Below are 56435 nucleotides of genomic sequence, written 5' to 3'. Positions count from 1 at the left end.
TGCTCGTCCAGCGTGTTCACCGTGTACGGCCGCGTGGGGTTGGTGGACGAGGGCAACACGTTGTCCACACCGCACACGCGGATGATGTCCGGCGCATGGCCGCCACCCGCGCCCTCGGAGTGGTACGTGTGGATGGTGCGGCCCTTGATGGCCGCCAGCGAGTCATCCACGTAGCCCGACTCGTTGAGCGTGTCCGTGTGGATGGTGACCTGGATGTCCTCGTCCTCGGCCACGGTGAGGCACGTGTCGATGGCCGCGGGTGTGGTGCCCCAGTCCTCGTGCAGCTTCAGGCCGATGGCGCCCGCGCGAATCTGGTCGACCAGACCCTCCGGCATGGACGTGTTGCCCTTGCCCGTGAGGCCGATGTTGAGCGGAATCGTGTCCGTGGCCTGGAGCATCCGCTGGAGATTCCAGATGCCCGGCGTACACGTGGTCGCCTTCGTCCCCGTCGCGGGGCCCGTGCCTCCGCCCACCCACGTGGTGATGCCGCTGGCGAGCGCCTCGTCCGCCTGCTGCGGGCAGATGAAGTGGATATGCGTGTCCAGCCCGCCCGCCGTGACGAGGTGCCCCTCCGCGGAGATGGCCTCGGTGGTGACGCCCACCACCATCCCTGGCGTCACCCCGGCCATGATGTCCGGGTTGCCCGCCTTGCCGATGCCGACGATGCGGCCCGCCTTGATTCCGATGTCCGCCTTGTAGATGCCCGTCCAGTCGAGGATGAGCGCGTTGGTCAGGACCACGTCCAGCGCGTCCGCGTCACCGGCCCCCGCGCGCTGGCCCATGCCCTCGCGCAGCACCTTGCCTCCGCCGAACTTGCACTCGTCTCCGTAGACGGTGGCGTCGCGCTCCACCTCCGCCCACAGCCCCGTGTCGCCCAGCCGCACCTTGTCTCCGGTGGTGGGCCCGAACATGTCCGCGTAGTGGCGCCGGTCCATCTTCCGACTCATTCGCGCTCCTCTTCATGGCCGAAGCCTTGCGCACGGACCGCTTCCATTCCGCGCTCGCGATTCTCGGCGGACACCTTGCCGCTGCCCAACGCGTTGCCGCCGCGCACCACCTGCTCGCCCGCGATGGCCACCAACTGCACCGTCTTGCGCTCACCCGGCTCGAAGCGCACCGCCGTGCCCGCGGGGATGTCCAGGCGCCGGCCGTAGGCCTTCTCGCGGTCGAAGGCGAGCGCGCGGTTCGTCTCGAAGAAGGGGTAGTGGCTGCCCACCTGGATGGGGCGGTCCCCCAGGTGCGTCACGGTGAGGGAGATGGTGTCGCGGCCCGCGTTGAGTTCGATGTCGCCGGGCAGCACGCGCACCTCACCGGGCACTCCATCCGACGCGGACACCGGCGCGCTGAAGCGCTCCAGCGACGGCACGGGGAGGAAGCTGCCATACAGCGCCAGCTCCAAATCCCCATGCTCGGCCACCACCGGGTGGTGCACCGTCACCAGCTTGGAGCCGTCCGGGAAGGTGCCCTCCACCTGCACCTCCGCGAGCATCTCCGGCACGCCCTCCATCACCTGCGCGCGCCCCAGGAATCGCCGCCCCAGGTCCATCAGCTCGGCGACGCTGCGGCCGTCACGGATGAACTCCAGCAACTGCGTGGCGATGAGGGCGACAGCCTCCGGGTAGCTCAGCCGCACCCCTCGGGCGAGCCGCTTCTGGGCCAGGAAGCCCGCCTGATGCAGCAACAGCTTGTCGACGTCGCGAGGGGACAGGTGCACGAGACCAACTCCCAGGGGCCCGAGGGCGCCATGACTTGACGCGTCAACAGTAGTGCAACGTGTCGGGCGTCGCCAGGGAGGGGGCTCAGACGCGGCGGGCCCAGGGGTCGTCCCCGAGCAGCGCTGGGAGGAAGGAGAGCCAGTCGCGGGTGGTGCGCACCAGCTCCTCCACGGACACGGCGGCGGCGCGCACGAGCAGGCCGTGGGTGCCCAGCGGGCTGGAGGAGGGGATGAGGGAGGCGCGCGAGGTGACGGGCAGCGCGGTGACTCGGGCGTGCAGTGCCTCGCGCGCGGTGGCCAGCGCGGGGCCGACGAGGAGGAGGGTGGCCATGGCCTCGAAGCGGCCCAGGCGCTCCGGGAGCGTTCCGTGGCTGGGGTCCAACAGCCAGCGCTCGTCGATGAGCGCGCGCTCGCCCACGTGGACGCGCAGGGTGGAGGCGTAGTGCGAGAACGCCCAGCGCTCGCCCCGGGCGCTGCGTCCGGAGGTGACGAGGTCCGCGAGGACGAGCGATGCGCCAGGCGCGAGCTGGAACGCGAGGGTCTGGCTGTATCGCGCGCCAGTGAAACACACGGTGGGGTCTGGCACCCAGGCGAGCAGGGCGTCCTCACCCACGCGGGCGGACACGTCGCTGCGACAGCCGGAGGGCGAGCGATAGACGCGGTTGGCTCCCTGGGAAGACAGCCATGCGGTGGCACCGGGCGCCACGTCCACCTCGAGCGAGAGGTGGTCTCCATCCACGAGGCCACCCCCGAACGAGCTGGTGTAGGCCCACGCGGCGTGGCCGTGGTTGCGCGGGGTGAGCAGGCGCAGCGGGCTGTGCGCCAGCGCCTTGCTCACCACGGTGCGTGGGCCCGAGCGCTCGAAGGCGAGGTGCGCGAAGCCCGCGCGTCGGGATGTCTCGGGGAGGGGTGACCGCGGGGCCAGACTCACCCGGTCAGCCTGGGCCAAACGAGGCTGGAGCACAACGCCCGGCCCGCCGACGTACGCGACTCGCGGCTGCAAGAGCGCGCTCGAAGACCCCCGGAGAAGAAGGGGAGCAGCGGCTGCGCCATGTCGTCGCGCCGCGGGTGCGTCGAGCTTCGAGTCCCTCCGCACCCCCGGAAGGGCATGCCGGGCGATTGTCGTGAAATTTAGGTCATGTGACCTATATTGATTCCCATGGGGGCGGAAACACTCCGTGCCCGAGCGTGGGAGTCGCCATGGTGTCCGAGGGAAGTGTCGTGCTGGTGGGGGGCTACGGAGTGGTGGGCGCCCGGCTCGCCCGCCTGTTGAGGGAGCGTCATCCCGGGTTGCCGCTCGTCATCGCCGGTCGGAGGCTGGAGCCCGCGCGGGAGCTGGCCGCGCAGTTGGGTGGAGCCGAGGGTGTGGCGCTGGATATCCGCGCGCCCTCGCCCCTGGCGGCGCTGGGCGTGAAGCCTCGGGCCGTGGTGTCGCTGGTCAATGACCCGGAGGACCACCTGCTGATGTCGGCGGCGCGCGACGGCATTCCCGTGCTGGACATCACCCGGTGGACGTCGCGGGTGCGAGCCGCGGTGCTGCGGCTGTCGGGCACGCCTCCTCGGGGGCCGGTGATGCTGGGCTCGGCGTGGATGGCGGGGCTGGTGCCGCGACTGGTGGCGATGGCCGCGCGACGCCTGGGTCGGCTGGAGCACGTGGACGTGGGCATCCGCTTCGCGCTCGCGGACGAGGCGGGGCCGGACTCCCTGGAGTACATGGACCGGCTGGGGCTGTCCTTCGACGTGACGGAGCGCGGCCAGGAGCGCCAGGTGCTGCCCCTGACGGACGGGCGGCGCGTGACGTTCTCGGATGGAAGGAGCACGCGGGTGTTCCGGCTCGACACGCCCGAGCAGGCGACGCTGCCCATGGTGCTGGGCGCGCGCGGCGTGGCGACCCGGTTGGGGTTCGACTCGGGCTCGGCGACGTGGTCGCTGGTGGTGCTCCAGCGACTGGGCATCCTGCGTCTGCTCCAGCATCCCCGACTGACGCCGCTGCGCCGGGCGCTGCTGGCGACGAGCGGCACGGGCGGCGAGGCCGCGTGGCTCGCGGACCTCGAGGGCGAGCATGGCCGCACCCGCATCGAGGTGGTGGACCCGAAGGGTCAGGCGCACCTGACTGCGGTGGGCGCGCTGCTCGGCGTCGAGCGACTCCTGGGCCTGGATGGCGCGCCTCCTCCGTCCTCCGGCGTGTGGTTCCCGGAGCACGAGCCGAGGCCCGAGCAGATGCTGGCCACGCTGCGCGCGTGCGGCGTCACCGTGCGGCTCGATGAGGTAGCGTCGTCCGCCGAGGTGCCGACGAGGAAGGCGGCCTGATGCCCCCACGCGTGAGCAAGTCCCCCGGGAAGCTCCCCTCCGCGAAACCGCGAGAGGGCACGGCGGTCCATGCCAAGGGCCACGAGCGCGTGGAGAGCATCCTGGACGCGGCCATGGAGGTGCTGGTGGAGGACGGCTACGCGGGGCTGAGCCTGCGCGGCGTGGCCCAGCGCGCGGGGCTGCGCCTGGGCAATCTCCAGTACTACTTCCCCACCAAGCAGGACGTGGTGCGAGCGCTGCTCGCGCGCTACCTGGAGACCGCCATCCGCCGGGTGCGCGAGCGCATGGAAGGGGGAGGGCAGGACCCGGTGAAGCGCTCACGGCACGCGCTGGAGGCCCTGCTGGAGGACCAGGAGTCGCCCCAACACTTCCAGCTCTTCGCGGAGCTGTGGGCCCTGGCCGCGCGGGACACCATGGTGGCCGAAGCGCTGGGCGTCTTCTACGCGGGCTATCGCGAGGGCATCGTCGAGCTTTTGCGCGAGCTCGCGCCCGACCTCACGCCCGCCCGACGGGAGCGACGCGCGGCCCTGCTGATGGCCTTCTTCGAGGGGCTGTCGCTCTTTCGCGGCGGAGGCAGCCTGCGCGCCTCCTCCGTGCCCGGACTGGAACAGGAGCTGCGCGCCCTGTGGGACGACGTCGCCGGACGGACGTGAGCCTTCAGGGGCTCAGTCTTCTTCGGCGACGAGCACGGACTTGAGACGCTCCAGCGTCTCCGGGGAGACGTCCGTGAACGCGAGGCCTACTTCGAACCGGGCCACCGCGTCCTTGGGGAGCTTGCGCAGCCACGCCACGCGCGCGCGACATTCCAGCGTGGAGCCGTCTCCCGGAAACAGGTCCACCTCGAGCTGGGCGCCCTCGGCGTACTGCTCGTCGGAGTAGATGCGCACGCCTCCCAGGCTCGCGTCGAGCACCTGCCGCTTGTCGCCGAATTTCAGCCGGGCCGGGCGCGCATACAGCGGCGCCTGGAGACGGGGAAACAGACGACGGTCATCCGCTGGAATGCTCTTCGTGCTCACTTGGCTCATCTTCGGCACTCCCCCCGTCACAATCCGGCGGGTCTCACGGGCCTGTCACGAGCATAGGGGATTCAGAAGCCATGTGCAGGTGGGTCAATGGAACAACCCCGCCACCACCTCCAGCAACCCACCCACCGCTTCTCCCACCACATTCGCTCCCTCCACGGCCGCCCCGGCGGCGGAGCCCAGGCCCTCGCTGGCCGCCTCCACCGTGACGACCAGCATCTCTCCGACTTCCACCACGTCCGCCGCGTCTCCCGCCCGCTCCAGTGAGGCCGTCAGGACCTCGGCGGCCCGGGAGCGCTCGGGGCTGCCCGCCGTCACCTGGGACAGCGCCGCCGCCGCGGCAGCCGCTGCCGCCGCCGTGCCCACCACCGCCGCACCCACCACGAGTGAACGCTTGGAGCGCTGGTGCCAGTCGATCAACGCCTTGAGTTCATTCGCATCCAGCCACAGGCCATGGCAGCTCCCACACAGGTCGACGGAGCACACCTCCGTGCGGACCTGGGAGAGGAACTCCGCGCAGGACGGACAGCGCGCGGCGGGTGCGCCACACAGCCCGCACAGCTCATGTGTCACTGAAACATGGTGTCGCGTGTGACGACACCGCCGGGTCGCCGTCGGCAGGGCCGCCTGGACGGCCTCCGTCCTCCATCCCGGTGCCAGCCGTTCCAACTCACCCGCGTCCAGCCAGTGGCCGTGACAGCGGGTGCAGGTGTCTACGGAGACACCGCGCAGGTCGATGACGCGCAGCGTGGGGGCAGGTTGTGGGCAGATGGGGCAGTCGCTCTTCATGCGATGTGCATCCTTCCATGAATCAGGGCGGAGGGATGCGCAGCCTGCGGCCATACGAGGGCACGCCCGCGTTGTTCACGATGAAGAGCTGGTAGTAGCCGGGCGGCGCGAGGTTGCGGTTGGCGGGCGTGGTGACGGTGAGACTGCCCGTGTTGCGTGTGAAGTTGAGCGTGAGCAGCCGCTGGTTCATGTCGAACGTGTGCGTCACCGAGCTGAGCGCGATGAGGGACACGCGGGAGATGTTGGCCGCGTCGGGCGTGGTGATGGTGAAGGTGCTCGCCGGCAGGGCGGTGGTGGGGGCCGCGGTGACGACGGGGCGCGCGCCCTTGAAGAGATAGGGCGGAGAGTAGATTTCCGCGGTGCGCTCGAGCCGTCCTCCCGCGGACAGCACGCGTCCGTCCGGCAGCAGCAGGGCGGTGGAGTGATAGCCGCGGTAGCGGACGTTGCTCGCCAGCGAGGTCCAGGTGTTGGTGGCCGGGTTGTAGACCTCCGCGTGATAGACGGGGAAGTCGGCCGAGTCGAAGCCGGGACCGCTGCTGCCACCGAGGACGAGCACGGTGCCGTCCGGCAGGAGCACCGCGTTGTGCTGGCGTCGTCGGATGCTCATCGCGGCCCGGTACTGCCAGGCGGGCGTGGCGGCGGTGAGGTCTATCTGTTCCATGGTGGCGGTGGGCGGCTCGCTGCCGCCGATGATGAGCACCTTGCCGTCCATGTACACGGCGGGGCCGTAGTTGCGGCCGCCGAAGAGGCTCTGCGGCCCGTTGGTCCAGGCGCCATTGCCGTTGGGGTCCAACCACAGCGAGAGGCGCAGGGAGCCCGCGTAGAAGAGCCGCCCGTTGGGTGCGAGGAACATCTTCGGGTAGTAGGGGAAGTTCTTCTGCGCGCTGGTCAGCGTCCTCCAGGTGCTGGTGCCCGCGATGAAGCGCTGGGGAATCTGGTTGATGTCGCCGGGCCCCGCGATTTCTCCGGAGGTGACCACCACGTCTCCGTTGGAGAGGGTCGTGTTGGTGGGGTACCAGCGCCCGTTGTTCATGTCCGGCAGGCGCGTCCAGGTGTTGGTGGCGAAGTCGAAGAGGCTCGCGTCATCGAGCCCCACGTGGCTCGCGATGTGTCCCCCCGAGACGAGCATCTTCCCGTTCGAGAGGAAGGAGTGGCCTGAGCAGAAGATGTTGTAGCCGGGGGAGGCAAACGTGGAGAGCGCCCCCGTGGTGGGGTCCCAGCGCATGGGAGGCAGGTCGCCCTCCTCGAACTCGCCGAAGAACATCACCTTGCCGTCGGGAAGCAGACTCAGGTGGGTGGCGGTGATGGGCCAGTTCATGACACTGGACCAGCGACCGACCTGCGCGGGGGTCTGCGCGCGGGCTGAAGTCGCCAGCAGCACGAGGCCGAGGAACCAGACCGCATGCGCGCGTGGCGAGAGGGTGAGGCCGATGGGCTTCATGAGCGCTCCGGTGAGTGCTTTCCAATGGCGGAGGCAGAACGTAGGGGCGCGGCGCAAAGTGCATAGCTGTTCTCGCGTCTCGAACAGTGCCGCTTGGGCGACGTGGCGCCCCCACCGGAGGGTCGTTGTCTCGCGGCGCGAATTGGCTTCGTCTCACGCTCGCGCGGAGGTCTCGACGTCGGTGTCCTCAAAGGGCGCCCGCGGTCGGCTCGCGCGGATGGAGGAGAAGTCCCGATGAGGTACCGGCGTCGTTTCCTGGGGATGGTGTGTCTGCTCGCGAGTTGTTCCTCCGCTCCGGGCTCGTCGGAGCCGGTGGGGGAGGCCGAGTCCCCGCTCGTGAGCAACTGGGAGGCCTGCTCGCGGACCGCCGTGTCATTGGGTGTCACGGCGGTCGAGGAGACACCGTACTTGCCACCCATGGCCGCAAGCCCCGTGGGCATGGTGTTCAGTGTGGACGACGGCGTGCGAGGTCGCGAGCCGTGGGTGAGCAACGGCGTGCCGGGAGCGGGGACCCGACTGCTGAAGGACCTCGTTGTCGGAAGCGGGAGTTCGGACCCCCGGTGGTTCACGCGGGTGGGGACGCAGGTGTTCTTCGCCGCCACGGACCCGGTGGCGGGGCGGGAGCTGTTCGCGACGGATGGCACCGCGGACGGCACCCGACGCGTGAAGGACATCTGGCCCGGCGCGGTGGGCTCGTTTCCGACCGAGCTGTTCGCGTTCAAGGGGCTGCTCTACTTCACGGCGGGAGACCCGATGCACGGGCGCGAGCTGTGGCGCAGCGACGGGACGTCCGCGGGCACTTTCATGGTGGAGGACCTGGAGGTGGGGATCGAGGACTCGTCTCCGTCCCAGCTCACCCAGGGGGGAGATGGCGCGCTGTATTTCCTGCGCTCGGCGCTCAGCACCTTCACGTTGCTGATGCGCTCGGAGGGCGGCCCCGGCGCCGTGGAGGTGTTCCGCACGCCGAGCGACCAGGGCATCCCGAGTCCGCTGACGCCCGTGGGCCGCAAGCTGTACTTCGTCGAGGGCGGCGTGCACGGAGGTGGCGGCTCCCACGGCGGGAGCGGGACGTTGATGGTGACGGACGCGGGCGCGACTCCGGTGATGCTGGGTCAGTTCGGGATGATGGGCGAGCTGGCGGGAGTGGACGGGAAGTTGCTGTTCAGCGCCTCACCGCACATGGCCATCGAGGACATGGAGCTGTGGCGCAGCGATGGAACCCCCGCGGGCACCACGCGGGTGGAGGACATCCGCCCGGGACCCGAGGGCTCGTATCCCGAGCACTTCGCGGTGCTGGGCAACCAGCTCTTCTTCGCCGCGAATGACGGCGTCTATGGCGTGGAGCCCTGGGACAGCGATGGCACGGAGCAGCGCACGCGCCTGTTCGGAGACCTGGAGGCCGGAGCGGGCAGCTCGTTCCCGAGCGAGCTGACGACGCTCGAGGACCTGCTCTTCTTCGGCGCGTCCATTCGCAACCGGGGCGCGGAGCCGTGGGTGGGCGACGGGGTGCGCATCTCCACGGTGTCCCTGACGGAAATCGCGCCCGGGCCGCTCTCCTCCAACCCGAGGAGTTTCACGCGCTCCCAGGACCATGCGTTCTTCACCGCCGAGGACAACAGCGGGGTCCGGCGGCTGTATGCCCTGCTCATCCGGCCGGATGGGGGGTGTCCTCCCTGAGCCGGTGAGTCCAGGCGGGCGCGGCGGCACCGGGACGTTGTAGACAGGGGGCATGGCCCTTCCGTGGGAGAACGGTGCCCTCCGTGGCACGCGGGTGCGGTGTCCGGGCTGCACCCGCTTCAACACGCCCGGCATCCGGTGTCCCAGCTGCGCGTGCGGCCCGGTGCCGCCCGAGCACTACGGCGCCGCGCGCATGCTGCTGCACGCGGGCGTGGACCGCTTCTCGGTGGTGGGGCGACTGGAGGCGCTGGAGCCCTCCCTGTCCTGGCAGTTGGAGTCCCAGTACGCCGCGCGGTGGGCGGACGTGCTGCGCGTCGTCGCGGACGTGCGCGAGTGCCAGCCCTTCCTGACGCTGCCGGACTTCGCGGAGGACGCCGAGGACCGCTGGGCCGAACAGCTCCCGTGGACCCAGCCGCCCATCCCTGAATCCTCCTCCGATGAGGATGACGAGGACTTTCTGGCGGCGATGTTCCAGCGCAGCCAGGCTCCCGAGGTCCGCCAGCTCGCGGCGCTCGCCAAGGTCCAGCTGAGACAGGACACGCGGGACATGTTCTCCACCGTCCTGTCCTGTCTGTACCAGGAGGGACGCGCGGCGATGGAGGCCGCGCTTGCCCTGACTCGCTGGCGGGTGTGGAGCCGCACGCGGTTGCAGCGGCAGCAGCGCGAGTTCATCGAGCGCCACGCGCGCGACATCTTCGCGGGCTTCCCGGAGCACACCGCGCGCGCCGCGGTGGCCTGGGTGCGCGCCACCGGCAAGCCGCCCGAAGTGGACCTGCTCTTCGCGCTGCGCGAGGGGCTGCGCTCTCCGGACGAGGACCTCCGCTTCGAGTGCGCGCTCGTGCTTCGGGACGAGCCGGGGCTGCTCGCCGCCCTGGACTCGGAGGACGCGGAGGTGGTGACGGAGGCGCGGGGGGCGCTGGCGTCGCTCGGCTCGTCGGCGCTGCTCGAGCGCCTCCGCGAGACGGGAGACGCGGCCTTCGTCCGGGATGTGCTGCGACGACTGCCTTCACCGCCCACGCTGGAGGTGCTGGACGCGGTGCTCGCCGTCAGCGCGCGGGAGCCGGACGCGCTCGCGGACGCGGTGCAGTCCTGGGCCCGCAACATGCCCTTCGAGCGCCTGTCACCGGAGGTCCAGGCCCGCTGGGGGGCGTGGGCTCGCGACACGCTGGGCACGTGGCCCGCGCGCAACGTGATGCGGTGGCTGGAGTGGGCCACCGAGGAGCGCGAGGCCCGGGCCACGCCGGCCGCGCGCGCGTTTCATGACGCCGCCGTTCGAGCGCTCCGCGTCGCGCCCTCCTCCGAGCGCGCGGAGCTGGTGAGGGCGGGCGCCTTCACGAGCCTCCTCGCGCTGGGCGATGTGGAGGAGCTGACGCTGGTGCACTCGTGGGCGCGGGACGCCGCGTGCGCGAAAGAGCTGCTGGACCTGCTGGTGTCGCTGCCGGGGCGGCTGGACCGCCTGGCGCCGGAGCTGGGGCGAGGCCGCTCGGCGCGGCTGCTGATGGCGGCGTGGGAGCGGCCCGCGCGCGCGGCGGTGCTGGCCCCGCTGGCGAAGGCGGTGCGCTCCTGGAGCGGCATCTCCGGCCGTGAGGAGCTCATCGACGCCGTGTGGCTGCGCTTCCAGTGCCACCCCAGCGAGCGCGCGGAGCTGCTGGCCGCCTTCACGCCCTGGCGACAGGAGCTGTGGGAGCGCCAGCTCGCGGCGGAGCCGGACGCCATCGCCACCTTCGAGACGTGGTGGCGCGCGGACTCGCAGCTCCAGCTCCCGGGGCTGGTGGGGTGGCTGTTGGGTGACGTCTCCGCCCAGACGCTGGCCGAGCGGCTCCCCTTCGTCTGGGCGGCCGCGGAGGCGCGGGTGGATGCGTGGCCGCGCTCCACCTCGCACGCGGTGTCCTCCGCGTCCGCGCCGCTCAACAATGCGCTGCGCCAGGGGCACGACTTCCTCATCCCCGACGTGGAGCGCTTCATGGCGTGGCTCCCGGACTTCGAGCGGCGCGTGCGCGAGGCGCCCGTCGCGGAGGCCGAGTCCAGCTACCACCGGGACCTGCTGGAGGACATCCACGTCGACGTGAAGATGATGGGCGAGTACCTGGAGCGTCGGCGGGACGAGGAGGAGCGTCGGCGCCAGGACGAGCTGAGGCGGCGCGTGGAGGAGTCCCGACGCAGGGACCAGCAGCGGCAGATGGAGCTGGCCCAGCTCGAGGCCGACCGCATCCGGCAGGAGCAGGAAGCGCACCGCGCGCGGCTGATGAGCGCGGTGGCCCAGATGGGAACGCCCATGTCCCCGGAGCGGTGGTTCCAGTCCAGCCCCCGGGTGGATGCACAGGACCTGGACACGGAGGTCATCCTCCCCGGGGCGACGCTGGGCACGCTGCTGGAGTACGCGCGGGTGCTCAAGGCGATGAGCGTGTGTGGCAACTCGCTGGAGGTCTTCGAGGCGCGCGGCCTGTCGATTGCCGACTGGAGCACGGAGGCGCAGGCCTGGATACAAGCGATGATGCGGCGCCCGGAGCTGAGCGTGCGCTTCGCGCAGCTGCTGACGGCGCCCTGGAACTGAGCGCCGCCAGTCACCCGGCTCGAAGCCTCCGCTACTGCGCGGAGGAGCCGCCGTCGAGGACGAACTCCGAGCCCGTCATCAGCTTCGACTCGTCGGACGCGAGGTACACGACGGCGTGGGCGATGTCGTCCGGCTCGCCCAGGTGCCCCAGGGGGATGCTGCGCCGCATGCCCTCGCGCGCCTTGTCGGGCATCCCGCTGGCTTCCATCAGCGCCTTCACCATGGTCGTCTCGACGAAGGTGGGGTGGATGGAGTTGCAGCGGATGCCGTAGCCCTGCTGCGCGCAGTGCAGCGCCACCGACTTGGTGAACATGCGCACGGCGCCCTTGGCGCTGCCATAGGCGGGCAGGGTGGGCACGCCGATGAGGCCCGCCAGCGAGGAGATGTTGATGATGGAGCCCCTGGCGCCACACTGGCGCATGGCGCGGATGCCGTGTTTGCAGCCCAGGAACGTGCCGTCCAGGTTGACCGCGTGCACCAGCCGCCACTCCTCCAGGGAGAGGTTCTCCACGTCCTTGGGGATGCCCAGGCCAGCGTTGTTGACGAGCACGTCCAGCCGGCCGAACTGCTCCAGCGTCGTGTCGATGGCGCGAATCCAGTCCTCCTCGCGGGTGACGTCCAGCGGGAGGAACAGACCCTTGCCCTCGCCCAGGGACGCGGCCACTTCGCGCCCGAGCGCCTCCTGGCTCGCGCGGTCCGTCACCACGACCTTCGCGCCCTCGCGCGCCAGCATCCGCGCGGACGCGCTGCCAAGGCCCCCCGCCGCGCCGGTGATGAGTGCCACCTTGCCTTCCACGCGTTTCATCGTCGTGTGCCTTTCAGGGCTGCGAGTTGGAATCAAACCGGACCGTTGGGCGTGAGCAGCACCTTGCCGCCCCGTCCACCTTCCATGGCGCGCGCCAGGGCTTCCTGGATGGCGTCCAGCGAGAAGGTGCCTTCCACCGCCGTCTTCAGCGTGCCGTCCGCCAGGAGCTTCGACAGCCGGGCGTAGGTCTCGCGCTGGTGCTCGCGCTCGGCGCGCTTCAACCACAGCACCAGCCAGAAGCCGCGCAGGGTGACGTCCTTGAAGATGGTGGCCGCCGCCGACAGCTTGGGGCCCTTGCCGCTCATGACGCCGTAGTTGACCACCGTGCCACCGGTGGCGAGCGAGTCGCCGAGCCGCCGCGTGGAGTCGCCGCCCACGCCATCGATGGCCAGCCGCACCTTCGCGCCGCCCGTCGCCGCGCGCACCCGCTCCGGCAAATCGTCCGTGTCCGTGAGCACGACATCCGCGCCCAGCGCGAGCAGCTCCGGCGCCAGCTCCTCGCGGCGCACGACGTTGAGCGTCTTGTAGCCAGCCTGCTTCGCCAGGGTGATGAGGTAGCGGCCCACCGCGGAGTTGGCCGCGTTCTGGAGCACCCAGTCTCCGGACTGGAGGGTGACGAACTCGCGCAGCATGATGTCCGCGGTGGGCGGGTTGACGAACAGCATGGACGCCTGCTTCACGTCCGTGCCCTTGGGCACCGGCGTCAGTCCCTCGGCGGGGGCGACCAGGTGGGTGCGCCATGTCCCCGAGCCCAGCGGCAGGAAGACGACGTCTCCCACCTTCACCGCCGAGGAGTCCTTCACCTCCACCACGCGGCCCACGCCCTCGTTGCCCGGCACCGCCGGCAGCTTGGGCAGCGAGCCGTACTGTCCGGAGAGGGTGAGCACGTCCGAGGGATTGATGGGCGCGGCCAACACTTCGATGCGGACCTCACCCGACTTCAGCTCCGCGTCGGGCTCCTCCACCACCTCCACCACTTTCAACGGGTGCCCGAACTTCGAAAACCGGACCGCTTTCATGTGTTGCTCCGTGTGCGCGCGGGAAATCGGGCCCTCACCCTAGCGACCTTCGGCGCCGGAGCCGAGCACGCACTCCGCGTCGCTCGGGCAACCGGTGCTCCGGGGTGGGGGGACCAGGCTCGGATGTCCACCGGCTGACTCGGGAAGAGGGAGGTGGCCGCCGTGCGGCGGACGGCCCTCGCCATCCCGTGGGGGGCTGTCCACCTTCCACGGTGACTCGGGGCGCAGGGATGGTGAGGAGGCGACGGTGAGCAACGCGCGCGGGGAAATGACCCTCGGCCGACCGATGGATGCCGCGATGGCGGTGCCTTCGGTGTCGGGGTCCTGGCGACGAAAGGTGACGGGGCTGCTGCGGCCCGTCTTCGCGGTGGCTGGACTGGGGATGCTGGCGCTGCTGGTGCGAAAGGCAGGGCCCCAGGAGCTGGGCGGGGTGCTGCTGGCCGCCGCGCCCTGGCTGCCGTGGGTGGCGCTGCTGGAGCTGGGACGTCAGGGCATGGATGCGCTCGCGACGCGCGCCTCCTATGGCGCCAGGGCAGAGCACGTCCCGCTGAAGGTGCTGGCGCGCGCACAGCTCATCGGCACGGCGGTGTCCAGCATGGCGCCCGCGGGCCGCGCGGCGGCGGAGGCGACCAAGGCGGCGCTGCTGTCGCCTCACATGGGCGGCGCCACGGCCACCGCGGCGGCGGCCACGTCGCAGGCGGCCTCGCTGGCGGCGGGAGGGCTCATCTCCTTTCCCTGCGCCGCGGCGTCCTTCCTGCTGACGGGCTGGTCCGCCTTCACCCTGGCCATGCTGGGCCATGGCGTGGTGCTGGTGGTGGCCTCCACCGGCCTGCGCGCGTGCATGCGCGCACGCAAGCCCTGTGCGTGGCTGGCGCGCCGCTCCCAGCGCTGGGCCCACCACACGGAGCAGTTCCGCGTGACGGCCTGTCACGGCACGTTGCTGCCCTGGGGACCCGTGCTGGCCTTCCTGGGCAGCCGCACGCTGCAGGTGGCGCAGTACGCGGTGCTGACGCACGCGGTGGGCATCGACACGTCGCTGGTGCAGGCCCTCTTCTCGCAAGGTCTCTACCTCTGCGCGCTGGCGGTGGGCTCATTGGTGCCCGGGCAACTGGGCGTCAGCGACGGCGCCTTCGCGCTGGCGGCGGGCGTGTTGGACACCACCACCGCGCGCGCCATGTCGGTGGCGCTGCTGAGCCATCTGGTGCAGCTCGTCTTCGTCGCGGCCGGCGCGCTCACGCCGCTGGTGTGGCGGGTGCGCCCGGCGCCTCGGCCGGCTTCACCTTCACCGGTGTACCGTTGAAGGCGGCGTTGCCGCTGAGCAGGTCCACGGCGCGGTCATCCGTCAGGTCGTTCTGGCTGATGCCCGCGTGCTCGGCGGCGATGCGCTGGCCCGTGCCCTGACGGCGGTGGCCGTAGCCGTGCGGCAGGCTCACCACGCCTCGCATGACGTCGTCCGTCACCGCCACCGGCACCGTCACTTCACCCACGCGCGAGGTGACGACGGCGGCCACTCCGTCGACGAGGCCCAGCCGCGAGGCATCCTCCGGGTGCACCATCAGCGTGCAGCGCGGCTTGCCCTTCACCAGCCCCGCCACGTTGTGCATCCAGGAGTTGTTGTCGCGCAGGTGTCGCCGGCCGATGAGCAGCAGCTCTCCGTCGCGCGGCTCACAGGCGGCGCCCTCGGGGAAGGTCTCCCGCAGGCGGCGCACGTCCGCCATCAGCGGCGCGGGCGCCAGCTGGATGCGCCGGTCCTTCGTCTGGAGCCGGCCGAGCAGACACGGTTGGAGCGGGCCCAGGTCCACGCCGTGCGGGGACGCGCGCAGCTTCGCCAATGACAGGCCGTCGCGCAGCGGATGGAAGCGGGCACCGTAGGGCCCCATGCGCAGGCCGATATCCAGCACCCGCTCCGGCCCCATCCGCGTGAGGGCCTGGTACTTCAAGGTCTGCCGCAGCGAGGGCCGGCCCCGGCGCAGGTTCTCCAGGCGGTGCTGGAGCGCCAGGACGACCTGCCAGTCCTGACGTCCCTCCGGCCCGGGCTGGAAGAGGGGCGGCGAGTACTTGGCGGTGTTGCGCACCGACAGAACGTGGAAGGCCACGTCGTAGTGGCCGCGCTCCAGCGGGGAGACGGGCGGGAGGATGAGGTTTGCGTGGCGCGTCGTCTCGTTGAGGTACGGGTCCAGGCTCACCATGAAGTCCAGGCCCTCCAGCGCACGCTCCAACTGCGGACCGTTGGGCGTGGAGAGCACGGGGTTGCCGGCCATGGTGACGAGCGCGCGGATGCGGCCCTCGCCCGGGGTGAGCATCTCCTCGGCGAGCACGGCGGCGGGCAGCTCTCCGCCGACCTCCGGAAGTCCGCGCACGCGGCTCTTCCAGCGGCCGTAGCTGCCGCGTCCGAGCGCCATCGGCTTGGGCCCGCCGACGACGTCGAACGCGGGCTGGGTGAACATGGCGCCGCCCTGACGGTCCAGGTTGCCCGTCACCGTGTTGAGGACGTTGATGAGCCACTGGCACAGCGAGCCGAACGGCTGCGTGGACAGGCCCATGCGCCCGTAGCAGACGGCCTGCTCGGTGGAGAGGAAGTCGCGGGCGATTCCGCGCAGCGTTTCGGCGGGCACTCCGGTGTGGGGCGCCACCCGCTCCGGCGGGAAGTCGCGCGCAAGCTCTCGCACGGCCTCCAGGCCCTCCAGGTGCGCGGCCAGGTGGCTTGCGCGCGGCGTGTTCTCCACGAGCACGACGTGCAGCAGCGCCAGCAGCGCGAGCGCGTCCGTGCCGGGGCGGATGAAGATGTGGCTGTCGGCGATGGCGGCCGACTCCGTGCGGCGCGGGTCCACGACGATGAGCTTGCCGTCGCGCTGCTGAATCGCGCGCAGCCGGGCGCGGATGTCGGGCGCCGTCATCAGGCTGCCGTTGGACGCGAGCGGGTTGGCGCCCATGACGAGCAGGTACTGTGTGCGGTCCAGGTCCGGGATGGGCGTGAGGAGCTGGTGGCCGAACATGAAGTACGACACGAGCTGGTGGGGGAGCTGGTCCACCGACGTGGCGGAGAAGCGGTTGCGTGAGCGCAACGCGCGCACCAGCTCCGGGCCGAACACCATGTTGCCCAGGTTGTGCACGTTGGGGTTGCCCAGGTACGAGGCCACCGCGTCGCGGCCGTGCTCCTTCTGCACGGCGTGGATTCGTTTCGCCGCCTCGTCGAGCGCGTCATCCCACGACACGCGCTCCCAGCCCGTCGCCGTGCGCCGCATCGGATGGCGCAGCCGGTCCGGGTCCTCATGCAAGTCCTTCAGCGCCAGCGCCTTGGGACACACGTGGCCCCGACTGAACGGGTCCTCGTCGTCTCCTCGGATGGCGGTGATTTTCTCGCCCTCCAGCTCGATGCGCAGGCCGCACATGGCCTCGCACAGGTTGCACGTACGGAAGTGGACCCGGGACGTAGCCGTCGCGCTCATGCGCGGCACTCTACATCGCCCATGAGAGCGCCAATGCCTGTCAGCGCCGCGTTTCGCTCTGCGGTTTCAGGGCTGACGGTGGCGGCAAGCACATGAAAGGATTGCGGCGAGAGGGGAACAAATGCGCCGAATGTGGTCGTGGGTCGTTGTCGCGGTGATGTCGCTGTCGTCCGTTTCGCTGGGAGCCCAGGGCGACGAGGTGAAGGGCGAAGGGGACGAGCAGGGCCGGACGATTCGCTTCACCAAGAAGGACGCCGTGGTGGGGGAGTCCGAGGAGCAGCGGCTTCGCATGGAGATGACGCAGGAGTTCTCCGTCACCGCGCCGGAGATGGAGCCGGAGTCCATCTCGCTGAAGAGCGCGATGGTCCAGAACCAGGTCCTCACCACGCTCGCGGCGAAGGGGCGCATCGTCACCCAGCGGAAGATTGCCTACGGCGAAGTGCAGGACGTGACGAAGGACGGCAACGGCAAGGAGACGCGCGAGGTGGCCGCCGTCAGCGGCAAGAGCTACCTGGGGGAGTTCAAGAAGGGGCGCATCGCGGTGACGGACCTCGATGGCATGGCCGTGACGAAGCAGGTGCGGGAGATGGTGGTCTCGGACCTGGAAGGGCTGGGCGAGGAGGACCCCATCGTCGCCGCCTTCCCCGAAGCGCCGCTCAAGATTGGCGACAGCGTGGAGCGCGTCGCCAAGGCGTTCCAGGACAGCCTCCAGAAAGGCGGCGGCGACGACGGGGTGGTGTTCAAGGACACCCGCATCCAGCTCTCGGAGATTCGCCACGAGGCGCGCGGGCCCGTGGGCGTCTTCACGGTGTCCACCACGCTGGAGGTCCCCGCGGACGAGGAGAGCCCCGTGGCGATGTCCGTCACCTACCAGGGAACGATGAACATCCTGGCCGCCGGCACCGTGCTCACCAGCTTCTCCATGGCCGGGCCCCTGAAGCTCACCCCGACTCCGGAGCTGTTCGAGCTGGGCATGCGCGTCACGGGCAAGGGCGACTCGCGCCTCGTGCTCACCACCAAGGTACTGCCTCCACCGCCGAAGAAGTGACGACACAGCGCGTCAGCTTCGTGGCGAAGGCGTGACGGGAATGGTCCGGCGCGCCGCATGAGTGGTTGGTTGCTCCGCGGAGTGGCGAAGGCGTGACAGGGCGCTGACAGAGAATGGGCAGGGTTCGTGGTTAGAGGGTTCACATGTTCCTGCACGCGCTCGGCCACTTCCATCCGCCCAACCTCCTGACCAACGCCTTCCTCGAGGAGCTGGGGCTCGAGACCTCGGACGCGTGGATTCTGGAGCGGGTGGGCATCCGCTCCCGTCACACGGTGCTGCCGCTGGAGTACCTGCGGGAGACTCGCAACCGGGACGTGCGGGCCGCGCAGGAAGCGGCCCTCTTCAGCAACGCGGAGACCGGGGCGCGGGCGGCGCGGATGGCGCTCGAGCGCGCGGGGCTGAAGCCGTCCGACATCGGCCTCGTCGTCGCGGGCGGCTGCAGCCCGGACGAGTGCATCCCCGCCGAGTCCAACCGCGTGGCGCAGGTGCTGGGCATCGACGCTCCGGCGGTGGACCTCCAGAGCGCCTGCTCCTCGTTCTGCACGCAGCTGCACTTCCTCACGGGCATGCGGCCGGAGCGCCTGCCGGAGTACGTGCTCGTGGTGAACATGGACAACTCCACGCGCGTCGTCGACTACACGGACCGCTCCAGCGCGGTGTTGTGGGGGGACGGCTCGGCGGCGGCGGTGCTCTCTCCTCGCGTGCCCGGGCGGTGGCGAATCACCGAGACGCGGCTGGCGGGAGACCCGTCGGGCGCGGACAAGGTGCGGGTGCCGCGCATCGGCCACTTCACCCAGCACGGCGCGGAGGTGCAAAAGTTCGCCATCCGCCGCGCGGGCGAGACGTTCCTGGATTTGCGCGCCCACTACCTGGCCCAGCACCCCGGCAAGGGCAACGAGGACGTCACCTTCATTGGCCACCAAGCCAACCTGCGCATGCTGGAGGCCGTCCAGCGCCGCTGCGAGGTGCCCGAGTCCCGCCACCGCTTCAACGTCCACCTCCGGGGCAACACCGGCGCGGCCGGGGCTCCAGGCGTGCTGAGCGAGCACTGGGACGACTCCTCCCTGGGCGACGCGGTGGTGCTCAGCGTCGTCGGCAGCGGCCTCACCTGGGCCGGCGCCCTGCTCGAGCGCACCCGCGCTGGCACCCCCTGACCCCCCGCCTGGCCGGCCCGGATGCCCGGAACCCGACCTGTCATGAAGCCTGCTGCCCCGCACGTCGGAGAGCACTGGTATGTTCTCCAACGAGCGTCATGGCCCTGAATCACCCCGACATCCCCCTCCTGCTCCCGACCTGGTGCCCCGGCGGTCCCTCCGTGGGTTTGACACCGGGCGTGGGCTGGGACTCACCGGCGGTCTTCTCCGTCCACCAGACCACAGGGGCACGGACGGATCTGCTGGCGGTGAGGCGGGGGCGTGTGCACCTATCCCGGCACCGTACTCGGACGGGGCGGGGGTCGGACGCATGAGAGAGCAGGCGTGGCGGAAGAGCGCGCAGTGGCTCGTGCTGGGGTTGGTTCTGGCGACGGGCGTGGCGCAGGCAGGACAGAAGCAGGTGGGCGGGGTCCGCATGCCGGACTCGATGACGCTCCAGGGGCGCACGGTGGAGCTCGCCCACATGGAGCTGCACAAGCGCTTCATCTTCAAGGTCTACGTGTGGAGCCTCTATCTGGAGGACCGCCCACGCAGCGCGTCGGAGGCCATCGCCTCCAACTCCGTGAAGCGGCTGCACTTCCGCTTCCTGCGCGACATCACCCGCTCGCAGCTCGTGGACAGCCTCCGCAACGGCCTGAACCGCAGCGCGGAGCTGCGCGAGGGGCCCTTGTCCCAGCAGCTGGGCGTCATGCTCGACTCCATGCGTGACGTGGAGAAGGGCGGGGACCTCATCATCACCTACACGCCCGGGGGCGGACTGGAGATCGGCGGCGCGGCCAGCGGCGGCGTCTTCATCCCCGGCAAGACGTTCGCCGACGCGCTCTTCTCCGTCTGGCTGGACGTGCACCCCATCTTCCCGCGCTGAGGGTCCGCGCCGCTGTGGCCCCCCTGGCCCACCCGCCAGGGCGCCGGGCTGGCGAAATGCCCGTGTGGGTTCTTCCTGACCTTGGCGCTCCCGAGCAGTAAGGTGGTGCTCCAACCATCGTTGTCGGGAGAACCCATACATATGCGGACACGGCTGATTCTGGCGGCATTCGTCGCGCTCTCCACGGGATGCGTTTCGCAGGGCAAGTTCGACGCGAAGGCCCTGGAGGCGGAGCAGCTCACCAAGGGACTCACCGACGAGAAGGGTGCTCGCGAGGCCGCCGAGGCCAAGGTGAAGGAGTTGGAGGAGAAGATCGCCGCGCTGGAGCAGGAGAAGACAGCGCTGGAGACGCGGCTGACCACCTCCGAGTCTCGCCTCACGGCGGGCGCCGCCGAGCGCCGCGCGTTGCAGGAGCAGAACGCGCAGCTGGCCGCGCTCAATGACGAGCTGGCGCGCAACTCCAAGAAACTGGCGCAGGCGAAGGAGGAGCTGGAGAAGAAGAGCTCCGAGTACGAGAACCTGGCGCAGAGCCTCAAGTCGGAGATTTCGGAAGGCAAAATCGAGCTGTCCGAGCTCAAGGGCCGCATGACGGTGCAGCTCAAGGACAAGATTCTCTTCGCCTCCGGCTCCGCGCGGGTGGGTAAGGAGGGCGTGGCGGCGCTGAACAAGATCGCCGACGCGCTCAAGACGGTGCAGGGGAAGATTGTCCGCGTGGAGGGCCACACGGATGACGTGCCCACGGGCGGCGGTCAGTTCCCCACCAACTGGGAGCTGAGCCTGGCGCGGGCCATGGCGGTGGTTCGGGCGCTCCAGGACGCGGGTGTCGACCCGACGACGTTGTCGGCGGCGGGGTACGGCCAGTACCAGCCGATCGCCGCCAATGATTCGCCGGAAAACCGCAGCCTGAACCGGCGCATCGAAATCGTCCTCGCGCCCAAGTTGTGAGAGCTTCGGGAGGGCGCGCGTAGGTGCGCCCCTCCCTCATGAAAACGCTCTTCACCGTCTTCTGCTTCCTCGTTGCCACCGGGGCGCTGGCCCAGGCCCCGGATGGCGGCGTCGCCGACCCCGATGCGGGAGTCCCCACCGGTGTGCTGACGAAGCCACCCGAGCTCCTGCGCCAGGTGGAAGCGCCGTATCCCGCCGAAGCCGCCGCCCAGCAGTTGGAGGGGACGGTGGTGATGTTCATCGACATCTCGGAGACGGGCGCCGTCACGAACGTCGAAGTCACGCAGCCCGCGGGGCACGGCTTCGACGAGGCCGCGGTGGAGGCGGTGAAGCAGTTCCAGTTCTCCCCGGCCGAGGTGGACAACGTCCCGTCGCCGGTGCGCATCCAGTACGCGTACCAGTTCGTCTTCCGGCCCGTGGCGCCCGAGCCCACGGAGGACGGAGGTGTCTCGCAGCCGGAGGCGCCGGTGAACTTCAGCGGTCAGGCGCTGGAGCGCGGCACGCGCAAGCCGCTCAACGGCGCGGAAATCGTGTTGCCGGAGCTGGACCTGTCCACCGTCGCGGACGCGGACGGGCGCTTCTCCTTCCGGGGCGTGCCCCTGGGCACCCACGAGGTGCTGGTGGTGCAGGGCGGCTATGACCGCTTCAAGACGAAGGAGACGATGTCCGAGGGCCTGGAGACGCGCGCCACGTACTACGTGCAGAAGCGCATCTTCAGCCCCTTCGAGACGGTGGTGAGAAGCGACCGTGAGCGCAAGGAAGTGACGAGCACCACGCTCCAGGTGGCGGAGGTGCAGCGAGTGCCCGGCACGCAGGGCGACACGCTGAAGGTGGTGCAGAACCTGCCCGGCGTCGCGCGGCCCGCGTTCAACGGCGGCGCGCTCGTGATTCGAGGCACCAGCCCACAGGAGTCCGGCGTCTTCCTGGACGGCCAGCGCATCCCCCTGCTGTTCCACTTCGGCGGCCTGACCTCCGTCTACAACTCCGAGCTGCTGGAGTCGCTGGACTACCTGCCCGGCAACTTCTCCTCGTACTACGGCGACATCACCGGCGGCGTCATCAACGTGAACAGCCGCGAGCCGAAGATGGACCGCATCCACGGCACCGTGGGCGTGAGCCTCATTGAATCCAACGCGGTGATTGAAGGGCCGATTACGGACACGCTGGGGTTCGCGATTGGCGGTCGGCGTTCGTACATCGACATCGTGCTGGGCGTGATTCCGGAGGGCGACGGCCCGAGCCTCCAGGTGGCGCCGCGCTACTACGACGCGCAGCTCAAGCTGGTGTGGAAGCCGCTGTCTCGCCACACCTTCACGCTTCAGGGCATCACCTCGCGCGACAGATTGGGGCTGGTGTTCGACCGGCCGTCGGACAACGACCCCACCGTCAACGGCAACCTGGAGGTCACCACGGGCTTCAACCAGCTGCGGCTGCGTCACCAGTACCGCGCGGACCGGCTCACGTTGGACACGCACGCGCTGGTGGGCAACACGCTGGTGGAGTTCGAGATTGGCGACCGCAACCTGCGCATCGCCTCCACGGACCTGAACCTGCGCGCCACCGCGGAGTATGCCCTGGTCGAGCCCTTCACCCTGGCGGGGGGCGTGGACGTGACGAGCAACTTCGCGAACGTCAAGGCGCGCATCCAGCGTCCGCCGCGCGAGGGCGAGCCGCCCAGCCCGCTCATCACCGAGGACCTGCTCACCACCGACGGCGACTTCCTCCAGTACTTCCCTTCGCTGTGGATTGAAGGGCGTTGGCGTCCGTTCAAGGGGCTGCTGGTGGTGCCGGGCGTGCGGTACGAGGGGTATATCTTCACGGACCAGAAGGAAGTGAAGCGCACGCTGAACCCGCGCCTCGCGGTGCGCTATTCGCTGACGGACACGCTGACGCTGAAGGGTGGCGCGGGCGTGTACCACGGGCCTCCGGTGCAGGATGAGCCCAGCCTGGCGTTCGGCAATCCGGACCTGTCGGCGAAGCGCTCGCTCCAGTATGGCGTGGGCGCGGAGTGGCAGCCGCGTCAGGAGTGGTTCGTCAGCGGCGAGGTCTTCTACAACGACCTGGACAACCTCATCAGCCGCTCGGATGCGCTGGTGGAGCGGGACGGGGAGCTGGTGCCGGAGCGGTTGAAGAACGGAGGCATCGGCCGTGTGTATGGCCTGGAGATTCTCATCCGCCGCTCGCTGACGGAGCGCCTGTTCGGCTGGATTGCGTACACGCTCAGCAGGAGCGAGCGTCGGGACGCGCCCGGGGCGAACTGGCGCCTGTTCGACAACGACCAGACGCACGTGCTGACGGCGATTGCCTCGTACAAGCTGCCCAGGGGCTGGGAGGTGGGAGCGCGCTTCCGCTTCGCATCGGGCAATCCGACGACGCCGGTGGTGGGCTCGGTGAGGGATGACGGCACCGACGTGTTCCTGCCGCTGTTCGCGGGAGTGAACTCGCGGCGGCTGCCGTCGTTCAATCAGTTGGACGTGCGCGTGGACAAGATTTTCGTCTTCGACAAGTGGACGTTGGACCTCTATCTGGATTTGACGAACGCCTACAACAACGCGGCGGTGGAAGGCATCGCCTACAACTACAACTACACCGAGAGCGCCTACTTCGAGGGACTGCCCATCCTCCCGGTCATCGGCGCCAAGGGGAGTTTCTGAGCATGCGCACGCGAGTCTTCGTCACACTGGCCGCGCTGCTGCTTGCCTGCGGCCCCGACTTCGAGTTGCAGAGTGAAATCCGCCGGGTGCGGGTGCTGGGCATCCGCGCGGAGCCGCCCGAGCTGGTGTTGGACCCGGACACCGGGGCGTTGCCCGGGCCGATGACGTTCAGCGCGCTGGCGGTGACGCCGGACGCGCGTCCCGTCACCGTCTCGTATGCGCTGTGTCGCTTCAACGGCAACCCGTACGACGGCCGTTGCCCCGGGGTGAACGGTGTGGCGCTGCCGGACGGCATGTTGTCGCTCCAGGACCCCAACGTGCAGGTGGTGCTCCAGGAGGCGCTGGTCGCGGCGAATCCCAATGGAGGAGGGACGCCGAACCCGGATGACCCGCGCACGCGCGAGGCGCTGGAGAAGGGCATTCCGCTCTTCGTGGGCTACGAGGCATCGGACGGTTCGGGGACGCCGGAGGGCACGGAGCGGGGCGTGAGGCAGGTGTTGGTGCGCTCGACGACGGCGCCGAATCAGAATCCGGCGGTGGCGGACATCCTCTGGAATGACGCCACGCTGACGGGGCCTTTGCCGTTGGACGCGGAGGTGGTCTTCCGCCCGGTGCTCACGGAGGGCAGTCTGGAGCTGTACACGGCGGAGGACGGCCCGCGCACGGAGCAGGTCTTCTACAGCTGGTTCGCCACGGGTGACGGCGAGGTGAAGGAGTTCCGCTCGCAGGAGCCGGTGGACAACAGGCCCGGAGACCCGACGTCGAAGTACGAGACGCCCGCCACGCCCCAGCGCATCACCGTCTACGTGGTGGCGCGCGACGGACGCGGCGGAGTGGGCTGGCTCAGCCGCGACGTGGATGTGGGGCCGTAGCCCGGGATGCCGCTGGCGCCATCTGCCTGCCCCACGCGACGCGGTGTTGGGGCGGGCTCCGAGGAGGGAGGGCTAGACCGGTTCGAACAGCGTTCCGGTTGCCCCTACTCGCTCCAACGCGCCCTTGAGCCTTTCAGAGACAACGAGGACAACGGACCATCCCCATGTCCGAAACACTTGGGCGTCGCCCACTCTTGACGGGTCGATGCGCAGTCCTGAAACCTTGCGGTACTGCCCTGCTTTCTCTGGACGCCCATCCTCTGGCTTCCAGTATTCCACCTCTTCGGATGCCGCATCATCAATGCACTGAATGAGCTTGGTCGCGACCAGTATGCAGAACTGGTCGGCATGCCCTTGGATATCGACGGGTAGGATTTGCACGTCGGCCGGGGCCATCTCCACGAAGAGAGAAGCCACCCTGACGTGAACAATGGGAGTGGCGAATCCCGCCAGGCAAAAGTCCAGGGGCTTGCCGGGAACATCCACCGGAACTCGCAAGCGACCCGGGTCTGGAAGGGGTCTCCCTTTCTTGAAAATCCACGGGTCTTCCACTTCCCGGGCTTGCTGGTCCGTGGGGATTCCGAGCACCCACCGTCCCCGAATACTCATGTCATCGGTCAGCTCGAAGTACCGCTGCGGCATGATGCGCACCTTCTGTCATTCGCTGCGAGTCACCAATTTATTGAGCTTGGAGCCCTCCTTGGAAACCTCCCGCGCCAGGCGGCGAAGTTCTGTCGTCAATGCCTCGCGGCACTGCTGCATGTGAAGAGTAACGACCATGGCCCGCCGTCTTTCGTGTCTACTTCGCCTATGCCGGTCTGACCCTCAAACTCGACCAGTTGAAGCTCATCAGAATGCCGACCTGCGTCGCAGCGTGTTCAACCGTTCCGCGAGGCCCTGTGCACAAACGGTTTTGCCCAGGAGGCTGCCTTGTTCGATGCGGAAGTAATCGTTCGAGTAATACTTGTTATTGCGGAAGTGGTCGCCCTTGAAATCCAGGCGCGTGAGCACGTCGAGTGCTGAAACATCACCCAGTGGCCCAAAGACCGTACCGTCAAGAAGAGTGACCGCGACCGAAAACTTGTCCCGTCCTTCCTGTCCGGCAAATCGGGTTCCGAATCCAGTCATGTGGATGCGTCCCTCACTGCTTTGGCAGAGCACCAGGGTATTGGGGCCCATGTCGGGGACGGCGGTTACCGGCTTGTAACGGATGGTCGGAATGCCGTGGGATTGCGGAGCAGATTCGCCCATCCATGCGAGCGCCTCGTCAAGGACTCTGCCGTAACGCTCTCGATAGCGGTCTAAAGCGAAGTGCAGCAGGTCTTTCTGTTTCCCCAATCGTGCCCAATCGCTCAGGGGAAGGAGAAGCAGGTTGCAGGGATGAACATTGCGGATGAATCGCCGGACCAACTCGTCACGGTTCCACGACCTCCAGGTGGTGTTTCCGTCCTTGACATCGACGATGTGGGCCGCGTGCCAGCGGGCGCTGTTCAACGTCTCGCCTAGTTTGGCCCCGTTTACGTCGTATATGTGGCACGGCATTTGTTCCCGCAGCCACATAGAGAATCCAAGCCCCCGAGGCAGCGCGTTCCTGTAGGCGAGCGCGTGGAGGGCCCACTGAGGGGAATTGTCGGTGAATGCGACCCGACCTCCGGATGCCATTTGTGGGGGATAGAGGTTGCCACGTCGTCGCCATGGCTCGGCCCCCTCCATCTGGCGGAGGAAGAAGATCGGATCCGACTCCTCTACATAGCGACGCAGTTCATCGTGAAATACGAGGACGGCCTCGGGAGATGGTAGGTTGGGTTCGATGAACTGCGAGAAGTAGACGTCAAACGGACCATCGAAACCAGGGGGCGGCAGGTTCATGGGGCTTTCTCTCCGTGACTACGCGACTACGCGACTACGCGACTACGCGACTACGCGACTACGCGACTACGCGACTACGCGACTACGCGACTACGCGACTAGCCCCTATATAGATTCAGAAAAGTCAGTAGCTGATGAGTCGCGAAGCCCGGTAGTCGCCAAGCTGGGCGAGAATTGCAAGCCGGCAAACTCCGCCTGCAGTTGCCCGCAGGAGTCTCAGCGCGGCAGCCGCTGGTATGAAGAAGGCACCGCTCAACGCTCTGCTCTGGAACACGCCAGCACCCTCCGCGACGTGGATGCGGCGCGCTACGGCGCCGTCGCGGGTGGCTTCCAGAGGAACACGTTGCGCCGTGTCCCGTTCACGACGATGAACACGTTGCGCGCGGGGCTGTAGCGGAACCTCCCGTACGTGCCGTTCGACGCTGGCGCGCCCGGGTCATCCCCCGTGCCCGTGACTTCCACCCAGCGCGCGTTCGGCAGGTCGAGCATCGCCAGCCTCTTCCCACCGGGGTACGCGACGAACCGGTCCAGCACCGGTGAGTACGCGAGCCCCGGCGCTCCGCCCACCGGCGTGCTCAACCCCGTGGTGGTGACGGTGGCTTGCGTCTTCGCCGCGTCGCTCAGCGCATACGTCGACACCGTGGCGCCCTCGCGCACCAACGCCAGGACGTTGCGCCGCGTGTCCACATCCGCGCCTGCGTAGTAGTAACCAGCGCCGTTCGCCGCATGCGCGGTCCAGGTGTTGGCGACCGGGTCGTACTCATGCAGCTTCCTCGGCCCGATATACCAGACGTGCCCACGCGCATCGGTCGCGCTGGCCCCGTAGTCGATGACCGGATTGTTCGCGCCGCGCACCCAGCGTCCCGTCGCGAAGTCGAAGCCCATCACCAATCTCGAACCCGCCTGCCCACTGGGATACGTGCCCACGGAGCCGAGCACATAGAACCGACCCGTCGCCTCGCTGAAGGCGATGTTGCCGTACGTGTGCGCGCTGCGCGGCTGCTGCGTGTCGAGCTGGGCGACGATGCTCGGCTCGTCACACAACTCCGGACGCACATAGCCGCTGGCCGTCAGGCTCGCGTCGGGAATGGCGAGCGACGTGACGGACGGGTAGAAGCCACACGTCTCCACTCGCTTGTCTCGCATCACCGGCGTGACGCTGTTGCCCGTCATCCCCGCGGGCAGCTCCGTCCACCGCTTCCACTTCATCGTCGCCAGGTCGAACGTGAAGACGTTGTTGTACGGCGAGTCGTCATGCCCGCCGCCCCAGACAATCAACCTGTCCCGCAACGTGTCGTAGGCCCCGCCGCTCCACGCAATCATCACCGCTTCGCACGGATAGCTGGAGTACGGCGTGGGGCAGACGTCCGCCATGTTCGTCCCGGGCAGCTCCTTCCACGAGCCCTCCGGCATGGCGGCGATGATGGCGTCGACAGGGCCGGGCTCGACTCCGCCCGCGTCGGGCACGGGACCCGGACCTCCGTCACCTCCGGCGCCCGCGTCCGCACTGGAACCGCCATCCTCTCGTGGAGGTGTTTTGGAGGGCTCGCTCTCACCGCAGCCGGGAGACAGCGTGGCGGCCCAGACCAACGCGGCGGGGAGCAGGACTCGGGAGATTCTTCGCATCCCTCATCCTGTGCGGCCTTTTCCCCTCATGTCTCGGAAAGACTCGCGCAGCCTCCCATCCAGAGCGCTGTGGTTGATGTGCCGCATGTCATCCAGGTCGATGCGCGGGCCTTGTCGCTGACCATCGGCATGTGAGCGGGGCGCTCAGATATTGGTGAGGATGATCCGCTTCAAGGCGTAGTCCGGACGGAGGACCAGCGGGTCGTTGCTCAGGGTGATGGAGGAAAGATACCGACTGCCAGCGGAGACGAGCGGCAGCGCGACGCGCAGGGTCAGCTTCACCGGAGCCTGCGTCTGGCTGCAGCTGTCCTCGAAGACCGCTGCGTTCGCGCGGGTGAGGTTCCAGGAAAAGGTCTTCTTGTCCGGCGACAGACTGACGTTGTTCCAGAATTGGGCCATCCCCGCCACCAAGGTGTTTCCGTCGGTGACGTCACAGCCGTTGCCCACCTGGGTCAGAACCAGCTTGAGGAACCCCGCGTCAGGGCGGGGCACGCCCATGTTCAGGTCATCCCTGATTTGGGTGATGACCGCTTCGTCGAAGACATGGCTGCTGCTGACGCTGATGGATCCCTTGAGTGGCAGCCTGATAGAGGGCTGGACGGTATTCATCAGATAGTCGCAGTTCGGGGGGCCGATCCGATTCATGCAGATGTGGATGAGATTGTCGTTCAAGGCGAGGTCGAGCGGAGCCTCGACCGTGAGCGAGCCCAGAGCGGGCCACTCTGGGATGACGAGCCCGCCCTCGGCGCCGACCTTGTAGGACGAGTCCCAGTACCGCGCGAGGGACTCCAGGACCAGGTTGCCCAAGGCGTTGAGGGTGAGGTCGTGGCCGCCAATGGAGATGGCCTCCTCGACTTGAGATGCCTGGTCAGACGTCCCGACTCCCCGCTGATGGCTGTCGTGGAGTTCCGGCATCGAGTCCTGGGAACTCGACATGCAACCCGCCAGCAGACTCACACACGCACTCGTCATCACCCGGCTCATCGCCAGACGGCATCGCCCGCGCATCATGGTGCATCCTCCTCTGCACGCTGAAGACACGCGGCGGAGGCAGGCCATGCAGAGATTCCGCACTTTCGCCAATGCTGAAATCTTCCGTCACTGCCGCCCCAGATGATGCTTCCCAGCAAGAGCGGTGTTCGCTGGAACGACCGATGTAACCCGAGTCAATTGAAACCTAATTCTGTCCACGAAAATAAGAATTCGCGAGAAGTCCACTTGGTTCCGTTCACCAGGAATGGTTGGTTCCGCCCCTCCCTTCACCTGGAAAGGACTCCCCCATGCGGAACTTCCTCGCAGTGACTGCCTCCCTCTTTTCGCTCACGTTCCTGGGCTGCAACACCGCGCCCGCCGAGCAGGCCCCCGAGCCCACGCCGGAGACCGCGGAGCAGACGCAGAGCCTGAACGCAACGGGCACGGGCTGCTCGGCTGACTCGGAGTGCGCCTCCGGTCTGTGCTGGGTGGAGGCGGACTCCTACCCCCTCTACAACCCGTACTGGATTCGCGCGGACAGCTGCACCGAGGAGTGTGGCGGCCCGACGGACCACGCGCCTTGCCGCATCCTCGCGGCGGACCTCAACGCTCCGGCCGCGAACTCGGCGCGCTGCATCCCCGCGCGCGGCGTCTACGACGACTACCCCTATGACGACATCTTCTACGTGTGTGACCTGGTCGCCGCCGGCCTGGGCACGGTCCACTGGGTCGAGTAGTCGCGACGTGACTCGTGCCGCCCGGAACGCTGGAACTCCGGGCGGTGTGTCGCCGGGGGTGAACTCCACCGGGTTGCAGGTGTCAGGCAGTGGCGCCCCCGCATCATGATGATTTCATGACGGGTGTTGGCGCGGGCGCGGGAGGGAGACTCCCCCGTCATGAGATGCCTCCTGCTCGCCGTGGGCCTCGTCGCCATCTTCTCGTCGAATGCCTGTGCCCCACGTGTGACGCGCCCCTCGCCGGCGCTGGGGCAGGTCGCGGACGTCCGCACGAAGCCGGGCCGATACGACGGCTACTCCGTGGCGTGGCGCTTCGAGAAGGACGCCAAGGCGCTGGGGGTGGGGTTGTGGGGCGGCGTCGAGCTCCATGGACAGGGTCGCAGGCCCATTGTCGTGTGGCCGCGAGCCGAGTCTGGTGACCCCTCATCTGACGGTGACTCCGGTCCGGCGCTGCGCATCGACTCTCCCATGGTGACGCGCTCGTCGGACCCTCGGGTGAGGGAGTTCCTGTCGGGTCGCATCGAGGGACTCGACTACGAGTACATGAAGGCCCAGGGCTGGCTCTACGAGCGCTGTGGCCCGCCCTTCGTCGAGCCGTGTGTCTTGAGAGGGACCTTCATCAAGACGTCGAGCTTCGAGTCCGTGGACCCGCTCATCGCGTACCTGGGACGCTGGCTGAAGGAGGGCGATTACGCGGGGGTCCTTCACATCAACGTCGTGCAGCACGTCGGCGTGCCCGAGGACATCCGGACGCGCATGGGCGATTACGACGGCTACTCGGTGGACCTCTGCAAGCCCGAGGAGAATCCGGACCGACGCCTCATCGTGGTCACCGGTCAGGGCTCACGGGTCTTCGCGCCCTTCATCGCCGGAGAGCCCGAGGACTACGACAAGCGCCGCACCTGGGCGGTGCTGATTGGCGGTCCAGACCCGCAGGCCCGCGCCGACCTCACCAGGCCCGGTTGCCACGCTCCCCATGCGGCCCGTATCCGGGTCGTCGGCTACGAGGACGTCGACGCGGCGATTGCCTATTGGGGTGGCCTCCTGAAGGCAGGCAACCATCAAGGCGAGGTGCTCATCTACGTGCAGGGCCTGGCTCAGGGCTCATGAGGCGCGAGCGCCGTGGGCCGCGATTCATGATGATTCCATGAGTGTCCGCGGTGGGACCGCGGCTCAGCCGAAGGCGGCGGAGGCGCGTCCCAGACCCTCGGCCACGGAGGTGAAGGCGTCAGCGGTGCGCACGCGCTCCTCGCCGAAGCGATTCACGTAGAGCTGGCGCACGGCGGGAATCTGCGAGGAGCCACCCGTGAGGAACACGGCGTCGATGTTCGCCGCCTCGGGGTGGCGCGACAGCAGTCCCACCGTGCACTGCTCCAACTCGTCGAGCAGCGGCTTGCTGAACACCTCGAACTCCGCGCGGGTGATGGGCTCGTGGAGGTTGATGCGGGCCTCCTCGAAGTCCACGGTGGCCACCTCGTCGCGCGACAGGCGCACCTTGGCGGCTTCAATCGCGCGGAACAGGCGGTAGCCCAGGTTGTCCATCACCAGGTCGTGGAGCGCCTCGATTTCGGGCTGCTTGTCACTGGTCTCCAGCATGGTGTCCAACAGGTCCTGGGTGGACTTCTCCCGGATGAAGGACATCTCGTGCCAGGACAAGAGCTTGGCCATGACGTGCTGGGGCATGGGCAGGCGCTTGTCGCTCAGGCCTCGCACCCGGTAGGTGGAGCCCGCGCCAAAGCGGGGCAGGAGCTTGTGGCGCATGATTTCGGCGTCGAAGCGGTCTCCACCGATGCGCACACCGGTGGAGCCCACGACGTCCGGGCGGCGGTCCTTGACGCCTCGGCGCGAGGGGCCCAGGCGCATCAGGGTGAGGTCGGTGGTGCCGGCGCCGAAGTCCGCGACGAGGACCAGCTCGTCGCGGGTGAGCTGGGCCTCATAGGCGAGCGCGGCGGCGATGGGCTCGATGAGGAACTCGATGTGCTGGAAGCCGGCCAGCTCGGCGGCGCGGTGCAGGCGCTTCTGGGCGAGCGCGTCCGCGTCCTTGTCCGGGGTGAAGACGGCGGGGCGGCCGAGGATGACGGCCTCGGGAAGGCCGCCCATGTGGGCGCCCGCCGCCTCGCGCACGCGCCGCAGGAGGATGGCGACCAGGTCCTCGATGGTGAAGGTACGGCCCTTCACCTGGGTGGCGCGGAACGAGTTCGAATGGAGGAAGGACTTCACGGACTGGATGAAGCGTCCGGTGTTGTCCTCCATGTAGCGGTTGATGGCGTCGGCGCCTGTGTAGATCTCGCGCTCGTCGTCCGGGAAGAACATCACGGAGCGGAAGAGGCGGGGCTCCGAGGTATGGGGTTGCAGCGACAGCACCGTGCCATCAGGCAGGGCCGCGGCGGTGTTGCTGGTTCCGAAGTCGAGTCCGCAGGCTTGCATGGGGGTGCGCCCCTTATCGCCAAACTCCGGGAAAGGGTAGGGCGTCGTGAGCCGGGCTGCTCGGTGGAGGACGGGCGAGTGGGCGGCCGCCCGGAGAGGGCGTGGGTTGGCGAGGTTCGATGACTTCCCATGTTTCTTTTTCGGGAGTCACGACACAGGGGGTCTCCATGAAGCTCCGCGCGAGAGGGTGGGTGGCCGCCGGTGCCGCCGCGCTGCTCGTCACCGGCTGCCGCGAGCGCGGCCAGGACGAGCGGTCGCAGCAGGGCACGCAGGCGACCGCGAGTGAACAACAGCAGCAGGCGGAAAGCGCCCAGGATGAGGTGCGGCGCAAGCAGGAGGCGCTGGACGAGGCGAAGGCCCGCGCTCAACGTGAATCGGCTGAGTCGGACGAGGCCCAGACCGCACAGCAGGCCGGAGCCGCACAGCAGCAGGCCTCGGATGCCACGGCGCAGGCCGGAGCCGCACAGCAGCAGGCCACGGGCGCCACAGCGCAGGCCGGAGCCGCTCAGCAGCAGGCCGCCGAGGCGAACTCGCAGCAGGGCGCCGCTCAGCAGCAAGGTGCCCAGGCGAATCAGCAGGCTGCTGATGCCACGCAACAGGCGGGCGCCGCACAGCAGCAAGCCGCGAATGCCACGCAGCAGGCGGGAGCCGCGCAGCAGCAGGCTACGGATGCAGCTCAGCAGCAGGCCGCCCAGGCGGGCCAGCAGGCCACGGATGCGGCTCAGCAGCAGACCGCTCAAGCGGGACAGCAAGCCACGGATGCTCAGCAGCAGGCCGCCCAGGCGGGACAGCAAGCCACGGATGCTCAGCAGCAGGCCGCCCAGGCAGGACAGCAGGCCGGAGATGCGCAGCAACAGGCAGCCCAGACAGGACAGCAGGCTGGAGAGACTCAGCAGCAGGCCCAGGCCGGAGCGACTGACTCGGAGAGCGAGGCGGAGCGACAGGCCGACCTTCGGTCGGAGAAGGAAGCCGAACTGCGCGCGGAGCAACGGGCCGAGCAGCAGGCGGCGCAGACCGGCTCGACATCCACGGGCACCGAATCGCAGCCGGGCCAGGGCACACCGCAGTCGCCCGTGGCCTCCGCGCCCACGGGGACGGAGTCGCAGACCGGTCAGGACACACAGTCCCAGACCGGCCAGGACACGCAGGCCTCCGCGCCCACGGGGACGGAGTCGCAGACCGGTCAGGGTACGCAGTCGCCGGTGGCTTCCTCCTCCGAGACGGGCTCGCAGACGGCCCCTTCCACCGGGTCCTCCACGGATTCGAGCTCGGACCAGGCCTCCGGGGGTTCGGGGCAACAGGTCGACGAAGGCACTCAGCCGCTGTCTCCCCTCGAGCAACTCGATGCCCGGCAGCAACAGGGACAGACGACGAGCGGAACGGAACAGCAGACCACCGACTCGGCCTCGTCCGGCACGGAGCAGCAGCCCATCGCCACCGCGCCTTCGACGACCGAGCAGCAACAGCCTGCTTCCGGGACCTCTGATTCCACGACGGGCACCTCGGGCACCACCTCGCAACCACAGTCGGGCACGCAGCTGCCCCAGCAACCGCCCGTGGTCGCGCTCCCGATTCCCTCTGGTTCACAGCAGGGCAGCGGCACCTCGTCGGGAACCCAGAGCCAGCAGAACACGCCACAGCAGTTCACCGGCGAGGTGGTCCGCGCGAGCGAAACCGAGGTCCTGCTCAGTCAGGGCGGTGAGCCTCAGCTCCGCTTGACGGTGAACCCACAGACACAGGTAACAGTGGATGGATTCAGCGCGGTCGCCGAGGACATCCAGGAGGGAGCCCAGGTCCGCGCCTCGTTCACCACGGACGAGACGGGGGAAGCCAAGGCGGTGAGCATCAACGCGACGTCCAAGGGGAGCACCACGGGAACAGGCTCCACCCAGGAGACGCAACCCACGCAGCAGCAGTAATCACATAGCGTCAGTGTCACTCCTTCCGGCGCTGCCCATGATAATCCCCGGCCCCTCTTTCGAGAGGGGTCACACATGAAGCAGCAACTGGTCGTCCTCCTGGGTGGATGGTGTCTCGGCGCGCTCGTGGCTTGTGGTGTTGACGAAGCGCGGTTGTCGCGAGCCGCGGAGGACTCCGTGGCGAGAGCGGCGCTCACCGAGGAGGGCCCGTCACCTCAGGGGCTTTGCGGTGAGGACGGCGTCTGTGACCCCTGGGAGACGCACGAGACCTGCCCGCTCGACTGCGACGGGCCCAGCGACCCTTGCGGAAACGGCGTGTGCGAACCGCTCGAGACGCAGCAGAGCTGCCCCGCAGACTGCGGTGGTCCCATCGGCGGCACTTGTGGAGATGGACTGTGCGCGTCGTCCGAGACGCAGCAGAGCTGCCCCTCCGATTGCGGTGGTCCCATCGGCGGCACTTGTGGAGATGGCCTGTGCGCACCGTCCGAAACGCACCTGAGCTGCCCCTCCGACTGTGGCGGTCCCATCGGCGGCACTTGTGGAGATGGACTGTGCGCATCGTCCGAAACGCACCTGAGCTGCCCCGCCGACTGTGGCGGCCCCATCGGCGGCACTTGCGGAGATGGACGGTGCGAGCCGGCCGAGTCACACCAGAGCTGCCCTCTCGACTGTGACACTCCCGTTGGCGACCCTTGCGGGAACGGGCTGTGCGAGTCCTTCGAGTCACATCAGAGCTGTCCGCTCGACTGTGACGGCTGAGCTTCGCCTCGTGAGTGCCACGTCGCGCCACCGATGATGGGCGCGACGTGGCCGAGACACTCAGGGGCCCTCGCTACGTGAGGACCTGGATGAGTCGCCGGGGAATCGCCTCGGCGTGCCAGCGCTGAAGCTCGCGAGCAATCTCCGCGGAGCGCTTCGCCCGACCCTCGCGGATGAGCGGCAGCAGGGCGCGCGCGGCCTTGCGCTCCCGGGGCTTGCCGCCCGCCGCGAGCCGCTCGAACACCTCCAGCCGGACGTCCGCGTCGTGCAGCTCCCCCAGCCCCTCCTGGAGCGGGACGAGCACCTCCACCAGCGCGCCCAGGGTGCGGCGGAACGCGGGCTGGAAGATCTCCAGCTCGTAGCGCAGCTTCTTCAAGTCCTTGCGCAGCGCATGCGCGGACGCCGCATCGGGCGCGTCCATGTAGACCTGCATCCGCTTGCGCACCCGCCGCACCCGCCAGTGCAGGGGCTCCTTCACCCGGCGCCCACCGAAGCGATGGTCGTCCTCCAGCGCATCCACCTTGCGCAGCATCCGAGGCACGGTGCGCGAAGCCCACCGCTCCAGCTCCGAGCGAAGTCGCTTCTCCTTCGTCTTCAGGCCCGCCAGTCGCGCCTTGCCCAGCGCGGCGATGCCCGCGCGGGTGTCGGGCTTCTCGCGGCGCGCCTTCTTCGCGACTTCCTCCAGCCAGGCCGCCTGGACGTGCAGGTCCCTCACGTCGCCCAGCGCGTCCTGGAGCCGCTTCACCTCCACCTCCAACTTGCCCAGCCCGCCGAGCGGACGGAACACCTGGATGGCGGCGCGCAGCCGACGCGTGGCCACGCGCATGTCGTGGACGCCGTCGTCGTCGAGTTCGTCCGACAGCTTCGCCTCCGGCTTGCGGACATCCGCCAGTCGGCCCGCCAGGATGCGCCGCGCGGCCTGTCCCAGCTCGCTGTCGGGGCCCAGTCCGCGGATGGGCGTGGGTTGGGCCATCCGACTAACCTCCCGTCCCGGCCTGGGTGTTCAACATCCGCTCGGCGGCCTCGGGGCCTTCCCAGCCGAGGATGCGCGCTTCCTTGTCCTCGAAGTGCACGGCGGTGAGGAAGAAGTGCGCCAGCTCCTCGCGCTCGCGTCGGGACACGTCCTGATACGTGCGCAGGTGCTCGGTGCGAGGCGACGCCGTGGGCAGGGCGATGATGCGGTCATTGCGCTCGCGCTCGCCCGGCTTGCCACCCTTGCGCTTCTGGTCCACCTGGAGGACCCCCAGCGCGCGGCAGGGCAGCACAACACCGGGCCACGTGGTGTCGTCCCACAACACCATGGCGTCGAGCGGGTCCCCATCCGGCCCGCGTGTCGAGGGGATGAAGCCCCAGTCGAACGGGTAGCGCAGACCCCGGGTGAGGGGACGGGAGAGCGTGAAGGCCGAGAGCGCGGCGTCGTACTTCAGCTTCACCGTCGAACCCCGTGGGGACTCGACGACGACGTGGAATGCGCCCTGGGACCCACGCGAGGGCAGGCGGGTGAGGTCCGTCGTCATGGAAGGTGGAAGGTCAGCCTGCCTCCCCCGTGCGGCAAGCGCCCTTCAGGGTGACTTTTGGCTCGCCAACCTTCCAGGCGGGCAGGCGAGCCAGACGGCCATCAGCCCACGGACCTCAGCGCGATGATGACGACCCCCACGAAGCCCACGCCCGTCAGGACGAGGCCGGTGATGGGCATCCATCGTCGCGCCCGCTCCGGTGGCTCCCGCGTGCGGCCGAAGGCGATGATGTTCACCACCAGGGCGGCTATCTGAAGCACGAAGCACGCCGGCAGCAGCGAGAGCACGCCGAGGATGAGCCCGATGATGGGGAGCGCCGGGCCATGGCGCTCGGGCGCGTCGACGGTGCGCGTGCGCAAATCCCAGCACGTGGGGCACATGGGGCGTGCCTCCGGGCGCATCCGCCGCTCGCACGCCGGACACATGAACGTGCCGCAGCGGCCACACACCCAGCTCGCGATGACGTCGGGGTGTGCCGCGCAGGAGGCCCCCTCTGGCGGCGTCTCCAGGCTCATGCCGAGCGCAGCTCCAGCGGATGCTGCGCGCTTCGCGGCCGCCGCCCGGAGTTCAGGTGCGCCGCGATGGTGGTCGCCGCCGAGTCGCTGGGAAGGCGGAGGGTGATGGTCCGCTCGTCGATCTTCTTCACCGACGGCACCCGTCCCTTCACCGCCGTGAAGTAGGCCACGACGGGCACGAGGACGGCCACCAGCACCGCCACCAGGATGGGAGTCCCATCGCCCTTGCCCGCGAACACCGCGATGCCGCCCACCAGGATGGCGATGGTGCCCAGGAAGGAGAGGCCGAAGAGCAGCTTGCTGCGCTGCCACCGGGCCCACCCCTCCTCGCTGAAGGGCAGGGTGCCCTTGGCCCGCTTGGTGAGGATGCTGGCGATGATCAGCACGATGAGGGCCGCGAACGGCAGGAAGATGAGCAGCCAGCGCGGGTACCACGCGAACTTCACGGGCTTGAAGGAGATGCCCTCTGTCTGTCCGGTGATGACGCAGACACGGGGCAGGTCGAACTCACTGAGCTCGTTCTTGGGAATGACGACGTCGGCAGGCATGGCGCGCGGTTCTAATCCAGACACTTTGGCGCGCGCCAGCCAGGGCCCACCGTCCTTCAGGAGCTGCAGCTCACCACCAGGTGCCGGCCCCAGGCGGGAGGCTCCGTGGTGTACTCCTCGTACTCGGAGCGCTGCGTGAAGGGGTCCTCCAGGGCGGCGAGCAGTCGGTCCACCTCCGAGAAGTCGCCCTCCTGGGCCCGGGTGATGGCGGCCTGCGCCATCCAGTTGCGCAGCACGTACCGGGGATTGACGCGCTCCATCAACGTCCGGCGCTCCGCGTCCACGCTGCCCTCGGAGGCGAGCCGCGCCCGGTAGCGCTCCGCCCAGGCGTCGAAGCCCGTCCGGTCCGCGAACATCGCCCCCACCGTGTCCGGCTGTCCCAGCGCGCGGAAGAAGCGGGTGTAGTCCACGCGGGCCTCGGCCATGCGCGCGAACAGGTCACCCACCAGGGCGCGGTCCTCCTCGCGCACCTCGCGCAGGCCCAGCTTCTGGCGCATCAGCGTCAGGAAGTGCGCGCTGAAGGTGGGCTCGAAGGTGTTGAGGGCCGCTCGGGCCTCGTCCTCGGACATCAGCGTGAGGAGCGCTTCCCCCAGACAGGCCAGGTTCCACATCGCGATGCGCGGCTGCTGGTTGAACGCGTAGCGGCCCCGGTGGTCGGAGTGGTTGCAGATGAAGCCCGGCTCGAACTCGTCCAGGAAGCCGAAGGGGCCGTAGTCCAGCGTGAGCCCGAGGATGGACATGTTGTCCGTGTTCATGACCCCGTGCGCGAAGCCCACCGCCTGCCATTGCGCCACCAGCCGCGCGGTGCGCTCGATGACTTCCGCGTAGAAGCGAGCATGACGCCCTGGCGCTCCGGACAGGTGGGGGAAGTGGCCGTCGATGATGTGGTCGGCCAGCAGCGCCACGTGCTCGTGCTGCTCGGAGTGGTGGAAGAACTCGAAGGTGCCGAAGCGCACGTGCGACGGTGCCATCCTCACCAGCATGGCGCCTGTCTCCACTTCCTCGCGGTACACCCGCTCGTCGCCGCCAATCAGACACAGCGCGCGCGTGGTGGGGATGCCCAGCCCGTGCATGGCCTCGCCGCACAGGTACTCCCGAATGGAGGAGCGCAGCACCGCGCGGCCGTCCCCACCGCGAGAGAAGGGCGTGGGCCCACCACCCTTGAGATGCAAATCCCACGACTGGCCCGCGCCGTTGCGCACCTGACCCAGGAGCAGGGCGCGGCCGTCTCCCAGCCGGGGCACGTACACGCCGAACTGGTGCCCGGCGTACACCATGGCGAAGGGCTCCATGCCCGGCAGCGGACGCCCACCGCCGAGCGCCTCGACGAACTCCGGCCGTCGGGCCTCCTCTGGCGCCAGCTCCAGCAGGCGCAGCGCGGCGGGGTTGAGGCTCACCAGCCGGGCATTCGGGAAGGCGCGGGGGGACACCCTCGCGCCGAAGCCGGGAGGCAGGCGGGCGTACGTGTTGTCGAAGCGAAGTTGTTCGAGCGCGGGCATGGAGGGGGAAACGGTAACGCTCAGGGGACCTTCATGCCGCGCTGCACGGCGGGACGTTCACCCACGCGCGCCAGCCACTGCGGCACCTGGCCCAGGCCCGCGAAGAGCTCCGGGACGTACGTGCGCATGCCCGCGACCCACGGGTACAGGGCGATGTCCGCGATGGAGTAGCGGCCCGCCACGAAGTCTCCCTTGCCCAGCTGCCCGTCGAGCACCTTGAGCAGTCGCTTCGACTCCTCGGTGTAGCGGTCGATGGCGTAGGGAATCTTGGTGGAGGCGAAGCGGCCGAAGTGGTTGAGCTGGCCGAACATGGGACCCACGCCGCCCATCTGGAACATCAGCCACTGCGTCACTTCCGTCTTGCCGCGCAGGCTGGACGGCATGAGCTTGCCCGTCTTCTCCGCGAGGTACAGCAGGATGGCGCCCGACTCGAAGACGGTGATGGGGCGGCCGTCCGGCCCCTCCGAGTCGACGATGGCCGGAATCTTGTTGTTGGGATTGATGGCCAGGAACTCGGGCGTGAACTGCTCACCCTTGCCGATGTTCACCGACTTCGCGGTGTACGCCAGCTCCAGCTCTTCCAGGGCGATGGACACCTTGCGCCCGTTGGGCGTGGCGAACGTGTACAGGTCAATCATGAGGGGACTCCCGTGAGCCGCGCGCTTTCACACCAGAGCTGCTCGGCGAGGGCGTCGTCCCGCGCGGCGGCGGACGGCTTCCTCTTCCGGCAACGGATGAAGTACTTCCCGGAGACTCCGTCCACCTCCGGCGAGGCAGCCAGGTAGATGGACGTCCGCGCGCCGCCCTCGGCGGACAGCATGAACGGCGCGCCGAGCTTCACAATCCAGCGGAAGAAGCCCTTCGTGTTGTGACCGAAGCCCGAGCGCACCACGCCAGGGTGCACCGCGTTCGTCGTCACGGGCGTGCCTTCCAGCCGCTTCGCCAGCGCGTGGGTGAACAGGATGTTGGCCAGCTTGGACGTGGCGTACACGCGGAAGCCGTCGTAGCGGCGCTCGCTCTGGAGGTCGGTGAAGTCGAGCTTGCCGACCCGGTGCGCGTCCGACGACACGTTGATGACGCGCGCGGGGCCGCTGGCCTTGAGCGTGTCCATCAGCAGATGCGTCAGGAGGAAGGGCGCCAGGTGGTTGGTGGCGAGCGTGGCCTCCAGCCCATCCACCGTCACCTCGCGGCGGTCGATGATGAGGCCCGCGTTGTTGAGCAGCACGTCCAGGCGCGAGTAGCGCGAGCGGAAGGTGTCGGCCAGCGCACGCACGGCCTGGAGCGAGCTCAAGTCCGCGAGGATGGTGTCGATGCGCGCGCCCGCGACGGACTGGTTCACCGTGTCGACGGCGGCCTGGGTGCGGGCGGCGTCCCGGCCCACCAGCACCAGCGTGGCGCCAAGTCGTCCCAGGGCCTTGGCCGTCTCCAGGCCAATGCCACCGGTGGCCCCGGTGATGAGGCACACCTTCCCGTCCAACCGTGTCTCAGCGCTCATGGGGCGTCCTCTGGATTTCGAGGACGCCTTCTATATGCCGACACGGGCCCGGGCGCTCGTGGAAGCGCCGGGCCCATGGGGAAGGGAGGTCTGGGTGCCGCCGTGGCTCAGGCGTGCGGAGGCCGGGTGGGCTCGCTGGAGCGGGCGTCGTCGCGTCCGCCCTTGGTGCGCGGACTGGGGCGCGGGGCGCCGTTGAGGTGGCTCTCCAGGAACCACATGTCCAGCTCCACGTCGCCCAGGACCTGGGTGAGCAGGTCCACGGTGATGGGCTCCTCCAGCTCATCGCAGCGCTCGATGCCGCCGCGGATGGAGGCGCCGTAGCGCGCGAAGCGGTCCACCAGGCACTTCAGGTGGTCCTCGCTCTCCACGGCCTTGAGGTCGTACTCGGGCAGCTCGCTGTTCTTGGCGGCCAGCCGGATGGTGCCCTCGGCGTAGCCGCCCAGGGTGCCGGCGCGCTCGGCGAACTCGTCGGCCTGCTTGCGCGCGTGCTTGGCCAGGTCGTCGAAGAGCAGGTGACGGCTGTAGAAGTGGGTGCCCCGGATGTTCCAGTGCGCTTGCTTGATTTGCCAGTGCAGGTCGATGGAGTCGGCCAGCAGGTTGTTCAGCAGGTCGATGATCTCCTCGCGCGTCTCACTGGGGACATTCACATGGCTGGGAAAGTTCATGGTTGGCGCTCCCTCCAAGAAGGCTTTCGGAAGAGTGGGGATGGCCTTCCCCACGCGCCATGCCGAGGCGTCCTGGCTGGGGGGCGAGCGGACAGCCGGGCGTTCCATGAGAAACCGCTCTAGAGGTCATTGATGACGCTACCTCCGTCGCCGGGGAGGCGGCGGGAGGGAGCGACTGGACATCATCGAGCTCGGACGTCAGGGCGCTTCTCCTCGGAGGAGCTAGGAGGCACACTCCGAGGTGTGTCCCGGCGTTCATCGTGGTGGATTGCGGTCCTGCTTTCCGTGCTCGTGCACGCGGCGCTCTTCCTGGCGCTGTCGCGAGTGCGGTCAGCCGCGCCAGCGCGTCCGACGGCCACCGAGCTGGAGATTGTCTACCTGGAGCCCAAGGCGCCGGTAGCGGCCCCACCCGTGCCAGCGCCGACCCCGCGGCCTCCCAAGCCCGAGCCGGTTCCGCCTCCGCGTCGGACGGACGAGAAACCGCCGGAAGCCATCGCGCGGGCACCCGAGGGCAAGAAGAAGGAAGAAGAGTCCCCGGCCGTCGCGGAAGCGCCCGGAGTCGCGTCGACGGAGCAGGGGCCCGAGGCTTCTCCGGAGGATGCGCCCACCCGGACCGCGCCGCCGACGATTTCGCTCGTGCCGAAGGGGCTCTGGGGGAGCGAGCCTCCAGGCAAGCCCGCGCAATCGGGCAGGACGCTGCGCAATGACGGACAGCCTGGTGAGGACCCTCGGGCCATCGCGCGGCGGGAGGAAGCGCAGGCGAAAGAGCTGGTGGATGGCTGGGCGGCGGACGCGAGCGCGGCGGCACGCGCGGAGAGCGGCGCCGTGAATCCGTACTTCACGAAGCTCCAGGACCGGTTCGCCAAGAAGCTGGTGAACCCGCCGTCGCCGGACCTGAACGTGCTGGGCTCACGCCTCAAGCGCGAGCAGGTGGAGGCCACGGAGCGCTTCGGGAAGACGGGCTCGCCCTACGTGGCGGAGAAGCGGGACCGGCGGCTGGAGCAGCGCAACCGCCTCCAGGCGGCCGTCGAGGCGGGGCGGGCGGCGAACATGTTCATGATGGACGTCACCACGCCGGTGCTCGCGCTCGCCACGGTGCTGGAGGTGCGTCAGGCGCGAGACGGCAAGCTGCTGGACCTCAAGGTGCTGGAAGGCTCGGGGGACCCCAAGTTCGACGCGTGGGCGGTGTCGCATCTGCGCGATGCGCTGGCCAGCGCGGACGCGCCGCCGGAGTCGGGCCCGGGGCTGCGCGCGGATGAGCTGCGCAGCCGGTGGCGGCTGGAGGAGTACCTGGGCAATCCCCGCGTGAAGGTCGTGCTCATCGGCGTGTACTGAGCCGCCTGGCTCACACGGGGTGTGCTCAGCGCGGCAGGCGCTCGGCGTAGACGGGTTGGCCCTGGGGCGCGGTGCCCTCGGTGGCGTAGCCTTCCTTCACCCAGTACTCGATTCCGCCGATGAGCTCCTTCACGCGGAAGCCCAGCGCGGACAGGCGCGCGGCGGCCTTGGTGGAGCCGTTGCAACCAGGGCTCCAGCAGTAGGTGACGATGACGTCGTCCTTGCTCAGGTGCGCCGTCGTGGTGGCGGAGAGGGTCCGCGCGGGCAGGTTCAGCGCGCCGGGGATGTGGCGCTCGGCGTAGGCGTCGGGCGAGCGGACGTCCACGACGACGAAGCCCTTCTTTCCGCGCTCCAGGTCCAGGTGCAGGTCGGCGGCGTCGGTCTCCACGGAGAGCTTCGCGAGGAAGTGGCGGTGTGCCTCTTCGGGCGGGGCGGCGGGGGTTTCAAGAACGAAGGAGAACGGGGTGGCGGGCGTGGTCATGACGGGTACTCCCTGGGCTTCGATGCCCGGAACAGTGCTCCCGGAGTGGTCCACGCGAAAGCGCCATTCAGCGACAGTCGACTGGACCACTTCCGGCCGCATCGGGTTGTGATGGGGCAGGGGGCCGACTACAGAGTGCGCATGTCGAAGCGCTCCGTGGGTGTGTCGCTGCCTTTCCTGTTACCGGACACAGGCAGGCAAGTGGGCTCGCTGCATCGGCGGCTCTATGAGCGGCTGCGCGAGGCCATCCTCGCGGGAACGCTCGCGCCACGAAGCCGGCTGCCGTCCACGCGCACGCTGTCCCGGGAGCTGGGGATTTCACGGGGGACGGTGGAAGAGGCCTTCGCGCAGCTCGACGCGGAGGGCTTCCTGGAGCGGCGCGTGGGCTCGGGCAGTGTCGTCGCGCTGCCAGAGCACGCCCGTCGGCCCCGGTCTCCGCTCGCGCGCGGGAGCGCGAAGGCCACGCGACAGGGAGGGCTGTCTCGCCGGGGGCAGCGCATGGCGAGCGAGGTGCTTCCGCCCGAGCCGCGTGACGTGCGGCCCTTCACGCCGTGCCTGCCCGCGCTGGACCTCTTCCCCGCGAAGCTGTGGGCACGCACGGTGGCGAAGCAGGCCCGGGTGCTGGAGCCCGGGCGGATGACCGCGGGTGAGCCCGAGGGCTTTCGTCCGCTGCGCGAGGCCATCGCGGCCCACCTGGGACCTGCGCGTGGCGTGCGGTGTGACTGGCGGCGGGTCCTGGTCTTCTCCAGCACGCAGCAGGCCCTGGACCTCTCCGCGAGGCTGCTCCTCGATGAAGGGGACGGGGTGTGGCTGGAGGAGCCGGGGTACCTCGGCGCTCGAGTGGCCTTCGAGTCGGCGGGAGCGCGCCTGCATCCCGTCCCCGTGGATGCGGAGGGCCCGCGCGTGGAGCTGGCGGTGTCGCGAGCGCCGAAGGCTCGGCTGGCCTATGTCACGCCTTCGCACCAGTACCCGCTGGGCGTGACGATGAGCCTGTCGCGGAGGCTGGCGTTGCTGGAGCATGCGCGTGCCTCCGGGATGTGGCTGTTCGAGGACGACTACGACAGCGAGTTCCGCTATGCGACCCGGCCGCTCGCCGCGATTCAGGGCATGGACGTGGCGGGGCGAGTCCTCTACGCGGGCACGTTCAACAAGGTGATGTTCCCCTCGCTGCGGCTGGCCTTCCTCGTCGTCCCGGAAACGCTGGTGGACGCCTTCACCGCCGCGCGCGCTGCCACGGATGGCCACGCGCCTCCGCTCACGCAGGCCGCGATGGCGCGGTTCATGGAATCGGGGCACTACGCCGCGCACCTGCGACAGATGCGACTGGTCTATGCGGAGCGCCGCGACGCGCTCCTTGATTCACTGAAACGCGAGGCACCTGGAGTGCTGCGAATCGGCACGGCGGAGGCGGGCATGCATGTCACGGCCTTCCTGTCCGAAGGGCTCCTGGATGAGGCTGTGATTGCGCGGACGGATGCACGGCGGCTGGGGGCACGCCGGCTGTCTCCGCTCTACCTGGGGCGAAAGCGCGAGCAGGGGTTGGTGCTGGGCTTCTCCGGCGCGAGTCCGGCAGGGCTTCGCGCCGCTGTCAGGACGCTGTGCGGGGTGCTCGACGGCCCGACCCGGTAGCCTCTTCGCGCGTGGCCCCGCGCCAGCGCAACGGTGTTGTTCCCTCCCAGCCCTGGAACGCACGGCTGAAGGAGTTCAGCTCCTCGAAGCCCAGCAGGAAGGCCACTTCGTTGGCGTCCAGGTCCGTGCTCCCAAGCAACTGGCGCGCGGCCTGGTGTCTCACTTCATCCAGCAGGAGTTGATACGTGGTCCCCGCGGCCTCGAGCTTTCGCTGGAGCGTGCGCGAGCTCAGGTGCAGCTCCTCGGCGACCTTGTCGACGGAGGGCCGCTCGCCACACATGCGGCGTCGCAACGCCAGCCGCACGTCGTCCGCCAGGGTGTGTCGCTGTCGCTGGTCCAGCTCGCGCTCCAGTCCGGGCACGAGCAGCGCCAGCAGGTCCGCGTTGTGCGTCAGGAGGGGCTCGTCGAGCGCGCTCACCTCGAACACGAGCAGGTCCACGGGGGCATCGAAGCGGACCTTGCAGCCGAAGTGGCGGGTAAGCAGCTCCGCGTCGGAGCGACGTCGCGCCAGCTCGACACGCCTGGGCACCAGGGGCTTGCCGGTGCCTCGGCGCGCGAGCGCCAGCGTGGAGGCGAACGTCGCGTCGACCAGGAACAGGGGCAGCGGTCCTTCGGCCAGCAGCCAGTGGAACCTGAACCGCGCCTCGTTCTTCACGACCTCGACGCTCACCTCCTCCGGGCAGACCAGACCCTTGTAGCGGGCGAGCTTCGCCAGGGCCTCGCCGAGGGTGGGCGAGTGGAGGGCCGCCATCGACGCGACATCGAAGTGATGGGGTCTGGCGTCGGAGCCCACGCGCAGGCCGACCTCCCTCCCTCCGCCCGTGGCCTCCACTGCGTGCCAGAACGCCATGAACTCCTGGGTCGTCAGGCGCGCCTTGGGCTCCTGGAAGCGGGAGCGGACCAGGCCCGCGTGTCGCAGCACGCGCTCGACCTCGACGCCGAGCGCGGTGAGGCGGTCGAGCAGCACGCTGGGAACAGGGACGAGGTCGGCGGGCACGTCAGTTCCTCTTGGGCATCAGCATCCTGGCGACCGGAGTCTCCGCGAAGGGGACGAGGCCATCAATGTCCGTGGAGACGCTGAGCGACTTCCACCGCGAGTCCTCCGCTGTGCGCTGCTGGACGACGAGCTCCGCGAGGAAGACGGCGTCCGAGCCGAGCAACAGCCGCAGGGGTGGCTGCTTCTCGTCGGCAATCTGGAGAATCGCCTTCGCGGCCTTGATGGGGTCTCCGCGCGGGCTGTCCGCGCCCCGGCGCACGTGCTGGGAGAAGGCGCCCACGGTGGCCTTGTAGGCGTCGCTGATGTCACCGACGTTCATGGACGAGCCGGCCCAGTCGGTGCGCATGCCTCCGGGCTCGACGATGGTCACCCGGATGCCCAGCGGCGCCACTTCCTGGGCGAGGACCTCCGAGAACCCTTCCATCGCCCACTTCGCGGATTGGTACGACGCCAGTCCGGGCGAGCCTCGGCGTCCGCCGATGGAGGACACCTGGATGATGTGGCCGTCCTGCTGCGCGCGGAGCACCGGCAGGGCGGCGCGGGTGACATGCATCATCCCGAAGAAGTTCGTCTCGAACTGCTCGCGGAAGTCCGCCTCGTCCACGTCCTCGATTGCGGCCACGTTGGCGTAGCCCGCGTTGTTGACGACGACATCCAGCCGTCCGAAGGCCAAGGTCGCCTCGGCGACGGCGGCTCGTGCCGCGGCGGAGTCCGTCACGTCGAGCGCGACGGCGCGCACCCGGTCGTCATACCGCTCCACCAAATCCTTCAGTTGCTCCGGCTTGCGCGCCGTGGCCACGAGCCGGTGACCGGCCGCCAGCACGGCCTCCGCCAAATCACGGCCGAGGCCGCGAGAGCTTCCAGTGATGAGCCAGACCTTCGACATGGGGACCGTCCTTCTCTTCGTCGCGCCGTGAATTCGGCCACGCCCAAGAGTTACGAACCGCCCTCACGCGCGCCAATCGCATGGCGCCAAAGATTCATCGAATCGCGCCACCGTCCCGAGAGGCATCCGAGGGCCCGCTCAGGGCGTCAGCGCTTCTCGTCCTCGAAGAGGAAGTCGGTGATGGCCTTCCAGGTGGCCTCGAACTGGGGCCGCCGGAAGCCGGAGCCGGAGATGAGCCAGTCCACGTGCGGCGGCTGATGCGCCGGCTGGTCGAAGTGGCCAATCGCATCCAGGTGGTCCGCGCGCACCGCCGCCAGCACACGCCCGTAGACCTGCGAGCGCGTGGGGACGATGCCGTCACACGCCGTGGGGCCCGGCATCGCCCCATACGCCTGCACCAGCGCCGCCGTCTGCGCGGGTGAGTGCAGCGGCAGCGCCGTCAGCGGCATCCGCTGCGTCTGCCCATACATGAACGCATAGATGGTGTGCGTGAGCTGCGCGTAGGGGTCCAACCCCGCCGACACGCGCGTGCGCAGCGACGGTGGCCGGGCCTGCGTCACCACCGAGCCGTAGCGCACACCCGGCCGGTCCAACGTGCTCGCGTTGAACAGGTCGATGCCCTCCGGCGTGAGCTGCGGAATCAGCGACGTGTCGTTGCCCACATCGCTCAGGAACTTCGCCACCGCGTCGCGCCGCTCCGAGGAGAAGTCCCCGAGCAGTTGGTCATAGAGCTGATCCAACAAGGTCTGCTTCCACCCGAGCTGGTCATCCACGCGCGCCATCAGGTGCCCGAAGCGGAACACCACCCGCAGCGGCAGCCGGCCGAAGCGCAGCACGTACACGGTGAACAGGGACAGTAGCTTCAACAGCCGCTGTCCGAACAGCCCCAGGAAGAACGACGCCAGCGGCGTGCCCGCGTGCGGCGCGGACACCGTCACCACCGAGCGCACCCGCCGTGCGAACGGCTCCAGCTCCAACCCCTCCGCGAGCTGCGCGCCCGGGCTGACGAACAGCCGCGCGTCCAGGCCTCCCGTCGAGTGCCCTATCAGGTGGATGGGGCCGTCATCACCGCTCGCCGTCTCCTGCACGGCTCGGAGCAGGTCCGCCGTCCGCGTCCGGATGGACGCCGTCGGGTGAGACAGGACGATGACGACCTCCGACTCACCCATGTCTCGACGAGCCAGCTCCGCCTTCAAGTAGTCGAGCGCGTGTCCGAAGTAGACGAGCTCGCCCAGGTTGATGAACCCGAAAAACCCGGGGACGAGATAGATGTGGTGCTTCGCGGCCATTGTCTCCACCATACCTGACGCGACGCGTGATTCCCGCTCGGGAATGCACTCTCCGAGCAGGCGTTCACCGGCGCCTTTCTCACCCCATCAGCCAGAAGGACGAACACCGTGGACCGTGCATTGCTCGCACTTGGCCTGCTCATGTCTCTCCCCGCCGCCGCGGACGAGGGCATGTGGACCTACGACGCCTTCCCCGTGGAGACGGTGAACAAGGCCCATGGTTTCACGCCCACTCAAGCATGGCTGGACAAGGTCCGGCTCGGCTCGGTGAGGTTGGCCGGTGGCTGCTCCGCCAGCTTCGTGTCTCCGGACGGCCTGGTGATGACGAATCACCACTGTGTCCGCGGCTGTATCGAGGACCTGTCCTCGCCCAAGGACGACCTGCTGGCCAAGGGCTTCCAGGCCCGCACCCCCGCGGAAGAGCGCCGCTGCCCCAAGGTGGAGGCCAACCAGCTGGTGAAGATGACGGATGTCACCGAGCGGATGAACGCGGCGACGAAGGGCCTCACCGGGGCCGCCTACAACACCGCGCTCAAGAAGGAGATGTCCGCCGTGGAGTCCGCGTGCGCCACGTCCACCGACGTGCGCTGCGACGTGGTGACGCTGTTCAACGGCGGCAAGTATCACCTCTACGAGTACCGCCGCTTCCAGGACGTGCGCCTGGCCTTCGCCCCGGAGTTCTCCATGGCGGCGTTCGGCGGGGACCCGGACAACTTCAACTTCCCGCGCTTCGGCTACGACGTGGCGTTCCTGCGCGTGTGGAAGGACGACGCGCCCGCGAAGAGCCCGGACTACCTGCCGTGGGCGAAGCAGGGCGCCAGAGACGGGGACCTCGTCTTCGTCTCCGGCCACCCCGGTGGCACCGAGCGCAAGGCCAGCGTCGCGGAGCTGGAGTTCCAGCGCGATGTGAACCTGCCCTACACGCTGCTGATGCTCTCCGAGCTGCGCGGCAAGTTGAAGGAGTTCTCCAGCGGTTCGCCGGAGCGCTACCGCACCACGCGCTCGCGGCTGCGCGGGGTGGAGAACGGCCTGAAGGCGCTGCGCGGTCGGCACCAGGCCCTGGCGGACCCCGCGCTGCTCGCGCGCAAGCGGGAGGACGAGGCGGAGCTGCGCAAGCGCGTGGAGGCCAACGCCACGGTGAAGGCCGCCACGGCGGGGGCGTGGGAGGAGACGGCGAAGGCGCTCGACACGTATCGCCGGATGCTGCCCGAGTACCGGATGAAGGAGGGCGGGGACGCGTTCTCCTCGGAGTTCTACTCGCTGGCGCGTCACCTGGTGCGCATCGCCGACGAGCAGCCCAAGCCCAACGCGGAGCGCCTGCGCGAGTACACCGACGCGCAGCTTCCCTCGCTGCGCCAGCAACTGCTGCGCGGCGCGCCCATCGCCGTGGAGCTGGACGAGGCGGTGCTCGCCTTCGGCCTCGGCCGCCTGCGCGAGACGCTGGGCGCGGATGACCCCTTCGTGCGGCAGGTGCTCGGAACGGAGTCTCCGGAGTCCCTGGCCCGCTCGCTGGTGCGCGGCACGAAGCTGGGCGACGTGAAGACGCGGCAGGCCCTGCTGGATGGAGGCAAGGCGGCGGTGGAGGCGTCGAAGGACCCGATGCTGCTCTTCGCGCGCAAGGTGGACGCGGAGGCGCGCGCGGTGCGCAAGCGCTACGAGGACTCGGTGGAGGCGGTGCTCAAGCGCAACGGCGAGCGGTTGGCCAAGGCGCACCTCGCGGTGTACGGCACCTCCGGCTATCCCGACGCCACCTTCACGCTGCGCCTCAACGCCGGCCAGCTGAAGGGCTGGGACGAGAATGGCCGCCCCGTGCCTGCGCTCACGACGTTCGGCGGTGCGTATGCGCGCCACACCGGCAAGGAGCCCTTCAAGCTGCCGGACACCTGGATGAAGGCGAAGGGCAAGGTGCCGGACGCGACGCCGCTGGACATGGCCACCACCAACGACATCATCGGCGGCAACTCCGGCTCTCCCGTCGTGGACCGCGATGGACGCGTCGTGGGGCTCGTCTTCGACGGCAACCTGCACTCCCTGGGCGGCCGGTATGCGTACGTCCCGGAGACGAACCGCGCCGTGGCGGTGCACGGAGACGGCATCCTCGCCGCCCTGGAGCACGTCTACGGCGCCACGCGGGTGGTGAAGGAGCTGCGCGCCGCGAGCGAGGTCGCGACCCCACCCGCCAGGTAGGCCGGCGTCGGGTTTTCGCCGCCGGAGCCCTCCGGCGGTGGACCCCACCGGTTCCTCATGCTGTGAGAAGGCGATAGCCGGCGCGCCCGAGCCGAGGCGTGCCGGCGTTCAGTGTCCTTGCGGAAATCTCGCGGGGGCGTGTAGCAACGCCAGATGACTGGCCAAGGCGTGTCAGGGGCTCCAGGATAGAATGCGGCTTCCGGAGTGAAGGCCGGTCTTCCATGAGTTCCTTGCCAGCACACGACATTCCACTCGGCACCGTCCTACGGGACACGTACGAGATTGCCGGCGTGCTCGGCCGGGGAGGCATGGGCACCGTCTTCCTGGCGCGTCATCTGCGGCTTCCGGGTCGGCAGGTGGCGATCAAGGTGCTGCGGCCGGACTCGAGCCTGGGGAAGGATGTCTATCTTCGCTTCCGGCGCGAGGCGGAGATTGCGTCGCGGCTGGGCCATCCGAACATCGTGGAGGTCATCGACTTCGACACGCTGGAGGACGGCTCGCCGTTCCTGGTGATGGAGCACCTGCGCGGGATGCCGCTGTCGCGGCGCATGCGCAAGGGCGCGCCCCTGACGCTGACGGAGGTGTACTCGATTGCCCGGCAGATGGGCTCCGCGCTCCAGGCGGCGCACGGCGCGGGGGTCATCCACCGGGACTTGAAGCCCGGCAACGTGTTCCTCGTGCCCATGGAGATCGCGGGCATGTCGGTGGAGCACGTGAAGCTGCTCGACTTCGGCATCTCCAAGATTCTCGATTCGAAGACGGTGCAGACGCAGGACGCCATCCTGCTGGGCACGCCGCAGTACATGGCGCCGGAGCAGGCCACGGGGAAGAACAAGGACGTGGACCTGCGCACGGACATCTTCTCGTTCGGGTGCATGGTGTACGAGATGCTGGCCCGCAAGCTGCCCTTCAAGGACGGGGGCATCCTGCCGGAGCTCATCTACCGCATCGTTTATGATCCACCGGAGCCCCTGGCCGAAGTGGCGCCGGAGACTCCCGCGCACGTCATCCGCGCCATCGAACAGGCGCTGGCCAAGCGCCCTGAGGACCGCTTCCCGGACGTGAGCGCCTTCATCGCCGCGCTCACCGGGACGCCGCTGCGCACCGTGACGCCGCCCGCGGACGTGCTGCTTCAGCCCGTCGTCGCGCAGGCCGCCGCGCACGTGCCCACGGCGACCGTGCAGCCCCGGCCCATCGCGTCGCCCCCGTCGAGGCCTGCCACGGTGGCCGCCGTGCCCCGTCGTCCGTCCCAGCACGCCGCGTCCCGCCGCTCCGCGCAGGAGGAGCCCGCGCAGTCTCCTGAAGCCTCGCGGCGCTCCGCGCAGGGTGAGTTCGCGCAGTCCGCTGATGCGTCTCGACGCCCCGCGCAGCATGAGTCCGCGCAGTCGCCGGAGGCTTCGCGACGCTCGGCGCAGGCAGACGCCTCACGACCTTCGGAGGCTTCGGGCCTCATCGGGAAGTCGGTGCGTGTGTCGCCGCCGAAGGTCGTGTCCTCCGCTCCGCCCGCGCCTCCGGTGGCCGAGCCCGCGGCGGCGGTTCCGCTCGAGGTGTGGAGGCCCTCGGTCGCGAATGCCGCGCCGATGAGTCCGGACCCTTCGGAGCCCGACTCGGTCCCCGAGCCCCCGACGATTCGGTCCGCCTCGCGAGGTGTCCTGGCGGGCTCGCGCAAGGTCTGGGTCTGGATGGCGTTGGCCGCGGGCGTGCTCATCGCCGTGGGCGCGGGGTTCTCGCGGGTCCTGCCCTTCGCGTCGCGGGAGGACTCCGTGTCCGCCTCCGCCGACCCGGCGGCTCCGCCTGTCCAGGCGCCCGCGAGTCCCCCGGATGTAAGTCCCACCCTGGCGCGCGAGGCCCCCGCGGACCCACCCAAGGCGAAGGCCGACTCAGAAGGCGCACTGGCGGTCGGCTCTCCGGAAGCCGCCCCTCCATCGGCGGAGACGAGCGTGACCCCAGAGGTGAAGGCGAAACCCCAGGGCAACGGAACCCCACCGAATGACGCCGCTCGAAACCCCGTGGGCACCTCGCGTCCGACGCTCGATGCGGAGCGGCGACGCAGCCCGGAGACCATCCAAGAAGGCGCGCTCGCGGACCTCGAACTGGCGGAGAAGGCGCTGGCGAGCGGAGACACCAGCGAGGCCCTCCACCTGGTGCGCCGCAGTCAGCGGTCGCAAGTCACAGGTGCCTCCTTCGCGCTGCTGACGCGGGTCCACTGCCGCCAGGGAGATTTGTCCAACGCGCGCACCGTCTGGCTTCGGGTTCCCACGGCGGAGCGCGCTCAGGTTCGCCAGTACTGCAAGCAGTACGATATCGCCCTGTGACGGCGGCGCCCGTGTCGGGCGTCCACGCGGGGCTCCACGAACAGGGGGCGTTGCTTGAGAGTCTTGTTGGCGTTGAGTGTCGTCATCGTCGTCGCGCTCGGTTGTTCGCGGAGCGCGCGGCCCACCACCGAAGCACCAAAGCCGGAGGGCACGGGGCTCGTCTTCACCTCCGAGGGAGGGGACATCATCACCATCGTCCCGCTCCTGCCCGCCGAGCCCCGACGGGCCCTGGTCCAGTTCCACGCCCCGGGCGATGACCTGGATGGGAAGGTGGCGCTCCACAGCGTCGGTGACGACAACTCCTACTGGACGGACTGGCGCGGCAAGCGTCTGCGCCTGGTGCGACTGGCGCCGTCCCAGAAGTCGAACGGGAGGAACACCCTCAACCGCTTCGACAAGGAAGACCCCGTCACCCTCTACGCGAGCGAGGAGCGCTCGAAGAAGGTGGACGTCGAGGACGTGGTGGAGCTGTACCAGCGCCAGCTCGCCGACGGCACGCTCACCCGCGCCGCCGCATTCGACAAGGCGTTCTGGGCCGCATCCGAGGAGCGCGACCTGGCCGAGAAGGTGAAGACGCTCAACCAGACGTGCGGCTCGAACGTGGCCGTCCAGGTGGCCTGGGACACCGTCTCCGACAAGGAGCTGAGCGAGTACCCCATCGGCGCGTACTGCGCCGGGCCGCTCGAGGCCCTCGAGTTCCTGTGCCGGGGCTCGGAGGAAGCCCGGCGCACCGTGAAGAGCACGCTGAAGCGGGTGGAGTGCCGCAACGGCGCCGCCTACGGAGGCAAGGTCGAAAGCGGCGCGCTCCAGTGGACCATCGCCCCCGCCGCCGGCGGCATGGACACGGCTTCCTACGCCGACTTCTTCCTGGACCACCTGTGAGGCTCCATCCCATGTCCCTGGCCCATCGCCTCGCCCTGCTCCTGACGTTGTCGTCCACCGCCGTCCTGGCACACGAGCCCCCCTGGGCGAGCGAGGACTCGCTGCGCAAGCGCATGCTCCTGGAGCGCACCGCCGTCTGCACCGACGGCAAGGGGCACTACGTCTCCTCGACGGAGGTCTTCGACAGCTCGCAGCCCCAGCTCTTCTACGGAGACGGCGCCACCTTCACCGAGATTCCCATCGCCCCCAACGTCGTCCGGCTCCCCACCGGCTCGTTCTTCGAGCCCCGCTTCTGGAACCCGGACCTGGAATCCAACGCGAATGGCGTGGACGCGCGCGCCTACTCCGTCGTCCAGGTGGACCCGAAGGAGGGCACCTGCTCGGTGCGCTGCGGCCAGCGCGCGACGGCCTTCAAGCTGCTGGCGACGGAGACCTCGCGCGAACTGCTGCGCAAGGCGGCCTATACCCCCAGCCCCATGAAGTACGAGCCGTACGCCCTCCTGCGCGACACCAAGGGCGTCTACTTCCTGGTGGAGCGGGGCCGGCTCCAGGCCGAGCAGAAGAGCTTCCGCGTCTTCATCGGCCCCCGTGGCCGGATGAAGCAGCAGCAGATGGTCAACGTCGTCTCCGACTCGAAGGGGGAAATCTTCTCCACGAAGAAGGGAGACCTCCAACTGCTGCTGGACCGCGAGCTGCCGTCGCTCTGGGTGGAGAAGAAGGCCCGCCGCAAGCTGCGACAGGTGCCTGTCTCGGAGAACCTGGCGCTCATCTACAACGAGCTCGGCATCTACACCGGCGCCCGCCTGGGAACCCCCTGCGACGACCTGTGAGGCCCACCCCTCACCTGTCCTGAGAAGAACGCGCACCTGACTCACTGCGTTGGAGGTCGGACACCCGTGGAGTCCGACCTCCTAGGCTGTTTGTGCGTCGCGTCAGTGATGAATTATCCTGATGGAGTCGAGCAGAGTGGTTCAGTGCTCGTCCCATCGCTCCCCGGCCCTGACGCAGCGGGACTGAGAGCGAGCGGCCGTCGAAGCCGAGACGTCAGGAGCGAGGGACTTCACGCGATGCATGGCCGCGCCCGTCCGGGCGAGAGGTCATCCGGGGCCCGGTCCCAGCCGTGACGGGGGGCTCGGCTGGGACCGGGGACCTCGTCCTGGAGTAACGTTTTGGACAATTGGCATCGGGGGGAGGGGAGCTGAGCGATGGTGGTGGAGGAACCCGAGCCGGGGAAACTGTCGGCCATCCTGTTCACGGGCATCGAGGCCGCGGGACGCCAGTCCTGGCGTGACGAAGCGCTCCAGCAGGTGGTGCGCGACGAGCACGCCGTGCTGGTCCGCGAGCTGCTCCCGCGACACGGTGGCCGCGAGGTGAAGCGTCTGGAGGACGGCTTCCTGCTGGAGTTCGAGGGCGGGCTGGCCGCCGTGGACTTTGGCCTGGAGCTGCAGCGGGCGCTGGAGGTGCACAACGGGCTGGTGGCCGTGGAGCGCCGCGTGGTGATGCGCGTGGGCGTGCACCTGGGCGTCGTCGTGCACCGCGATGGCGAGGTGTTCGGCGAGGGCGTCAATCTGGCCGCGCGCATCGAGGCGCTGGCGCGGCCCGGCACCCTCTACGTCAGCGAGACGGTGGCGCGACAGGTGGAGGGGCAGCTGGAGTCCCCGCCGGTGCGCCTGGGCCGGGGCGAGATGAAGAACATCCGCCTGCCGGTGGCCGTGTATCGCATCGACCCGCCGGAGCACCGCCGTCGCCAGCCGTGGCTGTCGCGCGTGCGCTCGTTCCTGGGCCGCAACACGCCGGCGAACTGAAGCGCGGGCGTCCCGTGGCATGGAGCGCTACCGTGCGCGCCATGTCCCAGCTCACCCTCGTCGTTGCCTCGAAGAACTATTCCTCGTGGTCGCTTCGGCCGTATCTGGCGCTGGCCCACACCGGGCAGCCGTTCCAGGAGGTGGTCATCCCCCTGGACACACCGGACACGCGGGAGCTCATCGCCCGTCATTCCCCCACGGGCCGTCTGCCTCTGCTCAAGCACGGCGACGTGTCCATCTGGGATTCGCTGGCCATCTGCGAGTACCTGGCGGAGACGTTTCCAGAGGCCCGGCTGTGGCCCCAGGAGCGCGAGGCCCGCGCGGTGGCGCGCGCGGTGACGGCGGAGATGCACTCCAGCTTCACGAAGCTGCGCGAGCACATGGGGATGAACCTGCGCGCGCGCCGTCCGGGACAGGGCCGGGTGCCGGGCGTGGCCGAGGACATCGCTCGCATCCAGGCGCTGTGGACCGACTGCCGCGCCCGCTTCGGGCAGGGCGGGCCGTTCCTCTTCGGCCACTTCACCATCGCGGATGCCTTCTACACGCCGGTGGCCACGCGCTTCGTCACCTACGACGTGGCGCTGGAGCCGGTGTGCGCCGCGTACCGCGACACGCTCCTGGCCCAGCCCGCCTTCCAGAAGTGGGCGGAGGCGGGGCTGCGCGAGCCGCCCGTCGCGAAGTACGAGTGAGCCGCCGGCTTGGGCCTCAGTCCAGCCGGCCCTCGCGCACGCGGGCGAACAGCTCGTCGTAGCGCTCCTCCGAATAGATGCGCGCCAGCTCCGCGAAGCGGCCCTCGCGCAGCTGGCCCAGGTACTCGTACTTGGTGGAGTGGTAGCCAGCCACGCCCCACGCCAGCCGGGAGGCGTCCGCTCCGCCCCGGAAGACGGCGCCGGTGAGCACGCAGTCGCGCACCCACGCGGCCAGGCGCTGGATGACCACGGGCTTGAGCCTGCGCTGCTCGAAGTGGGCGCGCAGGGCCCACAGCAGCGCGTAGCGCTCCTCCTTGGCGCAGCGGCGCGCCACCGAGGTGGCGAAGCGGTGGTCGATGGGCGCCAGCACGCGCCCGCCCCGCATCTTCGGCAGGGCCTCATGGACGATGTGCCGCGCGTGCCACACGGCCTTCTCCCGCCGCACCAGCCGTGCGCGCCACTGCGTGCGGAAGAGGAAGCGGCGGCCTTCCATCTCCGCCCAGTCGCGCCGGGGCAGCCGGTAGACGTCGGCGTCGGGCGAGGAGCCCTTCCACGCGCGCAGCGTGTCCACGGCGCCGGGCTCCAGCGACTCGTCCGAGTCCAGGTAGAAGACGTAGTCGCACGGCGCCAGCGCGTTCACCGCGGCCACTCGCGCGGCGCCATAGCCCTTCCAGGAGTGTGGCACCGAGCGCGCCCCCAGGGAGCGCGCCAGCTCCCCCGAGCCGTCCGTGGCGCCGGAGTCCAGCGCCACCACGTCATCGCAGAGGGCCAGCAGGCCGCGCAGGCAGGGCTCCAGCGTGTCCTTGTTGTCGCGGTGCAGGACGTAGCCACCGAGCCTCATAATCCGAGCGCCTCGAGCTGGGTGTCGAAGGCGGCGGCGGTGGTGAAGAGCTGGCCGCGCAGGCCCAGCGCGTTGGCCGCGTCCACGAACTCCGCCAGGTCATCGAAGAAGGCGGCCTCTTCGGGAGCACAACCCGCGCGCTCCAGGGCGATTCGGTAGATGTCCGGCTCCGGTTTGACGCTGCCCACCTCGCAGCTCATCACCAGCGCATCGAAGCGCTGGAGCAGGGGCAG

50 protein-coding genes (2 of these 50 running past the window's edge) are annotated in these 56435 nt (G+C 69.2%); 22 read left to right on the top strand and 28 right to left on the bottom strand.

Annotated features, from left to right (window positions below; all coding sequences use genetic code 11):
* From ureC to HUA76_RS02280, 3 genes are all read right to left on the bottom strand, one after another.
* Positions 1-947, bottom strand: partial view of an urease subunit alpha gene (ureC, locus tag HUA76_RS02290; protein ID WP_141640998.1) — the 5' portion only. It extends 769 nt beyond the left edge of the window; 947 of the gene's 1716 nt are visible here — the first part of the coding sequence; its start codon is at positions 945-947; its stop codon lies off the left edge, out of view.
* Positions 944-1714: an urease subunit gamma gene (ureA, locus tag HUA76_RS02285; protein ID WP_174459867.1), complete on the bottom strand. Its 771-nt coding sequence runs from the start codon at positions 1712-1714 to the stop codon at positions 944-946. Before ureA ends, ureC begins: the two co-directional genes overlap by 4 nt.
* Before the next feature lie 85 nt (positions 1715-1799).
* Entirely contained in the window at positions 1800-2645 is an 846-nt protein-coding gene (locus HUA76_RS02280) for an urease accessory protein UreD (RefSeq protein WP_371823418.1), read from the bottom strand.
* Positions 2646-2914: 269 nt separating this feature from the next.
* On the opposite strand from HUA76_RS02280, the gene HUA76_RS02275 reads away from it, so the two are divergent.
* Positions 2915-4024, top strand: a complete 1110-nt coding sequence (locus HUA76_RS02275; protein WP_141640996.1) for a saccharopine dehydrogenase — start codon at positions 2915-2917, stop codon at positions 4022-4024.
* The gene (locus tag HUA76_RS02270) at positions 4024-4677 is read left to right on the top strand and encodes a TetR/AcrR family transcriptional regulator (protein ID WP_174457323.1); all 654 of its coding nucleotides are present in this window, start codon (positions 4024-4026) and stop codon (positions 4675-4677) included. Before HUA76_RS02275 ends, HUA76_RS02270 begins: the two co-directional genes overlap by 1 nt.
* Before the next feature lie 12 nt (positions 4678-4689).
* Here HUA76_RS02270 and HUA76_RS02265 read toward each other — a convergent pair whose 3' ends face one another.
* The 3 genes from HUA76_RS02265 to HUA76_RS02255 all read right to left on the bottom strand — a co-directional run bounded on the left by HUA76_RS02265 (position 4690) and on the right by HUA76_RS02255 (position 7276).
* Entirely contained in the window at positions 4690-5049 is a 360-nt protein-coding gene (locus tag HUA76_RS02265; protein WP_141640994.1) for a PilZ domain-containing protein, read from the bottom strand.
* A gap of 84 nt (positions 5050-5133) precedes the next feature.
* Positions 5134-5835 (bottom strand): zf-TFIIB domain-containing protein, encoded by a 702-nt coding sequence (locus HUA76_RS02260; RefSeq protein ID WP_174459866.1) that lies wholly within the window; start codon positions 5833-5835, stop codon positions 5134-5136.
* Between the two features lie 22 nt (positions 5836-5857).
* Positions 5858-7276 (bottom strand): galactose oxidase-like domain-containing protein, encoded by a 1419-nt coding sequence (locus HUA76_RS02255; protein ID WP_174457321.1) that lies wholly within the window; start codon positions 7274-7276, stop codon positions 5858-5860.
* A 234-nt stretch (positions 7277-7510) separates the two neighbouring features.
* On the opposite strand from HUA76_RS02255, the gene HUA76_RS02250 reads away from it, so the two are divergent.
* A complete protein-coding gene (locus HUA76_RS02250) occupies positions 7511-8953 on the top strand; it encodes an ELWxxDGT repeat protein (protein WP_174459865.1) in 1443 nt (480 codons plus the stop codon).
* Positions 8954-9005: 52 nt separating this feature from the next.
* Positions 9006-11507, top strand: coding sequence for a hypothetical protein (locus HUA76_RS02245; RefSeq protein WP_174459864.1), 2502 nt, complete (start codon positions 9006-9008; stop codon positions 11505-11507).
* Positions 11508-11538: 31 nt separating this feature from the next.
* Here the strand turns inward: HUA76_RS02245 and HUA76_RS02240 are convergent, their stop codons facing one another.
* The gene (locus HUA76_RS02240) at positions 11539-12312 is read right to left on the bottom strand and encodes a glucose 1-dehydrogenase (RefSeq protein WP_174457318.1); all 774 of its coding nucleotides are present in this window, start codon (positions 12310-12312) and stop codon (positions 11539-11541) included.
* 32 nt (positions 12313-12344) lie between these two features.
* A complete protein-coding gene (locus HUA76_RS46200; protein WP_174457317.1) occupies positions 12345-13331 on the bottom strand; it encodes a zinc-dependent alcohol dehydrogenase family protein in 987 nt (328 codons plus the stop codon).
* A gap of 247 nt (positions 13332-13578) precedes the next feature.
* On the opposite strand from HUA76_RS46200, the gene HUA76_RS02230 reads away from it, so the two are divergent.
* Positions 13579-14631, top strand: a complete 1053-nt coding sequence (locus HUA76_RS02230) for a lysylphosphatidylglycerol synthase domain-containing protein (protein WP_246136971.1) — start codon at positions 13579-13581, stop codon at positions 14629-14631.
* Here HUA76_RS02230 and HUA76_RS02225 read toward each other — a convergent pair.
* Complete coding sequence (locus HUA76_RS02225) at positions 14564-16780, bottom strand: molybdopterin oxidoreductase family protein (RefSeq protein ID WP_174459863.1); 2217 nt, start codon at positions 16778-16780, stop codon at positions 14564-14566. The two genes, HUA76_RS02230 and HUA76_RS02225, sit on opposite strands and share 68 nt — an antisense overlap.
* Before the next feature lie 121 nt (positions 16781-16901).
* Between HUA76_RS02225 and HUA76_RS02220 the strand changes: the two genes are divergently transcribed.
* From HUA76_RS02220 to HUA76_RS02195, 6 genes are all read left to right on the top strand, one after another.
* A complete protein-coding gene (locus HUA76_RS02220) occupies positions 16902-17828 on the top strand; it encodes a hypothetical protein (protein WP_174459862.1) in 927 nt (308 codons plus the stop codon).
* 143 nt (positions 17829-17971) lie between these two features.
* The gene (locus tag HUA76_RS02215; protein WP_174459861.1) at positions 17972-18982 is read left to right on the top strand and encodes a 3-oxoacyl-ACP synthase III family protein; all 1011 of its coding nucleotides are present in this window, start codon (positions 17972-17974) and stop codon (positions 18980-18982) included.
* Positions 18983-19292: 310 nt separating this feature from the next.
* On the top strand, positions 19293-19847 hold the full coding sequence (locus HUA76_RS02210) for a chalcone isomerase family protein (protein WP_141640984.1): 555 nt from the start codon (positions 19293-19295) through the stop codon (positions 19845-19847).
* Between the two features lie 141 nt (positions 19848-19988).
* The gene (locus HUA76_RS02205) at positions 19989-20792 is read left to right on the top strand and encodes an OmpA family protein (protein ID WP_141640983.1); all 804 of its coding nucleotides are present in this window, start codon (positions 19989-19991) and stop codon (positions 20790-20792) included.
* A 38-nt stretch (positions 20793-20830) separates the two neighbouring features.
* On the top strand, positions 20831-23446 hold the full coding sequence (locus tag HUA76_RS02200; protein ID WP_174459860.1) for a TonB-dependent receptor domain-containing protein: 2616 nt from the start codon (positions 20831-20833) through the stop codon (positions 23444-23446).
* A gap of 2 nt (positions 23447-23448) precedes the next feature.
* Positions 23449-24318: a hypothetical protein gene (locus tag HUA76_RS02195; protein ID WP_141640981.1), complete on the top strand. Its 870-nt coding sequence runs from the start codon at positions 23449-23451 to the stop codon at positions 24316-24318.
* Between the two features lie 72 nt (positions 24319-24390).
* Here HUA76_RS02195 and HUA76_RS02190 read toward each other — a convergent pair whose 3' ends face one another.
* From HUA76_RS02190 to HUA76_RS02175, 4 genes are all read right to left on the bottom strand, one after another.
* Positions 24391-24960: an imm11 family protein gene (locus tag HUA76_RS02190; protein ID WP_174459859.1), complete on the bottom strand. Its 570-nt coding sequence runs from the start codon at positions 24958-24960 to the stop codon at positions 24391-24393.
* A gap of 207 nt (positions 24961-25167) precedes the next feature.
* Positions 25168-26187: a hypothetical protein gene (locus HUA76_RS02185; protein ID WP_174459858.1), complete on the bottom strand. Its 1020-nt coding sequence runs from the start codon at positions 26185-26187 to the stop codon at positions 25168-25170.
* A 306-nt stretch (positions 26188-26493) separates the two neighbouring features.
* The gene (locus HUA76_RS02180) at positions 26494-27813 is read right to left on the bottom strand and encodes a hypothetical protein (RefSeq protein ID WP_174459857.1); all 1320 of its coding nucleotides are present in this window, start codon (positions 27811-27813) and stop codon (positions 26494-26496) included.
* Between the two features lie 144 nt (positions 27814-27957).
* The gene (locus HUA76_RS02175; protein WP_174459856.1) at positions 27958-28770 is read right to left on the bottom strand and encodes a hypothetical protein; all 813 of its coding nucleotides are present in this window, start codon (positions 28768-28770) and stop codon (positions 27958-27960) included.
* A 323-nt stretch (positions 28771-29093) separates the two neighbouring features.
* On the opposite strand from HUA76_RS02175, the gene HUA76_RS02170 reads away from it, so the two are divergent.
* The gene (locus HUA76_RS02170) at positions 29094-29522 is read left to right on the top strand and encodes a hypothetical protein (RefSeq protein ID WP_174459855.1); all 429 of its coding nucleotides are present in this window, start codon (positions 29094-29096) and stop codon (positions 29520-29522) included.
* Positions 29523-29681: 159 nt separating this feature from the next.
* Complete coding sequence (locus tag HUA76_RS02165) at positions 29682-30632, top strand: hypothetical protein (protein ID WP_174459854.1); 951 nt, start codon at positions 29682-29684, stop codon at positions 30630-30632.
* A gap of 63 nt (positions 30633-30695) precedes the next feature.
* Here HUA76_RS02165 and HUA76_RS02160 read toward each other — a convergent pair whose 3' ends face one another.
* Complete coding sequence (locus tag HUA76_RS02160) at positions 30696-31949, bottom strand: Hsp70 family protein (RefSeq protein WP_174459853.1); 1254 nt, start codon at positions 31947-31949, stop codon at positions 30696-30698.
* 167 nt (positions 31950-32116) lie between these two features.
* Between HUA76_RS02160 and HUA76_RS02155 the strand changes: the two genes are divergently transcribed.
* Positions 32117-33868, top strand: coding sequence for a hypothetical protein (locus HUA76_RS02155; RefSeq protein WP_174459852.1), 1752 nt, complete (start codon positions 32117-32119; stop codon positions 33866-33868).
* Positions 33869-34700: 832 nt separating this feature from the next.
* Here HUA76_RS02155 and HUA76_RS02150 read toward each other — a convergent pair.
* The 8 genes from HUA76_RS02150 to dps form a co-directional block, all read right to left on the bottom strand.
* The gene (locus HUA76_RS02150) at positions 34701-35600 is read right to left on the bottom strand and encodes a CHAD domain-containing protein (RefSeq protein ID WP_174454395.1); all 900 of its coding nucleotides are present in this window, start codon (positions 35598-35600) and stop codon (positions 34701-34703) included.
* A gap of 4 nt (positions 35601-35604) precedes the next feature.
* The gene (locus HUA76_RS02145; RefSeq protein WP_141640970.1) at positions 35605-36144 is read right to left on the bottom strand and encodes an inorganic diphosphatase; all 540 of its coding nucleotides are present in this window, start codon (positions 36142-36144) and stop codon (positions 35605-35607) included.
* Between the two features lie 101 nt (positions 36145-36245).
* Positions 36246-36659 (bottom strand): DUF4190 domain-containing protein, encoded by a 414-nt coding sequence (locus tag HUA76_RS02140; RefSeq protein ID WP_174454397.1) that lies wholly within the window; start codon positions 36657-36659, stop codon positions 36246-36248.
* Complete coding sequence (locus HUA76_RS02135) at positions 36656-37207, bottom strand: hypothetical protein (RefSeq protein WP_174454398.1); 552 nt, start codon at positions 37205-37207, stop codon at positions 36656-36658. The genes HUA76_RS02140 and HUA76_RS02135 overlap by 4 nt, the downstream gene beginning before the upstream one ends.
* 56 nt (positions 37208-37263) lie before the next feature.
* The gene (locus tag HUA76_RS02130; RefSeq protein ID WP_174454399.1) at positions 37264-38706 is read right to left on the bottom strand and encodes a YdiU family protein; all 1443 of its coding nucleotides are present in this window, start codon (positions 38704-38706) and stop codon (positions 37264-37266) included.
* A gap of 20 nt (positions 38707-38726) precedes the next feature.
* On the bottom strand, positions 38727-39344 hold the full coding sequence (locus tag HUA76_RS02125) for a glutathione S-transferase N-terminal domain-containing protein (RefSeq protein WP_174454400.1): 618 nt from the start codon (positions 39342-39344) through the stop codon (positions 38727-38729).
* The gene (locus HUA76_RS02120; protein ID WP_174459851.1) at positions 39341-40201 is read right to left on the bottom strand and encodes an SDR family oxidoreductase; all 861 of its coding nucleotides are present in this window, start codon (positions 40199-40201) and stop codon (positions 39341-39343) included. The genes HUA76_RS02125 and HUA76_RS02120 overlap by 4 nt, the downstream gene beginning before the upstream one ends.
* A 107-nt stretch (positions 40202-40308) precedes the next feature.
* Positions 40309-40866: a DNA starvation/stationary phase protection protein Dps gene (gene dps / locus HUA76_RS02115; protein ID WP_141640965.1), complete on the bottom strand. Its 558-nt coding sequence runs from the start codon at positions 40864-40866 to the stop codon at positions 40309-40311.
* A gap of 243 nt (positions 40867-41109) precedes the next feature.
* On the opposite strand from dps, the gene HUA76_RS02110 reads away from it, so the two are divergent.
* Complete coding sequence (locus HUA76_RS02110; RefSeq protein ID WP_174459850.1) at positions 41110-42201, top strand: ferrichrome ABC transporter substrate-binding protein; 1092 nt, start codon at positions 41110-41112, stop codon at positions 42199-42201.
* Between the two features lie 25 nt (positions 42202-42226).
* On the opposite strand, the gene HUA76_RS02105 is transcribed toward HUA76_RS02110, so the two are convergent.
* Positions 42227-42682, bottom strand: a complete 456-nt coding sequence (locus tag HUA76_RS02105; protein WP_174454403.1) for a rhodanese-like domain-containing protein — start codon at positions 42680-42682, stop codon at positions 42227-42229.
* Between the two features lie 141 nt (positions 42683-42823).
* Here HUA76_RS02105 and HUA76_RS02100 point away from each other — a divergent pair, with 141 nt between their 5' ends.
* Positions 42824-44311, top strand: a complete 1488-nt coding sequence (locus tag HUA76_RS02100; RefSeq protein ID WP_174459849.1) for a PLP-dependent aminotransferase family protein — start codon at positions 42824-42826, stop codon at positions 44309-44311.
* Here the strand turns inward: HUA76_RS02100 and HUA76_RS02095 are convergent.
* The 3 genes from HUA76_RS02095 to HUA76_RS02085 all read right to left on the bottom strand — a co-directional run bounded on the left by HUA76_RS02095 (position 44271) and on the right by HUA76_RS02085 (position 47483).
* Positions 44271-45308, bottom strand: a complete 1038-nt coding sequence (locus HUA76_RS02095) for an AraC family transcriptional regulator (protein ID WP_174459848.1) — start codon at positions 45306-45308, stop codon at positions 44271-44273. The genes HUA76_RS02100 and HUA76_RS02095 overlap by 41 nt on opposite strands.
* Before the next feature lies 1 nt (position 45309).
* Entirely contained in the window at positions 45310-46194 is an 885-nt protein-coding gene (locus tag HUA76_RS02090; RefSeq protein ID WP_174459847.1) for an oxidoreductase, read from the bottom strand.
* Between the two features lie 146 nt (positions 46195-46340).
* Positions 46341-47483, bottom strand: coding sequence for a triacylglycerol lipase (locus HUA76_RS02085; RefSeq protein ID WP_174454406.1), 1143 nt, complete (start codon positions 47481-47483; stop codon positions 46341-46343).
* A gap of 108 nt (positions 47484-47591) precedes the next feature.
* Here HUA76_RS02085 and HUA76_RS02080 point away from each other — a divergent pair, with 108 nt between their 5' ends.
* The 6 genes from HUA76_RS02080 (at position 47592) to HUA76_RS02055 (ending at position 55361) form a co-directional block, all read left to right on the top strand.
* Entirely contained in the window at positions 47592-49670 is a 2079-nt protein-coding gene (locus HUA76_RS02080; RefSeq protein ID WP_174459846.1) for a S46 family peptidase, read from the top strand.
* Between the two features lie 221 nt (positions 49671-49891).
* Positions 49892-51985, top strand: a complete 2094-nt coding sequence (locus HUA76_RS02075) for a serine/threonine-protein kinase (RefSeq protein WP_174459845.1) — start codon at positions 49892-49894, stop codon at positions 51983-51985.
* 54 nt (positions 51986-52039) lie between these two features.
* Positions 52040-52867 (top strand): hypothetical protein, encoded by an 828-nt coding sequence (locus HUA76_RS02070; RefSeq protein WP_141640956.1) that lies wholly within the window; start codon positions 52040-52042, stop codon positions 52865-52867.
* Between the two features lie 11 nt (positions 52868-52878).
* Positions 52879-53697, top strand: coding sequence for a hypothetical protein (locus HUA76_RS02065; protein ID WP_174459844.1), 819 nt, complete (start codon positions 52879-52881; stop codon positions 53695-53697).
* Positions 53698-54072: 375 nt separating this feature from the next.
* On the top strand, positions 54073-54672 hold the full coding sequence (locus tag HUA76_RS02060) for an adenylate/guanylate cyclase domain-containing protein (RefSeq protein ID WP_141640954.1): 600 nt from the start codon (positions 54073-54075) through the stop codon (positions 54670-54672).
* 41 nt (positions 54673-54713) lie between these two features.
* Complete coding sequence (locus tag HUA76_RS02055; protein ID WP_174454835.1) at positions 54714-55361, top strand: glutathione S-transferase family protein; 648 nt, start codon at positions 54714-54716, stop codon at positions 55359-55361.
* A 16-nt stretch (positions 55362-55377) separates the two neighbouring features.
* On the opposite strand, the gene HUA76_RS02050 is transcribed toward HUA76_RS02055, so the two are convergent.
* Both HUA76_RS02050 and HUA76_RS02045 read right to left on the bottom strand, forming a co-directional pair.
* Positions 55378-56202, bottom strand: a complete 825-nt coding sequence (locus HUA76_RS02050) for a glycosyltransferase family 2 protein (RefSeq protein ID WP_174454410.1) — start codon at positions 56200-56202, stop codon at positions 55378-55380.
* On the bottom strand, positions 56199-56435 hold the final stretch of the coding sequence (locus tag HUA76_RS02045) for an HAD family phosphatase (RefSeq protein WP_174459843.1). The gene runs 363 nt beyond the window's last position; the window shows 237 of its 600 coding nt (coding positions 364-600); its start codon lies beyond the right edge, outside the window — the gene reads right to left on this strand; the stop codon is at positions 56199-56201. Before HUA76_RS02045 ends, HUA76_RS02050 begins: the two co-directional genes overlap by 4 nt.

The organism is Myxococcus sp. CA056, assembly GCF_013336715.1.
In the GTDB taxonomy this organism is placed as follows: Bacteria; Myxococcota; Myxococcia; order Myxococcales; family Myxococcaceae; genus Myxococcus; species Myxococcus llanfairpwllgwyngyllgogerychwyrndrobwllllantysiliogogogochensis.
This window is presented reverse-complemented; position numbering and strand designations above follow the sequence as displayed.

Excerpts from the sequence above, each read along its gene's own strand:
- HUA76_RS02275 (WP_141640996.1), top strand. The coding sequence starts at position 2,915 with ATGGTGTCCGAGGGAAGTGTCGTGCTGGTGGGGGGCTACGGAGTGGTG.
- HUA76_RS02270 (WP_174457323.1), top strand. The coding sequence starts at position 4,024 with ATGCCCCCACGCGTGAGCAAGTCCCCCGGGAAGCTCCCCTCCGCGAAA.
- HUA76_RS02265 (WP_141640994.1), bottom strand. The coding sequence starts at position 5,049 with ATGAGCCAAGTGAGCACGAAGAGCATTCCAGCGGATGACCGTCGTCTG.
- HUA76_RS02260 (WP_174459866.1), bottom strand. The coding sequence starts at position 5,835 with ATGAAGAGCGACTGCCCCATCTGCCCACAACCTGCCCCCACGCTGCGC.
- HUA76_RS02255 (WP_174457321.1), bottom strand. The coding sequence starts at position 7,276 with ATGAAGCCCATCGGCCTCACCCTCTCGCCACGCGCGCATGCGGTCTGG.
- HUA76_RS02250 (WP_174459865.1), top strand. The coding sequence starts at position 7,511 with ATGAGGTACCGGCGTCGTTTCCTGGGGATGGTGTGTCTGCTCGCGAGT.
- HUA76_RS02245 (WP_174459864.1), top strand. The coding sequence starts at position 9,006 with ATGGCCCTTCCGTGGGAGAACGGTGCCCTCCGTGGCACGCGGGTGCGG.
- HUA76_RS02240 (WP_174457318.1), bottom strand. The coding sequence starts at position 12,312 with ATGAAACGCGTGGAAGGCAAGGTGGCACTCATCACCGGCGCGGCGGGG.
- HUA76_RS46200 (WP_174457317.1), bottom strand. The coding sequence starts at position 13,331 with ATGAAAGCGGTCCGGTTTTCGAAGTTCGGGCACCCGTTGAAAGTGGTG.
- HUA76_RS02225 (WP_174459863.1), bottom strand. The coding sequence starts at position 16,780 with ATGAGCGCGACGGCTACGTCCCGGGTCCACTTCCGTACGTGCAACCTG.
- HUA76_RS02220 (WP_174459862.1), top strand. The coding sequence starts at position 16,902 with ATGCGCCGAATGTGGTCGTGGGTCGTTGTCGCGGTGATGTCGCTGTCG.
- HUA76_RS02215 (WP_174459861.1), top strand. The coding sequence starts at position 17,972 with ATGTTCCTGCACGCGCTCGGCCACTTCCATCCGCCCAACCTCCTGACC.
- HUA76_RS02210 (WP_141640984.1), top strand. The coding sequence starts at position 19,293 with ATGAGAGAGCAGGCGTGGCGGAAGAGCGCGCAGTGGCTCGTGCTGGGG.
- HUA76_RS02205 (WP_141640983.1), top strand. The coding sequence starts at position 19,989 with ATGCGGACACGGCTGATTCTGGCGGCATTCGTCGCGCTCTCCACGGGA.
- HUA76_RS02200 (WP_174459860.1), top strand. The coding sequence starts at position 20,831 with ATGAAAACGCTCTTCACCGTCTTCTGCTTCCTCGTTGCCACCGGGGCG.
- HUA76_RS02195 (WP_141640981.1), top strand. The coding sequence starts at position 23,449 with ATGCGCACGCGAGTCTTCGTCACACTGGCCGCGCTGCTGCTTGCCTGC.
- HUA76_RS02190 (WP_174459859.1), bottom strand. The coding sequence starts at position 24,960 with ATGCCGCAGCGGTACTTCGAGCTGACCGATGACATGAGTATTCGGGGA.
- HUA76_RS02185 (WP_174459858.1), bottom strand. The coding sequence starts at position 26,187 with ATGAACCTGCCGCCCCCTGGTTTCGATGGTCCGTTTGACGTCTACTTC.
- HUA76_RS02180 (WP_174459857.1), bottom strand. The coding sequence starts at position 27,813 with ATGCGAAGAATCTCCCGAGTCCTGCTCCCCGCCGCGTTGGTCTGGGCC.
- HUA76_RS02170 (WP_174459855.1), top strand. The coding sequence starts at position 29,094 with ATGCGGAACTTCCTCGCAGTGACTGCCTCCCTCTTTTCGCTCACGTTC.
- HUA76_RS02165 (WP_174459854.1), top strand. The coding sequence starts at position 29,682 with ATGAGATGCCTCCTGCTCGCCGTGGGCCTCGTCGCCATCTTCTCGTCG.
- HUA76_RS02160 (WP_174459853.1), bottom strand. The coding sequence starts at position 31,949 with ATGCAAGCCTGCGGACTCGACTTCGGAACCAGCAACACCGCCGCGGCC.
- HUA76_RS02155 (WP_174459852.1), top strand. The coding sequence starts at position 32,117 with ATGAAGCTCCGCGCGAGAGGGTGGGTGGCCGCCGGTGCCGCCGCGCTG.
- HUA76_RS02150 (WP_174454395.1), bottom strand. The coding sequence starts at position 35,600 with ATGGCCCAACCCACGCCCATCCGCGGACTGGGCCCCGACAGCGAGCTG.
- HUA76_RS02145 (WP_141640970.1), bottom strand. The coding sequence starts at position 36,144 with ATGACGACGGACCTCACCCGCCTGCCCTCGCGTGGGTCCCAGGGCGCA.
- HUA76_RS02140 (WP_174454397.1), bottom strand. The coding sequence starts at position 36,659 with ATGAGCCTGGAGACGCCGCCAGAGGGGGCCTCCTGCGCGGCACACCCC.
- HUA76_RS02135 (WP_174454398.1), bottom strand. The coding sequence starts at position 37,207 with ATGCCTGCCGACGTCGTCATTCCCAAGAACGAGCTCAGTGAGTTCGAC.
- HUA76_RS02130 (WP_174454399.1), bottom strand. The coding sequence starts at position 38,706 with ATGCCCGCGCTCGAACAACTTCGCTTCGACAACACGTACGCCCGCCTG.
- HUA76_RS02125 (WP_174454400.1), bottom strand. The coding sequence starts at position 39,344 with ATGATTGACCTGTACACGTTCGCCACGCCCAACGGGCGCAAGGTGTCC.
- HUA76_RS02120 (WP_174459851.1), bottom strand. The coding sequence starts at position 40,201 with ATGAGCGCTGAGACACGGTTGGACGGGAAGGTGTGCCTCATCACCGGG.
- dps (WP_141640965.1), bottom strand. The coding sequence starts at position 40,866 with ATGAACTTTCCCAGCCATGTGAATGTCCCCAGTGAGACGCGCGAGGAG.
- HUA76_RS02105 (WP_174454403.1), bottom strand. The coding sequence starts at position 42,682 with ATGACCACGCCCGCCACCCCGTTCTCCTTCGTTCTTGAAACCCCCGCC.
- HUA76_RS02100 (WP_174459849.1), top strand. The coding sequence starts at position 42,824 with ATGTCGAAGCGCTCCGTGGGTGTGTCGCTGCCTTTCCTGTTACCGGAC.
- HUA76_RS02090 (WP_174459847.1), bottom strand. The coding sequence starts at position 46,194 with ATGTCGAAGGTCTGGCTCATCACTGGAAGCTCTCGCGGCCTCGGCCGT.
- HUA76_RS02085 (WP_174454406.1), bottom strand. The coding sequence starts at position 47,483 with ATGGCCGCGAAGCACCACATCTATCTCGTCCCCGGGTTTTTCGGGTTC.
- HUA76_RS02075 (WP_174459845.1), top strand. The coding sequence starts at position 49,892 with ATGAGTTCCTTGCCAGCACACGACATTCCACTCGGCACCGTCCTACGG.
- HUA76_RS02065 (WP_174459844.1), top strand. The coding sequence starts at position 52,879 with ATGTCCCTGGCCCATCGCCTCGCCCTGCTCCTGACGTTGTCGTCCACC.
- HUA76_RS02060 (WP_141640954.1), top strand. The coding sequence starts at position 54,073 with ATGGTGGTGGAGGAACCCGAGCCGGGGAAACTGTCGGCCATCCTGTTC.
- HUA76_RS02055 (WP_174454835.1), top strand. The coding sequence starts at position 54,714 with ATGTCCCAGCTCACCCTCGTCGTTGCCTCGAAGAACTATTCCTCGTGG.
- HUA76_RS02050 (WP_174454410.1), bottom strand. The coding sequence starts at position 56,202 with ATGAGGCTCGGTGGCTACGTCCTGCACCGCGACAACAAGGACACGCTG.